Origin of the sequence: Spiribacter vilamensis (genome assembly GCF_004217415.1) — a bacterium.
In the GTDB taxonomy this organism is placed as follows: domain Bacteria; phylum Pseudomonadota; class Gammaproteobacteria; order Nitrococcales; family Nitrococcaceae; genus Spiribacter; species Spiribacter vilamensis.
This window is the reverse complement of the sequence record NZ_SHLI01000001.1, coordinates 110,894-167,070: the sequence shown is the minus strand read 5'-3', so window position 1 is coordinate 167,070 and position 56,177 is coordinate 110,894. Positions and strand designations below refer to the sequence as shown.

The 56,177-nt window shown below is 64.6% G+C and carries 58 protein-coding genes, 2 tRNA genes and 1 other RNA gene (1 of these 61 cut by a window edge); 23 read left to right on the top strand and 38 right to left on the bottom strand.

Translation table 11 applies throughout. The features are described from left to right. Positions 1-9 precede the first annotated feature (9 nt). From EV698_RS00940 to EV698_RS00895, 10 genes are read left to right on the top strand one after another with little or no spacing between them, the layout of a single operon-like run. Complete coding sequence (locus tag EV698_RS00940; RefSeq protein WP_130502306.1) at positions 10-540, top strand: Na+/H+ antiporter subunit E; 531 nt, start codon at positions 10-12, stop codon at positions 538-540. Further along, positions 540-827 carry an MrpF/PhaF family protein gene (locus EV698_RS00935; RefSeq protein WP_130502305.1) on the top strand — a complete coding sequence of 96 codons (288 nt, stop codon included), beginning with the start codon at positions 540-542 and terminating at the stop codon, positions 825-827. Before EV698_RS00940 ends, EV698_RS00935 begins: the two co-directional genes overlap by 1 nt. Then, complete coding sequence (gene mnhG, locus EV698_RS00930; RefSeq protein WP_130502304.1) at positions 820-1,164, top strand: monovalent cation/H(+) antiporter subunit G; 345 nt, start codon at positions 820-822, stop codon at positions 1,162-1,164. The genes EV698_RS00935 and mnhG overlap by 8 nt, the downstream gene beginning before the upstream one ends. A 14-nt stretch (positions 1,165-1,178) precedes the next feature. Beyond that, complete coding sequence (locus EV698_RS00925) at positions 1,179-1,709, top strand: DUF4040 domain-containing protein (RefSeq protein WP_239016162.1); 531 nt, start codon at positions 1,179-1,181, stop codon at positions 1,707-1,709. After that, positions 1,706-2,182, top strand: a complete 477-nt coding sequence (locus tag EV698_RS00920) for a Na(+)/H(+) antiporter subunit B (RefSeq protein WP_130502302.1) — start codon at positions 1,706-1,708, stop codon at positions 2,180-2,182. Before EV698_RS00925 ends, EV698_RS00920 begins: the two co-directional genes overlap by 4 nt. After that, entirely contained in the window at positions 2,179-2,541 is a 363-nt protein-coding gene (locus EV698_RS00915; protein ID WP_130502301.1) for a cation:proton antiporter subunit C, read from the top strand. Before EV698_RS00920 ends, EV698_RS00915 begins: the two co-directional genes overlap by 4 nt. After that, positions 2,538-4,022, top strand: coding sequence for a monovalent cation/H+ antiporter subunit D family protein (locus EV698_RS00910; RefSeq protein WP_130502300.1), 1,485 nt, complete (start codon positions 2,538-2,540; stop codon positions 4,020-4,022). The genes EV698_RS00915 and EV698_RS00910 overlap by 4 nt, the downstream gene beginning before the upstream one ends. Then, positions 4,019-5,473 carry a proton-conducting transporter transmembrane domain-containing protein gene (locus EV698_RS00905; RefSeq protein ID WP_130502299.1) on the top strand — a complete coding sequence of 485 codons (1,455 nt, stop codon included), beginning with the start codon at positions 4,019-4,021 and terminating at the stop codon, positions 5,471-5,473. Before EV698_RS00910 ends, EV698_RS00905 begins: the two co-directional genes overlap by 4 nt. A 19-nt stretch (positions 5,474-5,492) precedes the next feature. Beyond that, on the top strand, positions 5,493-5,780 hold the full coding sequence (locus EV698_RS00900) for a hypothetical protein (protein WP_130502298.1): 288 nt from the start codon (positions 5,493-5,495) through the stop codon (positions 5,778-5,780). Continuing rightward, entirely contained in the window at positions 5,773-7,461 is a 1,689-nt protein-coding gene (locus tag EV698_RS00895) for a Na(+)/H(+) antiporter subunit D (protein ID WP_130502297.1), read from the top strand. Before EV698_RS00900 ends, EV698_RS00895 begins: the two co-directional genes overlap by 8 nt. A 31-nt stretch (positions 7,462-7,492) precedes the next feature. Here the strand turns inward: EV698_RS00895 and EV698_RS00890 are convergent. Beyond that, a tRNA-Thr gene (locus tag EV698_RS00890) sits at positions 7,493-7,568 on the bottom strand. Between the two features lie 42 nt (positions 7,569-7,610). Then, complete coding sequence (locus EV698_RS00885) at positions 7,611-8,084, bottom strand: type IV pilin protein (protein ID WP_130502296.1); 474 nt, start codon at positions 8,082-8,084, stop codon at positions 7,611-7,613. A 95-nt stretch (positions 8,085-8,179) separates the two neighbouring features. Between EV698_RS00885 and EV698_RS00880 the strand changes: the two genes are divergently transcribed. Continuing rightward, the gene (locus EV698_RS00880) at positions 8,180-8,713 is read left to right on the top strand and encodes a GspH/FimT family pseudopilin (protein WP_130502295.1); all 534 of its coding nucleotides are present in this window, start codon (positions 8,180-8,182) and stop codon (positions 8,711-8,713) included. Here EV698_RS00880 and ispH read toward each other — a convergent pair whose 3' ends face one another. The 5 genes from ispH to murJ form a co-directional block, all read right to left on the bottom strand. Next, positions 8,714-9,697, bottom strand: a complete 984-nt coding sequence (gene ispH, locus EV698_RS00875; RefSeq protein ID WP_130502294.1) for a 4-hydroxy-3-methylbut-2-enyl diphosphate reductase — start codon at positions 9,695-9,697, stop codon at positions 8,714-8,716. It lies immediately after the preceding gene. A gap of 42 nt (positions 9,698-9,739) precedes the next feature. Continuing rightward, positions 9,740-10,228 carry a signal peptidase II gene (gene lspA / locus EV698_RS00870; protein ID WP_130502293.1) on the bottom strand — a complete coding sequence of 163 codons (489 nt, stop codon included), beginning with the start codon at positions 10,226-10,228 and terminating at the stop codon, positions 9,740-9,742. Positions 10,229-10,246: 18 nt separating this feature from the next. Continuing rightward, positions 10,247-13,066 carry an isoleucine--tRNA ligase gene (gene ileS / locus EV698_RS00865; protein WP_130502292.1) on the bottom strand — a complete coding sequence of 940 codons (2,820 nt, stop codon included), beginning with the start codon at positions 13,064-13,066 and terminating at the stop codon, positions 10,247-10,249. Between the two features lie 4 nt (positions 13,067-13,070). Continuing rightward, positions 13,071-14,024 (bottom strand): bifunctional riboflavin kinase/FAD synthetase, encoded by a 954-nt coding sequence (gene ribF, locus EV698_RS00860; RefSeq protein WP_130502291.1) that lies wholly within the window; start codon positions 14,022-14,024, stop codon positions 13,071-13,073. Positions 14,025-14,101: 77 nt separating this feature from the next. Then, complete coding sequence (gene murJ, locus EV698_RS00855) at positions 14,102-15,664, bottom strand: murein biosynthesis integral membrane protein MurJ (protein WP_130502290.1); 1,563 nt, start codon at positions 15,662-15,664, stop codon at positions 14,102-14,104. Between the two features lie 83 nt (positions 15,665-15,747). On the opposite strand from murJ, the gene rpsT reads away from it, so the two are divergent. After that, entirely contained in the window at positions 15,748-16,011 is a 264-nt protein-coding gene (gene rpsT / locus EV698_RS00850) for a 30S ribosomal protein S20 (RefSeq protein ID WP_130502289.1), read from the top strand. Here rpsT and proB read toward each other — a convergent pair. The 4 genes from proB to rplU form a co-directional block, all read right to left on the bottom strand. Further along, positions 16,008-17,153: a glutamate 5-kinase gene (proB, locus tag EV698_RS00845; protein WP_130502288.1), complete on the bottom strand. Its 1,146-nt coding sequence runs from the start codon at positions 17,151-17,153 to the stop codon at positions 16,008-16,010. The two genes, rpsT and proB, sit on opposite strands and share 4 nt — an antisense overlap. Then, positions 17,140-18,162: an Obg family GTPase CgtA gene (gene cgtA / locus EV698_RS00840; protein WP_130502287.1), complete on the bottom strand. Its 1,023-nt coding sequence runs from the start codon at positions 18,160-18,162 to the stop codon at positions 17,140-17,142. The genes proB and cgtA overlap by 14 nt, the downstream gene beginning before the upstream one ends. Positions 18,163-18,235: 73 nt before the next feature. Further along, on the bottom strand, positions 18,236-18,496 hold the full coding sequence (rpmA, locus tag EV698_RS00835; RefSeq protein ID WP_130502286.1) for a 50S ribosomal protein L27: 261 nt from the start codon (positions 18,494-18,496) through the stop codon (positions 18,236-18,238). A gap of 30 nt (positions 18,497-18,526) precedes the next feature. Then, complete coding sequence (gene rplU, locus EV698_RS00830; RefSeq protein ID WP_130502285.1) at positions 18,527-18,841, bottom strand: 50S ribosomal protein L21; 315 nt, start codon at positions 18,839-18,841, stop codon at positions 18,527-18,529. 147 nt (positions 18,842-18,988) lie between these two features. On the opposite strand from rplU, the gene EV698_RS00825 reads away from it, so the two are divergent. Beyond that, entirely contained in the window at positions 18,989-19,966 is a 978-nt protein-coding gene (locus tag EV698_RS00825) for a polyprenyl synthetase family protein (protein ID WP_130502284.1), read from the top strand. An 8-nt stretch (positions 19,967-19,974) separates the two neighbouring features. Further along, positions 19,975-20,051 (top strand) — tRNA-Pro (locus EV698_RS00820). A 29-nt stretch (positions 20,052-20,080) separates the two neighbouring features. Here EV698_RS00820 and EV698_RS00815 read toward each other — a convergent pair. Next, a complete protein-coding gene (locus EV698_RS00815) occupies positions 20,081-20,518 on the bottom strand; it encodes a DoxX family protein (RefSeq protein ID WP_165385676.1) in 438 nt (145 codons plus the stop codon). 192 nt (positions 20,519-20,710) lie between these two features. Between EV698_RS00815 and EV698_RS00810 the strand changes: the two genes are divergently transcribed. The 5 genes from EV698_RS00810 to yacG all read left to right on the top strand — a co-directional run bounded on the left by EV698_RS00810 (position 20,711) and on the right by yacG (position 25,273). Continuing rightward, the gene (locus EV698_RS00810) at positions 20,711-22,354 is read left to right on the top strand and encodes a GspE/PulE family protein (RefSeq protein ID WP_130502282.1); all 1,644 of its coding nucleotides are present in this window, start codon (positions 20,711-20,713) and stop codon (positions 22,352-22,354) included. A 5-nt stretch (positions 22,355-22,359) separates the two neighbouring features. Further along, complete coding sequence (locus EV698_RS00805; RefSeq protein WP_239016268.1) at positions 22,360-23,568, top strand: type II secretion system F family protein; 1,209 nt, start codon at positions 22,360-22,362, stop codon at positions 23,566-23,568. A 39-nt stretch (positions 23,569-23,607) separates the two neighbouring features. Then, positions 23,608-24,243: a dephospho-CoA kinase gene (gene coaE / locus EV698_RS00800; protein ID WP_130502280.1), complete on the top strand. Its 636-nt coding sequence runs from the start codon at positions 23,608-23,610 to the stop codon at positions 24,241-24,243. Between the two features lie 69 nt (positions 24,244-24,312). Further along, positions 24,313-25,101, top strand: a complete 789-nt coding sequence (zapD, locus tag EV698_RS00795; protein ID WP_239016160.1) for a cell division protein ZapD — start codon at positions 24,313-24,315, stop codon at positions 25,099-25,101. After that, positions 25,091-25,273, top strand: a complete 183-nt coding sequence (yacG, locus tag EV698_RS00790) for a DNA gyrase inhibitor YacG (protein WP_239016159.1) — start codon at positions 25,091-25,093, stop codon at positions 25,271-25,273. The genes zapD and yacG overlap by 11 nt, the downstream gene beginning before the upstream one ends. On the opposite strand, the gene EV698_RS00785 is transcribed toward yacG, so the two are convergent. From EV698_RS00785 to secA, 3 genes are read right to left on the bottom strand one after another with little or no spacing between them, the layout of a single operon-like run. Then, positions 25,270-26,223 carry a Nudix family hydrolase gene (locus EV698_RS00785; RefSeq protein ID WP_130502278.1) on the bottom strand — a complete coding sequence of 318 codons (954 nt, stop codon included), beginning with the start codon at positions 26,221-26,223 and terminating at the stop codon, positions 25,270-25,272. The two genes, yacG and EV698_RS00785, sit on opposite strands and share 4 nt — an antisense overlap. After that, a complete protein-coding gene (gene argJ / locus EV698_RS00780) occupies positions 26,204-27,415 on the bottom strand; it encodes a bifunctional glutamate N-acetyltransferase/amino-acid acetyltransferase ArgJ (RefSeq protein WP_130502277.1) in 1,212 nt (403 codons plus the stop codon). Before argJ ends, EV698_RS00785 begins: the two co-directional genes overlap by 20 nt. 15 nt (positions 27,416-27,430) lie before the next feature. Further along, positions 27,431-30,169, bottom strand: coding sequence for a preprotein translocase subunit SecA (gene secA / locus EV698_RS00775; RefSeq protein WP_130502276.1), 2,739 nt, complete (start codon positions 30,167-30,169; stop codon positions 27,431-27,433). 71 nt (positions 30,170-30,240) lie between these two features. Here secA and EV698_RS00770 point away from each other — a divergent pair, with 71 nt between their 5' ends. Beyond that, positions 30,241-30,708, top strand: coding sequence for a DciA family protein (locus EV698_RS00770; protein WP_130502275.1), 468 nt, complete (start codon positions 30,241-30,243; stop codon positions 30,706-30,708). On the opposite strand, the gene lpxC is transcribed toward EV698_RS00770, so the two are convergent. From lpxC to rsmI, 19 genes are all read right to left on the bottom strand, one after another. Continuing rightward, the gene (lpxC, locus tag EV698_RS00765) at positions 30,694-31,608 is read right to left on the bottom strand and encodes a UDP-3-O-acyl-N-acetylglucosamine deacetylase (protein ID WP_130502274.1); all 915 of its coding nucleotides are present in this window, start codon (positions 31,606-31,608) and stop codon (positions 30,694-30,696) included. The genes EV698_RS00770 and lpxC overlap by 15 nt on opposite strands. A gap of 78 nt (positions 31,609-31,686) precedes the next feature. Continuing rightward, positions 31,687-32,859, bottom strand: a complete 1,173-nt coding sequence (ftsZ, locus tag EV698_RS00760) for a cell division protein FtsZ (RefSeq protein WP_130502273.1) — start codon at positions 32,857-32,859, stop codon at positions 31,687-31,689. Positions 32,860-32,881: 22 nt separating this feature from the next. Further along, the gene (gene ftsA / locus EV698_RS00755) at positions 32,882-34,123 is read right to left on the bottom strand and encodes a cell division protein FtsA (protein ID WP_130502272.1); all 1,242 of its coding nucleotides are present in this window, start codon (positions 34,121-34,123) and stop codon (positions 32,882-32,884) included. A 4-nt stretch (positions 34,124-34,127) separates the two neighbouring features. Next, the gene (locus EV698_RS00750; protein WP_130502271.1) at positions 34,128-34,838 is read right to left on the bottom strand and encodes a cell division protein FtsQ/DivIB; all 711 of its coding nucleotides are present in this window, start codon (positions 34,836-34,838) and stop codon (positions 34,128-34,130) included. Beyond that, the gene (locus tag EV698_RS00745) at positions 34,835-35,776 is read right to left on the bottom strand and encodes a D-alanine--D-alanine ligase (RefSeq protein WP_130502270.1); all 942 of its coding nucleotides are present in this window, start codon (positions 35,774-35,776) and stop codon (positions 34,835-34,837) included. The genes EV698_RS00750 and EV698_RS00745 overlap by 4 nt, the downstream gene beginning before the upstream one ends. Beyond that, positions 35,766-36,662, bottom strand: coding sequence for a UDP-N-acetylmuramate dehydrogenase (gene murB, locus EV698_RS00740; RefSeq protein ID WP_130502269.1), 897 nt, complete (start codon positions 36,660-36,662; stop codon positions 35,766-35,768). The genes EV698_RS00745 and murB overlap by 11 nt, the downstream gene beginning before the upstream one ends. Continuing rightward, positions 36,659-38,089 (bottom strand): UDP-N-acetylmuramate--L-alanine ligase, encoded by a 1,431-nt coding sequence (gene murC / locus EV698_RS00735; RefSeq protein WP_239016158.1) that lies wholly within the window; start codon positions 38,087-38,089, stop codon positions 36,659-36,661. Before murC ends, murB begins: the two co-directional genes overlap by 4 nt. Next, complete coding sequence (gene murG, locus EV698_RS00730) at positions 38,086-39,159, bottom strand: undecaprenyldiphospho-muramoylpentapeptide beta-N-acetylglucosaminyltransferase (protein WP_130502268.1); 1,074 nt, start codon at positions 39,157-39,159, stop codon at positions 38,086-38,088. Before murG ends, murC begins: the two co-directional genes overlap by 4 nt. After that, entirely contained in the window at positions 39,156-40,355 is a 1,200-nt protein-coding gene (ftsW, locus tag EV698_RS00725) for a putative lipid II flippase FtsW (RefSeq protein WP_130502267.1), read from the bottom strand. The genes murG and ftsW overlap by 4 nt, the downstream gene beginning before the upstream one ends. Then, positions 40,348-41,691 carry a UDP-N-acetylmuramoyl-L-alanine--D-glutamate ligase gene (murD, locus tag EV698_RS00720; RefSeq protein ID WP_130502266.1) on the bottom strand — a complete coding sequence of 448 codons (1,344 nt, stop codon included), beginning with the start codon at positions 41,689-41,691 and terminating at the stop codon, positions 40,348-40,350. The genes ftsW and murD overlap by 8 nt, the downstream gene beginning before the upstream one ends. A 14-nt stretch (positions 41,692-41,705) precedes the next feature. Further along, positions 41,706-42,788, bottom strand: coding sequence for a phospho-N-acetylmuramoyl-pentapeptide-transferase (gene mraY, locus EV698_RS00715; RefSeq protein WP_130502265.1), 1,083 nt, complete (start codon positions 42,786-42,788; stop codon positions 41,706-41,708). After that, a complete protein-coding gene (locus EV698_RS00710) occupies positions 42,779-44,140 on the bottom strand; it encodes a UDP-N-acetylmuramoyl-tripeptide--D-alanyl-D-alanine ligase (RefSeq protein WP_130502264.1) in 1,362 nt (453 codons plus the stop codon). Before EV698_RS00710 ends, mraY begins: the two co-directional genes overlap by 10 nt. After that, on the bottom strand, positions 44,140-45,633 hold the full coding sequence (locus EV698_RS00705) for a UDP-N-acetylmuramoyl-L-alanyl-D-glutamate--2,6-diaminopimelate ligase (RefSeq protein ID WP_130502263.1): 1,494 nt from the start codon (positions 45,631-45,633) through the stop codon (positions 44,140-44,142). The genes EV698_RS00710 and EV698_RS00705 overlap by 1 nt, the downstream gene beginning before the upstream one ends. Then, the gene (locus EV698_RS00700; protein ID WP_130502262.1) at positions 45,630-47,354 is read right to left on the bottom strand and encodes a peptidoglycan D,D-transpeptidase FtsI family protein; all 1,725 of its coding nucleotides are present in this window, start codon (positions 47,352-47,354) and stop codon (positions 45,630-45,632) included. The genes EV698_RS00705 and EV698_RS00700 overlap by 4 nt, the downstream gene beginning before the upstream one ends. Further along, the gene (gene ftsL / locus EV698_RS00695; protein WP_130502261.1) at positions 47,351-47,641 is read right to left on the bottom strand and encodes a cell division protein FtsL; all 291 of its coding nucleotides are present in this window, start codon (positions 47,639-47,641) and stop codon (positions 47,351-47,353) included. Before ftsL ends, EV698_RS00700 begins: the two co-directional genes overlap by 4 nt. After that, on the bottom strand, positions 47,638-48,576 hold the full coding sequence (rsmH, locus tag EV698_RS00690; RefSeq protein WP_130502260.1) for a 16S rRNA (cytosine(1402)-N(4))-methyltransferase RsmH: 939 nt from the start codon (positions 48,574-48,576) through the stop codon (positions 47,638-47,640). Before rsmH ends, ftsL begins: the two co-directional genes overlap by 4 nt. Before the next feature lie 12 nt (positions 48,577-48,588). After that, positions 48,589-49,041 (bottom strand): division/cell wall cluster transcriptional repressor MraZ, encoded by a 453-nt coding sequence (gene mraZ, locus EV698_RS00685; protein ID WP_130502259.1) that lies wholly within the window; start codon positions 49,039-49,041, stop codon positions 48,589-48,591. A gap of 211 nt (positions 49,042-49,252) precedes the next feature. After that, positions 49,253-49,607: RNase P RNA component class A (rnpB, locus tag EV698_RS00680), an RNA gene on the bottom strand. A gap of 29 nt (positions 49,608-49,636) precedes the next feature. Then, the gene (gene rsmI / locus EV698_RS00675; protein ID WP_130502258.1) at positions 49,637-50,503 is read right to left on the bottom strand and encodes a 16S rRNA (cytidine(1402)-2'-O)-methyltransferase; all 867 of its coding nucleotides are present in this window, start codon (positions 50,501-50,503) and stop codon (positions 49,637-49,639) included. Positions 50,504-50,579: 76 nt separating this feature from the next. Between rsmI and EV698_RS00670 the strand changes: the two genes are divergently transcribed. From EV698_RS00670 to EV698_RS00660, 3 genes are read left to right on the top strand one after another with little or no spacing between them, the layout of a single operon-like run. Then, positions 50,580-52,466, top strand: a complete 1,887-nt coding sequence (locus EV698_RS00670) for a penicillin-binding protein activator (protein ID WP_130502257.1) — start codon at positions 50,580-50,582, stop codon at positions 52,464-52,466. Beyond that, a complete protein-coding gene (locus tag EV698_RS00665) occupies positions 52,463-52,822 on the top strand; it encodes a YraN family protein (RefSeq protein ID WP_130502256.1) in 360 nt (119 codons plus the stop codon). The genes EV698_RS00670 and EV698_RS00665 overlap by 4 nt, the downstream gene beginning before the upstream one ends. Positions 52,823-52,850: 28 nt before the next feature. Then, positions 52,851-53,438, top strand: a complete 588-nt coding sequence (locus EV698_RS00660; protein ID WP_130502255.1) for a phosphoheptose isomerase — start codon at positions 52,851-52,853, stop codon at positions 53,436-53,438. Positions 53,439-53,458: 20 nt separating this feature from the next. Here EV698_RS00660 and EV698_RS00655 read toward each other — a convergent pair whose 3' ends face one another. The 4 genes in view from EV698_RS00655 to EV698_RS00640 are tightly spaced (at most 47 nt apart) and all read right to left on the bottom strand, a layout consistent with a single transcriptional unit that may run on beyond the window. Then, a complete protein-coding gene (locus EV698_RS00655) occupies positions 53,459-53,875 on the bottom strand; it encodes a ClpXP protease specificity-enhancing factor (protein WP_130502254.1) in 417 nt (138 codons plus the stop codon). Further along, a complete protein-coding gene (locus EV698_RS00650; protein ID WP_130503956.1) occupies positions 53,872-54,480 on the bottom strand; it encodes a glutathione S-transferase N-terminal domain-containing protein in 609 nt (202 codons plus the stop codon). Before EV698_RS00650 ends, EV698_RS00655 begins: the two co-directional genes overlap by 4 nt. A 47-nt stretch (positions 54,481-54,527) precedes the next feature. Beyond that, positions 54,528-55,259: a cytochrome c1 gene (locus EV698_RS00645; protein WP_130502253.1), complete on the bottom strand. Its 732-nt coding sequence runs from the start codon at positions 55,257-55,259 to the stop codon at positions 54,528-54,530. Next, positions 55,259-56,177: the 3' portion of a cytochrome b gene (locus EV698_RS00640; protein ID WP_130502252.1), read on the bottom strand. Its footprint extends 335 nt past the window's final position; 919 of the gene's 1,254 nt are visible here — the last part of the coding sequence; its start codon lies beyond the right edge, outside the window; its stop codon occupies positions 55,259-55,261. Before EV698_RS00640 ends, EV698_RS00645 begins: the two co-directional genes overlap by 1 nt.

The following is a 56,177-nucleotide window of genomic DNA, read 5'->3' as shown; positions in this document are numbered from 1 at the left end:
ACAAGCCGAATGACCGACTGTCGCTGGCAGCCACTCCACGACATTGGTACATTCCCGCCTATGCGTTATTACTTCACGTTGACGGTCGTGCTTGCCGTCCTGTGGCTCGGTCTCTCGGGGATCTACAAGCCATTGCTGCTCGGGCTCGGTGTGGTATCGATCGGACTCGTCGTCTGGCTCGCCGAACGCATGGAGGTGCTGGGCGCGGAGCACGATCCCGCGCAGCTGTCCTGGCGCCTGGCTGTCTACTGGGGATGGCTGGTCTGGCAGGTCATTGTCTCCAATGTGGCGGTGGCACAGGCAGTCCTTGATCCGCGCCGCATCCGGCCGACACTCATCGAGGTGCCGGTCCGCCAGCGCACACGTGTCGGAAGGGTGACCTACGGCAACTCGATCACGCTGACCCCGGGCACGGTGACCACCTGGTTGCCCAGTAACGGGACCTTCGCAAAGGTGCACGCATTGCTGCCATCAGCCGTCGACGGGCTCAGGGCCGGCGACATGGAACGCAGGATCCTCTGGCTCGAGGGCAAAGGCTGATGGAGAGCGTGCTTCTTGCAACGATCCTCGCGATTTTCACGACAATGGCACTGGCGCTGTGGCGCGCCATTAAGGGACCGACCGTCTACGACACCATCGTGGGTGTGAACGTATTCGGCACGAAGACGGTCCTGCTTGTCGCCCTCATTGCCTATTTCTCCGGCAATCACGACCTGATTGATGTCGCGCTGGTGTACGCGCTGATTAATTTCATCGCCGTCGTCGCCGTCCTCAAGCTCATCGGCCAGCGCGACCTGGCCGCAAGCGGGGAAATATCGGATGATTGACGGGGCTCTTGATCTGATCTCCGCAGCGCTGCTGCTGGCGGGCGGCGCCTTTGCAATCATTGGCGGCATTGGTGTTGTTCGCTTTCCGGATATCTACACGCGCCTTCATGCCGGTGGCGTGACGGATACGATCGCGCCGCTGCTAATCGTCGGCGGGCTGATTCTCCAGTCCGGGGTCAATCTTCTAAGCTTCAAGATGCTGCTGATCCTGCTTTTCCTGCTCTTCACCACGCCGACGGCCTCGCATGCGACCGCTCGCGCCGCGCTCGCCGGCGGTGTGCGACCGATGCATGACGAGACTCACGATCAGACGGGAGAGTCGCCATCGAACACCTGATCGACATCATTCTGTTGCTGTTCCTGATCGTGATCGCGGCGACGGTGGTGGTGACACGGGATCTGCTCAAGGCGACGATGCTGTTTGCGATCTACTCGCTGGTCATCGCCGGCTTCTTTGCCAATCTCGACGCCGGTGACGTGGCGCTGACCGAGGCGGCGGTAGGTGCAGGCATCGGTACCGTGCTGCTGCTCGCCGTGCTCAGCCTCGTGCCGCGATACGAGCACCGTCATGCCGGTCATAGCCTGCCGGCCCTGGTCATTGTGACCATTACCGGTGCTGCCCTTGTCTATGCCTCCTTCGACCTCCCGGCATTCGGGCAACCCGGCAACCCGGTTCACCAGCACCTGGCGCCCTATTTCATCGAGCAGACCTACGCGGATACCGGCATACCCAATCTGGTGGCCGCCATCCTCGCGAGCTATCGCTCCATCGACACCATGGGTGAAGCGGTTGTGATTCTTACCGCCGGAATCGTAGTCTACGCCCTCCTTGCCGCGCCGCCGCGGCAGCGACGTCGACACGGGAAGCAGGATCGGTCATGAGAAACAACGCCATTCTGTTGGTGGTTGCGCGATTCGCCATACCGCTTGTCATGCTCTTCGGTCTGTATATCCAGTTCCACGGTGAGTACTCGCCGGGCGGGGGTTTCCAGGCGGGCGTGCTGTTCGCATCGGCATGGATCCTGTTTGTATTTATCTACGGTCTGGACACCGGGCTGCGGGTCATCCCGCAACGCGTGATCTACGCCCTTGCCGCCCTCGGTGTCCTCCTCTACGCGCTGATCGGTCTGCTGGGTGTTTTCCTCGGCGGGCGCTTTCTCGATTTCTACCCCCTCCTCGATGCGCCCAAGGCGGCACAACAGACCGGCGTCATCCTCGTCGAGCTCGGTGTCGGTATTACCGTGGCGGCGGTCGTGATGCTCATCTTCCTGCTGTTCGTCCAGCGCCGCGCCGCCACTCTGGCGGCGGGTCTCGACCCCGACGCGGCGGACGCCGTGCAGGATGACAGGGAATGACTTTTATCAGCCTGTTCAACTACTGGGCGGTGATCGCGCTGATGATGACCGGTTATTACTGCATGATCGTGCGCGGCAACATGCTCAAGAAGGTTATTGGCCTGGGAATCTTCCAGACCTCGGTATTTATCCTGTTCATCTCCGCGGGAAAGGTTATCGGCGGATCGACACCCGTGCTTCGGGAGGGCGTGTCGACGTATTCCAACCCCCTCCCCCACGTGATCATCCTCACCGCCATCGTAGTCGGCATTGCCACCACCGCGGTGGCGCTGGCGCTGACCGTTCGCATCCGCGAGGCGTACGGCAGCATCGACGACGATGATATCGACGATGCCGCCGAGGAGGACGATCGCGTATGAGCTCGATCACCGAGCTGATGCCCTTTGTCGTCCTGATACCGCTGATCGCCGGACCGGTCTGCGTCCTGCTCCCGGGACGCGGGTTGCCGTGGCTGCTGGCCACATTCGCCATGACCACGGCGTTCATCATTGCCGCCCTCGTGCTGGCAGCGGTCTTTGATGGCGGCACGCTGCGCTATGCTTTCGGTGACTGGCCACCGCCGGTGGGTATCGAGTACCGGGTGGATGCGGCCAACGCCTTCGTCGCCCTGCTCATTACCGGCGTGTCGGCGATCCTCCTGCCATGGGGCAAACCCCTGGTCGATGACGAGGTGCCTGAACGTCAGGGCAGTTTCTACGCCCTGGTGCTGATCGCGCTCGCCGGGCTCCTCGGCATCACGCTGACCGGCGATGTCTTCAACGTCTTCGTTTTCCTCGAGATTTCGTCACTGGCGACTTACGGCCTGATCGCCCACGGCCGCGACCGGCGGGCGCTGATCGCGGCGTTCCGATACCTGATCATGGGGACAGTGGGTGCGACCTTCCTGCTGATCGGCATTGCCGTGCTCTACATCCTGACCGGCTCGCTCAACATGCTGGATATCGCCGAGCGCCTGCCCGTGGGCGAGGGCTCGAGGGCACTCGATGTCGGTCTCGGGTTCATCGTGGTCGGACTTTCAATCAAGCTCGCGCTCTTCCCGCTCCATCACTGGCTACCGAATGCCTATACCTACGCTCCGTCGCTGATCAGCGCCCTGATCGCCGCCACTGCCACCAAGGTCGCACTCTATGTGCTGCTGCGCTTCATCTTCGATGTCTTTGGCCCGGCTTACAGCTTCACCGCGCTGCCCCTCGCCGCGGGCTTGATGGCGCTCGCCATTGGCAGCATGTTTGTCGGCTCGTGGCTGGCGATCCTGCAGAGCAACCTCAAGCGCATGCTTGCCTACTCATCGGTGGCGCAGGTCGGCTATATGGTACTGGGCGTCAGCCTGACGACGGTGTCCGGCCTGACCGCCTCGTTCCTGCACCTGTTCAATCACGGTCTGATGAAGGCCGCCCTGTTTGCCTCTGCCGGGCTCATGGTCTATCGCTGCGGCGGTATGGGCATGAACGATCTGCGGGGCATCGGCCGGCAAATGCCCTGGACACTGACCGCCTTCGCCCTCGCCGGCGTCAGCCTCGTCGGACTGCCGCCCACGGCCGGGTTTATCAGCAAGTGGTATCTCCTCACGGCGGCGGTGGATGCCGGTCAGCTCTGGCTGGTCGCGCTAGTTCTGATTACCTCGCTGATGGCGCTTTTCTACATCGCGCGGGTGGTCGAGATCGCCTGGATGCAGCCCCGGCCGGATGACGCGCCCGCGGTCGAAGAAGTGCACTGGACCCTGTTGCTGCCGGTCTGGGTACTGGTAGCCGCCAACTTCTGGTTTGGCATCGACACACGGCTCACCGTGGGCGGCGCGACGCGCGCAGCCGAGGCGCTGTCCAGCGGGGCGCTGCCATGACGCCTTTGCTTGCGGTCCTCATCCCGTTCATCGGTGCGGCGCTGATCGGCGCTGCCGCCCGGCGGCCCCGACTTCGCGACGGGCTGTGTTTCGCGCTACCGATTCCGCTGTTCCTGACCGTGGTTGGCGTCCTGGTGAACCGGGTCGGCGGCGGTGATGCCGGGGAGCAGACGCTGATCGAGTTGATGCCGGGGCTGACAATCACCCTCTCCGCACAACCGCTTGGCCTGGTCTTCGCGCTGCTAGCCTCGACGCTGTACATCGCGGCGACTCCCTATGCCATCGGCTACCTGCGGGCCGGGGGATACGGCCACGTTGCCCGGTTCATGGCCTGCTATGCGATCGCCCTTGGCGCGACCATGGGTATTGCCTTTGCCGAGAATCTGCTCACGCTCTACCTGTTCTACGAGATCCTGTCGATTTCGACCTATCCGCTGGTTGCCCACACCGGCACCGAGAAGGCCCGTAGCGGCGGTCGCACCTACCTTGCACTGCTACTGGTAACGAGCATTGGACTGATGCTGCCGGCGATTATCTGGATCTGGCATGCCACAGGCACTCTCAGCTTTACCAGCGGTGGAATCCTGACCGACGAGGTGCCGACCGGCGTCGGCGCGGTGGTGCTGGTGGTACTGATCTACGGCATCGGCAAAGCGGCAATCATGCCGTTCCACCGCTGGCTGCCAGCGGCGATGGTCGCTCCGACGCCGGTCTCGGCACTCCTCCATGCCGTGGCGGTGGTCAAGGCCGGGGTGTTCAGCGTGCTCACCGTTGTGTTGTACATCTTCGGACTCGAATACACACAATCGCTGGTCACGCAGCCAGCGATGCTCGCGATCGCCGTATTCACGATGCTAGCCGCTTCTCTTGTCGCCCTGCGCCAGGACAATCTCAAGGCTCGACTCGCCTATTCCACCGTCAGTCAGCTCGCCTACATCGTCACCGGTGCCCTCCTCGCCACCGAGTTATCGGCGATCGGCGGCGGTTTGCATATGCTCATGCACGGCTTTGGCAAGATCACGCTTTTCTTCTGTGCCGGCGCCATTTACGTCGCCAATGGCATCAATACCGTGAGTGGTATGGACGGTCTTGCGCGGCGAATGCCGCTGACCATGCTGGCGTTTTTCATCGGTGCGCTTTGCGTCATCGGACTCCCCCCCACGGGTGGCTTCTGGAGCAAGTGGTATCTGATCAGCGGTGCCTGGAGTACGGAGCAGTACCTGGTGGTCTCGGCCTTCGTTTTGAGCACGCTGCTCAATGTCGGCTACTTGATGCCGCCGGTCATGCGGGCATTCCTGCGCCCCCTGCCCGGTAACGACCCCGCCCGTCAGCGAGTCTCCGAAGCGCCCGCGCTGTGTCTGATCCCACTGCTGGTGACCGCCGCCGGTACCCTCGTACTGTTCATCCTCGCTGATCCCGCCTACCGGCTTCTGACCCTGGGCATTCCGTGATGATGGAAAGGGACATCGCATGAAACTGGTGAATGCAACCGCATCAATGCTCGAGGCGCTGGTCCGCTACGGCCGCGGGTTGCGGCTGGCGATGATCGCCCTGATGGCACTCGTCGTGCTGCTCGACATCCTCAAACCCTCCCATTACAGCCGCTTCCCGTGGGACGGGGTGCCCGGCTTTACCGCCGTGTTCGCTTTCCTGGGGGCGTTGTTGCTGATCGGCGTCTACAAGGCGATCGGCTTCGGGCTCGTCTACCGGCGCCCGGACTATTACCAGGACGACAACGAGGGGCCCGGGGATGGTTGAAGGGCTGCACCTCCACCCGGCGCTCCTGCTCATGCTCGGCGCGCTACCGCTGGCCGTGCTGCAGGGGCGTTCACGCCAGCTCTGGCAGCTGATCCTGCCATTACTGGTACTCGGTGCAGTGATGGCGCTGCCCGCAGACACAACGGTTCGCATTCAGCTGGTCGGGCTGGAGCTGGCCCCGCTGCGCGTGGACAAACTCAGCCTCGTGTTCGGCTATGTCTTTGCACTGATCATCTTCATTGGCAACTGCTTCGCGCTCCAGGTCGATGATGGCGCCCAGCACGTCGCGGCGGCCTTCTACGCGGCATCCGGCCTGGGGGCGGTATTCGCGGGAGATCTGATCACCCTGTACGTGTTCTGGGAGATCATGATGGTGGCGTCGGTCTGGTTGATCTGGCGTCGCCGGCGACAGGCCGCCTATGACGCGGGATTCCGCTACCTGATCATCCATGCGCTGGGCGGCATGCTTTTACTTGCGGGCATTATCGCCTACTGGCTCCACACCGGCAGTCTCGCATTCGAGGCGCTGGAAGGCGGGGGCGCGGCCTTCTATCTGATCCTGGTGGCGTTCCTGATCAACGCCGCCGCACCACCCCTGCATGCCTGGCTACCGGATGCGTATCCGGAAGCCACGGTCACCGGCACCGTGTTCCTCAGTGCATTCACCACCAAAACCGCCGTCTACGTGCTGGCGAGGGGGTTTCCGGGCACGGAGCTGCTGGTGTGGCTGGGGGTGTTCATGACGCTCTACGGCGTGATCTACGCCTTCCTGGTCAACGATATCCGCCGGCTTCTGTCCTATCACATAATCAGCCAGGTCGGTTACATGGTCGCTGGTGTGGGGCTCGGCAGCGCGCTGGCAATCAGCGGCGTCGCCGCCCATGCATTTACTCACATCCTCTATAAGGCGCTGTTGCTGATGGGCGCGGGCGCGGTGCTTCAGATGACGGGACGCAGCCGTCTGACGGAACTGGGCGGCCTCTACCGGAGCATGCCCGTGACTTTCCTGCTCTACATGATCGGGGGGCTTTCGATCTCCGCGTTCCCGCTATTCAGCGGCTTCGTGAGCAAGACCATGATCATCGAGGCGGCAGCCGTCGATGGACGAGGTGTCGTGTTCCTGCTGATGACCCTTGCCGGTGTCGGCACATTCATGAGCACGACCCTCAAGCTGCCGTGGTACACGTTCATGGGCCGTGACGCCGGACTAAGGCCCGCCGAGGCACCGCTCAACATGCGCATCGCCATGGGCATCGCGGCACTGCTGTGCTTTCTCATCGGCATCTTCCCCGGGTGGCTGTACGCCATTCTGCCCTACCCCGTGGACTACCAGGCGTATACCGCCGGGCACCTGATCAAGGAAATGCAGCTCCTGCTGTTCACGGGGCTGGGCTTTTTCCTCTTCCTTCGCGTTCTGGGTGGCAAGGAAAAGATCAGCCTGGATCTCGACTGGTTCTACCGTGTGCCGGGCAAGCAGACACTGGCGCGCGTCGGCAGTGGAATCCGGCGTATCGACACCGGGTTCCGGGACGCTTTCATGCTCGGTTTCCGTCGCGCCGAGGAGAAGGCAACCCATCTGCGCGTGAGTGGCTGGCCGCTGCGCAGCTGGCCGACCGGCTCAATGGCGTTCTGGACGGCGATCGTCCTCGCCTTGCTGCTGGCCTTCGGGATGGGGGAATAGCGTTCAGGCGCCAGTCCCGGGAAGGAGGAGATGGTGCCGGCGCACGGATTTGAACCGCGGACCTACGCATTACGAATGCGTTGCTCTACCAACTGAGCTACGCCGGCGACGAAGCGAATATTAGACGAGCTGGCCGCTTCAGACAAGCGCTAGCGCCAGCAGCGCCGCACCTGATCCGGATCGGTCACCACACCGCCGCCGGTGCCAGTCATCACCGCGCGGCGGCCATCATCGCGCACCACCAGCGCCCGGCAATCACCGTATCCCCCCATCCCTGCGTCGGCATCGAGGGGGATGACCCGGAGCTGCCAGGCCACTGGATCCGTCGTGATGGCTCCCCAGCCCGTCTCCCCCGGGATCCCCGCCTCGAAGCGGTAACGATCGGCCAGACGGCCCTCGCAGGCCACACCCGCAGTATCAATCGCGAACCCCTCGTAGTCGGCCTCGATCAATCGGTATCGCTCCAGGCGACTCGCGAGTTCGAGCAGACAAGCGCCGGCCTGCGTCGCCTCGACGCGTTTCGTGGGCTGCAGGTAACCGGGCATGGCAAGCATCGCGAGGGTGGCAATGATCGCCAGAACAACCAGCATCTCGAGCAGCGTGAATCCGTTTCGCCTGACCATGACCCAAGCCTGCCGGTAACCGACCGGCGGTGCCCGATCCACCCGACTGCTGCGCTAGATTGGTCGACCACCGGTTACAGAGATCAGTAACACCCATGCACGAGCAGCGCGGCTTCACCCTTCTCGAGCTCCTTGTCACGCTATCGCTGATGGCGCTACTGGCGACCCTGAGCGCACCGGTATTCTCGGATCTGGCCATGAAGACCCGGCTGGATACCGCGACCGACCAGCTCCACCTTGCCATTCGCCACACCCGCAATGCCGCCGTGGCACGCGGTACGCCGGTCGTCATACGGGCGAAGAGCAATGGCTGGGAGCGCGGCTGGACGATCTTCGTGGATCGCAACGCCGATGGTCGCTATCAATCTGGCGAATACCGGCTGCGGACGGCCGAACCGTTACCGACCTCGATCACTGTCACCGCCAACGCCGGCATCGGGGAGGCGCTGCACTATCAGGCCGATGGCGGCACCCGGCGCCCCAGTGGCAGCCTGCAGATGGGCACGTTGCATGTCTGCCGGCGCGCGGCGGACGGTGCGATCCGGGCCAGCCGGTCGATTATCATCAACGCCAGCGGACGGCCGCGGATCGAGCGCGCCGATATGTCCGCCGACGGCACCGGGTGCTGATCAGTCCGCGACGGTCTTGATCTCGCCTCGCTTCGGGATGGCACGCATCAGATCACGGGGCATGGAAAAGACGACATCCTCGGTATAGTTACCGCTGGTGTCCGGCCGCTGCACGCCCCACTCGACCAGCCGGTCGATCACCGCCTGCACCAGTGATTCCGGTGCGGAGGCGCCGGCGGTAACGCCAATGCGGCTGGCATCGGCGATCCAGTCGGCCTCGAGCTCCTCCGCCCGGTCGATCTGGTGAGCCGGCACGCCAAGCCGCTCGGAGAGCTCCGTGAGCCGGCGTGTATTGGAGCTGTTGGTCGATCCCACGATGATCATGACATCCACCTCGCCGGCCAGCTCACGCACGGCGTCCTGGCGGTTCTGGGTGGCGTAGCAGATGTCGTCCTTGCGGGGCGCCTCGATGCTCGGGAAACGCGCCTGAAGGGCCTCGATCACCGAGGCCGTGTCGTCCATCGACAGCGTGGTCTGGGTGACGAACGCCAGGTCATCGGGGTTCCTGACACTCAGGGCCTGTGCATCCGCCGGCGTCTCGACCAGATAGATGCCGCCCTGATCGGCACGCTCGCCAACGTACTGACCGATGGTGCCCTCTACCTCGGGATGACCGTCGTGACCGATGAGGATGACCTCGCGGCCCTGCCGGGCGTGCTTGCGCACCTCCATGTGGACCTTGGTGACCAGCGGACAGGTCGCATCAAAGACATGCAGCCCACGCTCGACCGCCTCGTCACGGACCGACTGCGAGACACCGTGTGCCGAGAAGATGAGGGTGGCGCCGGCCGGCACACCGTCGAGTTCCTCGACGAAGACCGCGCCCTTGTCGCGCAGATCATCGACGACGAGCCGGTTGTGGACCACCTCGTGGCGGACGTAGATGGGCCGGCCGAATGCCTCAAGTGCCTGTTCGACGATGCTGATGGCGCGATCGACACCGGCGCAGAATCCGCGAGGATTGGCGACTCTTATTTCCTGCATGATTCGGTTCTCCCGTAGCGCATCGAGACCGGCCGGGTCGGGTCAGCGGTTGTGACGCCAGTCCGACCAGGCCGTCAGTAGGATCATTCCGACCCCAACCGTAATGGCGGCGTCGGCAATATTGAAAGCGGGCCAGTGCCAGCCGGCGTAGTGGACATCGATGAAATCGACCACCCCACCCAGCCGGACCCGGTCAGCGAGGTTGCCCAGCGCACCGCCGAGGATCAGCCCGATCCCGGCGGCCTCGAATCGCCTGTCGGCGGCGAGTCCCCGAAGCCAGTGCAGCAGATACAGGCTCACCGCGAGGGCCACGCCACTCAGCAACCAGCGCTGCCAGCCCGGTGCATCCGCGAGGAAGCTGAACGCCGCGCCCGTGTTGAACGCAAGCATCAGATTGAGCACCGGCAAGAGCGGCTCCGGCCGATGCAGCGCCAGCTCGTTCATCGCCAGCCACTTGGTCACCTGATCGGCCACCAGCACCAGGCCAGCGATCAACAGACCGAAGCGTAGACTGCGGCCTATCACCGGCATCCGTGACCGACCCGGACCTCACGCAAAGCGCCTGATCTCGCCATCGCCCGCGATGTTGTCGACACAGCGCCCGCAGATCGATGGATGCTGCGGATCCGTGCCGACGTCGGGGCGACGGTGCCAGCAGCGCTCGCATTTGTCGTGCTCGCTGGGCCGGACGCTGAACAGGAATCGCGTTCCGTCGGCGAGATGCGCCGCCCGGGCGTCATCGTCGGCCTCTGCCAGGGGGTGCACCCGCGCCGCCGACGTGATCAGCAGAAAACGGAGCTCGTCCCCCAGCGACGCCCAGCGGGCGGCCAGCGGCTCGGGACAGAACAGATCAACCTCGGCCTCGAGCGTGGCACCCAGCCGCTGCTCGTTCCGCATCGCCTCGATGCGCTTGGCGACCGCGTCCCGCAGGGCGAGAACGTCTTCCCAGAAGGCCCGGTCCATCGATCCTTCATCGAGCGCGAACAGCCCGTCGTACCATTCCGCTTCCAGCGCCGTCCCGGGGTGGTCACCCGGCAGGTGCTCCCAGATCTCGTCGGCGGTGAATGACAGTACCGGCATCAGCCAGCGCACCAGCGCCTCGGCGATGTGCCACATCGCCGTCTGTGCCGAGCGCCGGGCAACGCTGTCGGCACGGGTCGTGTACTGCCGGTCCTTGATAACGTCGAGGTAGAACCCGCCCATATCGAGCACGCAGAAGTGGTGCACGCGCTGATAGAGCTGGTGGAAATCGAATCGTTCCGCATCCTCGATGATCGATGCCTGCAATTGCAGGGCGCGATCCACGGCCCAGCGATCGAGGGGCAGCATCTGCTCCGCCGGCAGGGCGTTGTCGGCGGGCTCGAAGCCGGCGAGGTTGGCGAGCAGAAAGCGTGCCGTATTGCGGAGGCGACGGTAGGCATCCGCCGTGCGCTTGAGGATATCGTCGGAAACGGCAATCTCGCCGCTGTAGTCCGACGAGGCCACCCAGAGACGGAGGATATCGGCGCCAAGGGCATTCATCACCGACTGCGGCGCGATGACATTACCCCGGGATTTCGACATCTTTCGGCCCTGCTCGTCGACCGCGAAGCCGTGGGTCAGCACGTTGCGGTACGGCGGCTTGCCGTCGATCATCATTGCGGTCAGCAGCGACGACTGGAACCAGCCGCGGTACTGATCGCTGCCTTCGAGATAGAGATCCGCCGGCCATTGCAGGTCTTCCCGGCCGCGCAGCACGGTGGCATGGGTCGTCCCCGAGTCGAACCAGACGTCGAGGATGTCCGTGACCTTCTCGTAGCGACCGGCCTCCTCGCCCAGCAGCTCGGCCGGATCGAGTTCGAACCAGGCATCGATGCCGTCCGTTTCCATGCGCTTCGCCACGGCCTCGATCAGATCATTCGTGTCCGGATGAGGCTCGCCGGTCTCGCGATCAATGAACAGCGCAATCGGCACACCCCAGTTGCGCTGCCGGGAGATGCACCACTCGGGCCGATTACCGACCATCGCGGCCATCCGGTCCTCGCCCCAGGTCGGGAACCAGTTCACCTCGGACAGTGCGTCGAGGGTACGCTCGCGTACTTGCGAGGCCTCGAGATTGAGGAACCACTGTGGCGTTGCCCGGAACAGGATCGGCGTCTTGTGCCGCCAGCAGTGCGGATAGCTGTGATGATAGGGCTCGTGATGGGCGAGCGTACCCGTGGCCTCGAGCCGCTCGACGATGGCGCGATTGGCGTCGAACACGAACTGCCCCTCGAACTCGCCGCGCCGGAAGCGGCCATCGTCCGCCAGCGGATTCTCGAGCGGCAGGTTGTAGTACTGGCCGACCTCGAAGTCGTCCGCGCCGTGGTCCGGGGCGGTATGGACGGCACCAGTACCCGCCTCGGTAGTGACATGCTCGCCGAGGATCACCGGCACACGCCGATCGAGAAACGGATGCCGGAGAGTCAGATCCTCGAGGTGATGCCCCTGACAACGCCCCACGATCCCGAAGTGCTCGACGCCGTAGCGTTCCATCGCCGTTTCGTGGAGATCCTCGGCCAGCAGCATGAACTCGCGACCGTGTTCGATGGACAGGAGCACGTAATCGAGCCGCGGATGGAGGGCGACGGCCTGGTTCGCCGGGATGGTCCAGGGCGTAGTCGTCCAGATCATTACCGATACGGGGGCGTCGCCGACATCCACTGTGCTCCCGCAGCGCCGCGCCAGACCTTCGCCGTCAACGGCCCGGAATGCCACGTCGATCGCCGGTGAGGTATGCGCCTCGTACTCCACCTCGGCTTCCGCCAGCGCCGAACCACAGTCGGTGCACCAGTGAACGGGCTTGAAGCCGCGCTTGAGATGGCCGTTACGGACGATTTCGCCGAGTGCCCGGAGGATGTTCGCCTCGGTCCGCGGCGCCATGGTTAGGTAGGGATCGTGCCAGTCGCCAAGCACACCCAGGCGCTGGAAATCCTCGCTCTGGCCGGCGACCTGGTCGGTCGCGAAAGCCCGGCAGGCATCGCGGAAAGCCCGGTTGGAGACCGCCTCGCCGGCCTTGCCGATCTCCTGCTCGACCTTGTGTTCAATGGGCAGGCCATGGCAATCCCACCCCGGGACATAAACGGCGTCCAGTCCATTGAGGCTGCGGCTTTTGACAATGACGTCCTTGAGGATCTTGTTGACCGCATGACCGATGTGAATGCTGCCGTTGGCATACGGCGGGCCGTCATGGAGGACGTAGCGACTGCGGCCGCGGCGGGCCTCGCGAAGGCGCTCGTACACCCCCTCCTCGCGCCAGCGCGCCAGCCTGACCGGCTCGCTCTTGGCGAGACCGGCGCGCATCGGGAATGCGGTCCTCGGTAAGTTGAGGGTGTCCTTGTAATCGCTCACGGAGTCATCCTGCACTGCTTGCTTTCAGGTAACCGTGGTCCACGAACCACGCTCGGGCCGCGGCGACATCCGCGGCAATCTGCTTTTTCAGGGCCTCGAGCCCATCGAATCGCTCCTCGCCTCGCTGTCGAGTCAGAAACTCGACATCGATGGGGCGACCATAGATATCACCGGAGAAGTCCAGTAGATAGGTCTCCAGCAGGGTCTCTACGCCATTCACGGTCGGCCGGGTCCCGAGACTGGCAACGCCGGGCTGCACCTCGCCCAGGCCGTGCACGGCGACGTTGAAGATCCCCCGCATCGGCGGCGGATGGTGACCAAAGCCGATATTGGCGGTTGGCCAGCCGAGTTCCCGGCCCAGTTTTTCGCCGTGCACGACCCGCCCCGAGATGCAGAGACGACGCCCTAGCAGCCGCTCCGCCGACGCCATATCGCCGGTCTCGAGCACCCGGCGGATCCGCGTGCTGCTCACCCGTTCGCCGCCCTCGTGAACCGTCGGCATGCGCTCGAGCTCGAAACCGAAGGTCTGCGCAGCGGACTGCAACATACTGAAGTCGCCCCGCCGCTTGTGGCCGAAACGGAAGTCGTCTCCCACCATGAGAAAGCGCACATCAAGGGCGTCGACGAGCAGGCGACGAATAAAGTCTTCGGCCGGCTCCGACGCCAGAACCTGATCGAACCTCAGGCAGAGCGTCCGCTCCACACCCAGCGACTCGAGGATCCGCAGTTTCTCGCGTAGACGGGTGATGCGGCCCGGCGCCCGGTCGGGTACGAAAAATTCGCGCGGTTGCGGCTCGAACAGGATCACTGTCGTCGGCAACTGCAGCCGCCGTCCGGCCGCGTGCAGCGATTCAATCACGGCCTGATGGCCGCGATGGATGCCGTCGAAGTTCCCGATCGTGGCCACGCTTGGCCGATGCCGTTGCCTGAGGTTATGCGCGCCTCGGATGAGTTCCATTGTCGCCATCCACACCCGTCGGATTCAAAGCGTTACGAATACGCAGTATACGGGAGGGACCCGGTATCCAGCCATGTTCATGCAGCGGGCTCCCGGAACTGGCCGGGTCGGACTCCGAGCATCCACAGCATGGCGGCGTAGACGCCTGCGCCGAGGAGGATCACAGCCGTCAGCAGACTGATTCGCAACGCGGCCCCGGATTCCAGCCACAGGTCCTCAAGCCCCGCCGGCCAGACCACCACCGCGGCCATTGCAATAACCGCGATGAGCACGCGCCCGCCCAGTTGGGGCCAGCCAGCCAGCGGTTGATAAACGCCCTGACGCCGGAGCCCGCGCAGCAGCAGCGCGGCATTGATCCATGCCGCCACCCCGGTAGCCAGGGCGAGCCCGGCATGGGCAAACCCGGTGTCGATCAGCAGCAGCACCAGCGAGACGCTCGCCACCATATTCGCCGCCATTGCCATCACTGCACAACGCACGGGCCCCCGCGTGTCCTGGCGAGAGAAGTACCCCGGCACCAGGACCTTGACCAGCACGAAGCCGAACAGGCCCAGACCATAGGCCATCAGGCTCCAGCTCGCCGCCCGGACATCGGTCGCGCCAAACTCGCCATAACCGAACAGCGTCGCCAGCAGGGGGGCCGCCAGCACCACCAGCCCAACGGTTGCCGGGGCGATGACCACCAGGGCGAGCCGCAGCGCCCAGTCCAGCGTCGCGTTGAAACGTTCGGGGCTGGCGTCGGCATGCTCGGCGGAGAGCTTGGGCAGAATTACGGTCCCCAGCGCAATACCGAACACCCCGAGCGGAAACTCCATGAGCCGATCCGACCAGTACAGCCAGCTGATCGATCCGACGACCAGGAAAGACGCAAGAATGGTATCGACGAGCAGATTGATCTGCTGGACCGAGGTACTGAACAGCGTCGGCCCCATCAGTCGGAGGATGCGGCGGACGTCCGGATCAGACCACTGCGGCCAGGGCCAGGCCAGCACACCCCGCCGCCAGAGGAAGGGCAGTTGCAGCAGGAGCTGCAGGACACCCGCCACCGGCACCGCCAGTGCCAGCGCCATAACGCCAGTCTCAAGCCTCGGTGACAGCCAGATAGCGGCGGCGATCAAGCTGAGGTTGAGCAGCACCGGCGCGAAGGCCGGCGGTCCGAACTCGTCATAGGTGTTGAGTACAGCGGCCGCGGCGGCGGTGAGTGCGATCAGGAGAAGGTACGGGAAGGTGAGACGCAACAATTCCGCCGCCAGCATCAGCTGGTCGGGCTGATCGGCAAATCCCGGGGCAAACACACGGATAAGCGCGGGCGAGCCAAGCATGGCAAGGACCGTGATGGCCGCCAGGATCATCGCCAGACAGCCGCTGACGCGCCCGAAGAGGCGCCGCACGGCCTCGTCGCCGCCCCGCTGACGGGCCGATGAGAGCACCGGGACGAAGGCCTGCTGGAAGGCCCCTTCCGCGAACAGGCGGCGGAGGAAGTTCGGGATCTTGAAGGCAACGAAAAACGCATCCGTCGCCGCCGAGGGCCCGAAAATCACGCCCAGAACAATGTCCCTTGCCAGTCCCATGACCCGTGACAACAGCGTCCAGCTGCCAAACGTCATGACCGATCGCCACAGGCGTGAGTGCGAATTCATCCGTTTACCAGTTGACATTCAGGCGCTGCCTTCGCATATTACCGCTCTTTTCCTCCCGACAAAGACTCAACAGGAGTAGCACGTTGGCCAATATCGCCTCCGCCCGCAAACGGGCCCGCCAGGCCGAGCAGCAGCGCCGTCACAATCAGGCCCGCCGTTCGATGATGCGCGGCAAGCTCAAACAGGTAACGGCCGCCGTTGCAAAGGGTGACAAAGCCGCCGCCGAAGCCGCCTATGCCGCCGCCGTTCCGGTCCTCGACCGCATGGCAACGCGGGGCGTCATCCACAAGAACAAGGCCGCACGCCACAAAAGCCGGCTCGCTCAGCAGATCCGGCAGCTCGGCTAGTCGTCGCCGGGCGGGACCGGGTCGGTCAGCACCAGATTGTCCCGGTGGATGAGCTCCGGTTCGGCGAGATAGCCGAGCAGTGATTCGATGCGACCGGTGGGCTGGCCTGCGATGTGATTGACTGCCGCCGCGTCGTAGTTGACGAGCCCGCGAGCGATTTCCCGGTTCGTCGGATCCAGGCAGGTCACCATCTCGCCGCGGCGAAAGCGCCCCTCGGCCCGCGTCACGCCTACCGGCAACAGACTGCGGCCATACCCACGAATCACCTCGACCGCACCTTCATCGAGCCAGAGGCGACCCCGCAGCTGTAGCTGACCGGCAATCCATTGCTTACGCGCCACGAGGGGCTCGCGTGAGGGCTCGAGACAGGTGCCGACGGCCTCGCCGGCGGCGATCCGTTGCAACACATCCGGCTCGCGCCCCGAAGCGATCCGCGTCATTGCTCCGGATCGGGCAGCCCGTCTGGCCGCCACCACCTTGGTTCGCATGCCACCGCTACCCAGGACTCCCGGCGCATCCGAGCAGAGTCGCTCCAGCGCTTCATCCTCAGCCGCTGCATGGCGGATCAGCCGCGCCGACGCATCCTGGCGGGGATCGGCATTAAAAAGTCCGGCCTGGTCGGTGAGAATCACCAGCTGATCGGCCTCGACGAGGTTGGTGACAAGCGCTGCCAGTGTGTCGTTGTCGCCGAAGCGGATCTCATCCGTGGCAATGGTGTCGTTTTCGTTGACCACCGGCACGACGCCCAGCTCCAGTAGCGCGCGCAGCGTGACCCGCGCGTTGAGATAGCGCTGGCGATCCGCCAGATCCTCATGGGTCAGCAGGATCTGCCCGGTGCGCACATCAAATCGCTGGAAACGGGTCTCGTAGGCCTGCACCACGCCCATCTGCCCGACCGAGGCGGCGGCCTGCAGCTGGTGGAGCGCCTTCGGCCGTCGTGACCACCCCAGTCTTCGCACCCCCTCTGCGACCGACCCGGAGGATACGAGCACCACGTCGATGCCCTGCGCACGCGCCGCAACGATCTGGCGCACCCAGTCTCCGATACGCTCATGGTCGAGTCCGCGCCCGTTATCGGTGACCAGCGCGCTACCCACCTTGATAACCCAGCGGCTTCGACGGTTCGGGTCAGTGCGGCTCATCGTTTCCCTGGAGATGTTGCATGACCGCCTGGCAGAGAGCATCAGTCCCTCGGCCCGTCTCGGCGGAAATCAGATAGAGCGGTCCCTGCCAGGCAAGTGATTCGCGGAGCGACGCTACCACCGCCGTGTGTTCGTCTTCCGGGAAGAGGTCGGCCTTATTGATGACGAGCCAGCGCTCGCGGGCGGTCAGCTCATGGCCATAGGCCGCAAGCTCTTCGGTGACTGTGCGAACATCCGCCGCGAGATCACGGTTTTCGTAAAGGCCGGCGATATCTACCAGATGGAGCAACAGGCGCGTCCGGGCCAGATGCCGCAGGAAACGGGTACCCAGGCCCGCGCCCTGGGCCGCCCCCTCGATCAGCCCCGGTATATCGGCCACGGTGAAGCTGCTTCCGGATCCGATCCTTACAACTCCGAGGCCGGGATGGAGTGTCGTGAACGGATAATCAGCGACCCGCGGCCGTGCCGCCGAGACGGCCCGGAGAAAAGTCGATTTGCCGGCGTTGGGGAGACCCAGCAGCCCGACATCCGCAAGGAGCTGGAGTTCGAGGGAAATGTCGCGCCGCTCTCCGTCGGTACCCGGAACCGATCGCCGCGGCGTGCGGTTGGTCGCGCTCTTGAAGTGGACGTTGCCGAGACCGCCACGCCCCGCCTCGGCGACACAGAGGCGCTTACCGTGAGCGGTCAGATCACCGATGACCTCTCCGGTCTCGCGATCCTTGACCAGCGTACCCACCGGGACGGGCACGGTAATATCCTCACCCGAACGCCCGGTCATCTGGCGTCCCTGACCATCGTGTCCCCGCTCTGCCGCAAATCGACGGGTATGGCGGAAATCGGCCAGTGTATTGAGTCCGGAGTCGGCTTCGAGCCAGACGCTGCCACCATGCCCCCCGTCACCACCGTCCGGTCCGCCGCGCGGGACGTATTTCTCGCGACGGAAGCTGACGCAGCCATTGCCACCGTCGCCGGCCGTCACACGAATGCTGGCTTCGTCCACGAATTTCATGTGCTGTCCAACCGCCGCAATCAAAAAGCCCCGCGCGTGGCGGGGCCGAGTCCAGGTCTGCTGCCGGGTGCTGTCAGCCCGCCGGCTGGATGCTCACGACCCGCCGTTTGAGCGGACCCTTGCGCGCGAACACCACTTCGCCATCCACCTTGGCGAACAGGGTGTAGTCGTTCCCGGTGCCAACGTTCTGCCCGGCATGGAAACGGGTGCCGCGCTGGCGCACGATGATGCTGCCCGCGGTGACGGCCTGGCCGCCGAAGCGCTTCACACCCAGCCGTTTCGAATGCGAGTCGCGGCCGTTACGTGTACTGCCGCCTGCCTTTTTATGTGCCATTGATACTGTCTCCGTTATCAGGGGCCGGGGCTAGCCGGCCTGGATGCCGGTAATACGGACTTCCGTATAATGCTGGCGATGGCCGTAGTGGCGCTGGTAGTCCTGACGGCGCTTGAATTTGACCACCTCGATCTTGCGGGCCCGGCTCTGCGAGATTACCTCCGCCGAGACCGCACCTCCCTCGAGGCGTGGCGTTCCGACCTTTACGTCATCACCATCGGCGACGAGCAGGACGTCGTCGAAACTCACGGTTTCGCCGGCCTCGGCATTGAGTTTTTCGACCTGCAGCAGATCGCCCTCGGCGACCCGATACTGCTTGCCACCCGACTTGATTACCGCGTACATCTGAACGACTCCAGAAGGTTGTTCCAAAACCGTGAGAGAATAGTCGGATTCGCGCCCGGGGTCAACGCGATACGGGGGTCACGCTTGACACCCCCAGCGGCGATTCCTAGCATCCAGTTTCCTAATTTACCTCGAGATGCCATCCGCATGGAGATCGCCGCCATTCGCAGGCCGGTCGCGGACGATATGTCCGTGGTCGACCGGATTATCCAGGATCGACTCCAGTCGGACGTCGCCCTCATCAATCAGCTTGGTCATTACATTATCGGTGGCGGCGGCAAGCGCCTGCGCCCCATGGTTGCGCTCCTGATGGCCCGGGCTGCGGGACATGCAGACGGAGACGACCGCCATGCCCTCCTCGGCGCCACCGTCGAGCTCATCCACACCGCTACGCTGCTCCATGATGATGTCGTCGACGAGTCCGCGGTCAGGCGCGGTCGCGATACGGCAAATCAGATCTGGGGTAATGAAGCGAGTGTTCTGGTCGGCGATTTCCTCTACACCCGCGCCTTCCAGATGATGGTGGAACTCGACGATATGGCGGTCATGGCGCTGTTCTCGCGAACCACCAACCGCATCGCCGAGGGCGAGGTCATGCAGTTGATGCACGTCCACGACCCGGATGTGACCGAAGATCGCTACCAGCAGGTTATCTATCGGAAAACCGCCGTCCTTTTCGAAGCCGGCTGCCAGCTGGCGGTAGGACTGAACAACCCGGCGGACCGAGCGCGACTGGATGCCGCCGCCAAATATGGCCGCCGCCTGGGTATTGCCTTCCAGCTCGCCGATGACGCCCTCGATTACGATGGCGATGCCGGCGCGATCGGCAAGAACATCGGAGACGATCTGGCCGAGGGCAAACCCACACTGCCGTTAATCCACTGCATGGCCAACGCCGATCCCGCCGGCCGCGCCATTGTTCGCGACGCCATAGAGAGCGGCGGCCGAAACGACATCGCCGAAGTCGCGGCAGTGATTGCGCGCACCGGCTCGATTGCCTATACTCGCGACCTCGCGGAACAAGAGGCCGAGCGAGCCATCAGGGCGCTCGCAGCCTTCGGTGACAGTCCCTTCCGCGAGGCGCTTCGTGGCCTCGCGGAATTTGCTGTCGGTCGCGAGTATTAACCGATCTTCGGAGTATAGCTCAGCTTGGTAGAGCGCTGCCTTCGGGAGGCAGAGGTCGTAGGTTCGAATCCTGCTACTCCGACCAGTTTCCCCGCAAATCCCCGGTCCTGCCTTTCAGGTGTCGTTGCCCCGCACGATGAAGTAAAGGGCGATCAATAGCAGCACTGCCTGGAATTCCATTCCGCCCATCGGGTGGGCTTCTGTCGGCGTGAAATTCCATCGTCCCCAGTGAACCATGATGATCGCACCGGCCATGACCGGTACGACCGCCGCGCCCGCCAGACGAGTTATGGCATCTCCGAGCTGGCTGCGCATGGCGCCACCCGCCAGAATGCCTGCGCCACCAAGCACTTCAGCAACAGCAACGAGGAAGGCAATCAATACCGGCAGGCCCATCATGCTGGAGAAGCCCTCGATGCCGGGGCCAAGGAATTTCTGTAGACCATGGAAAAGGAATACGCCGGCGATGGCCGCCCGCAGTAGCCAGTGCGCATGGCCAGCCATGGATGCGATGGAGCTGGTATTACCAACCGCTTCGGTCTTTGCACTCATTCTGTTTCTCCCGTGATGTGCCGTTACCGAATAAGGTAGCTCCGGCTGTTGGCTCATTCATCCGCAAAACCACTTACATGCACTCCATGCGTCTTGCCCCTTACCGATCACGTGGATCTGTGATCCCGGCGACATCCCGCCCGTTTCCGTTCGCTTAAAGTCGGCCCTCCAGCATCTGTGGAGGAAGACGCAATGAACACGGTGGACGTTCGCCCGGCCCTGGCGAAACGGCTGATTCAGCAGCAGGCGGTTGACGCGACAACCGTCGACGCCATCGTCGCCGAGGCGCGGCGTTCCGGCTGTACGCTGGTCAGGCAGCTACTCGACAGTGGCGCTCTGCCGTCGGCCGTCATCGCCGATACGGCATCCAGCGTGTTCGGTATCGAGCGCGCTGCGGCCGCGTCACTCGACCCCGATCCAGAGGTTATGGAGCAGATCGACACCGATCTGATACTGCGCCTCAATGCACTGCCATTACGGATAAGCGAGGGCCTCCTGCGCATCGCCGTTTCCGATCCCGCCAATACCACCGCACTGGACGAGTTGCGTTTCCATACCGGTCTGCCGGTCGTACCGGTCATCGCCGACGAGGCCGATCTGCACGCCCGTATCGCAGTACTGACGGAAGGGGGTGTTGGTGCCGCTGCCGACGAGCTGGCATCGGCGTCACGCGCCGAGGAAGTGCGGGATACCTCATCGGCCGATCCACCCGACGACACGCCCGTCATCCGCTACATCAACGAGCTTCTCCGACGGGCCATTCGCGAAGAGGTGTCCGACATCCACCTCGAGCCCTTCGAGACCCACTGCCGGGTGAGATTCCGCCACGACGGCATCCTGCACGAGGCGGCCCGGCCGCCCCGGGACATGGCCGACCGGCTCGCCGCACGTCTCAAAATCATGGCGCGCATGGATATCGCCGAGCGCCGACTGCCGCAGGATGGCCGGCTGCGACTCGGCAGCGGAGCGGGCGACGGCGTCGATTTCCGCGTAAGCAGCCTGCCCACGTTATTCGGCGAGAAGCTGGTGTTGCGTCTGCTCGATCCCGCTGCCACCACGCTGGATCTGGATAGCCTGGGGATGGAAGCCGATCAGCTTGCCGCCTACCGGGCCGCCATCGAACGGCCCCACGGCATGATTCTGGTGACCGGCCCCACCGGTTCCGGGAAGACCGTCACGCTCTACAGCGCCCTGCAACAGCTCAACCAGAGCAGCCGCAACATCCTCACCGTCGAAGATCCTGTCGAGATCAAGCTCCCCGGCATCAATCAGATCGCCGTCAATCACCGCATCGGCCTGGATTTTCCCAGCCTCCTGCGAGCGTTCCTGCGCCAGGATCCGGACGTAATGATGGTCGGCGAAATCCGCGATCGGGAAACCGCCGAGATCGCTATCAAGGCCGCTCAGACCGGTCACCTCGTCCTCTCGACCCTGCACACCAACACCGCTGCGGGAGCGATCACGCGGCTGATCAACATGGGCATCCCGCGCTGGAGCATCGCTGCGTCGGTGATCTTGATCAGTGCGCAGCGGCTGATCCGGCGGTTGTGCCCTCATTGCCGCCGGCCGGCCGGATCGGCGTCGGACGAGGGCGGTTGGTTCGAGGCCGATGGCTGTCAGCGCTGCCACCACGGCTATCGCGGCCGTGTGGGCATCCACGAGGTCTTGCCAATGACCGACAGCCTCGGCCGGCGAATCCTCCGTGCCGACGATGACGCCGCCATTGCGACCGAAACGGCTTTCTCGGGACTGCGAACGCTCCGCGATACGGGCATGGCCAAGGCCGCCCGGGGACTGACCAGCCGGAGCGAGATAGACCGGGTGACCCGGTCGTGACGGGCATGGCGACCTACGGCTGGTGCGGCAGCGACCTGGATGGCCGCCATCGGCACGGCCTGACGCCGGCGACCGATCCGGGTCACCTCCGTCGTCAACTGGGCGGCCACGGCATTGCCGTCGAGTACTCGATCCGGATGCCGGGTTGGCTGGAGCGTGTGTTGACGCCCTCGAATCCGAGGCTTCGGTCGCGGCACATCAACGCGCTCCTTCGCCAACTCGCAACGTTGAGCAGCGCTGGCGTGCCATTGATCGACGCCATGGCGATGGTCGCCCGCGAGGACAGACAGCCCGGTCTGCGACGCCTTGCCAGCGAGCTCAGAGACGAAATCGCCACCGGTACACCACTCTCTGTTGCTTTTGCTACCCAACCCGCGCATTTCGATCCGTTGGTCTGCGGCCTGATCCGGGCCGGGGAGCAGTCCGGCGAACTGGATACGCTGCTCGAGCGAATCGCGAATGACCGCGAGTGCACTGCGGCGATACGGCATCGCCTGCGCCGGGCAATGCTCTACCCGCTGATCGTGCTCGGCGTGGCTCTTGTCGTCAGCACGGCGCTTTTAATGTTTGTAGTGCCCCGGTTCGAGGCGCTTTTCCATGGCTTCGGTGCCGAGCTGCCGACCTTCACCCGTCATGTCATCGGACTGTCCACGTGGCTTCGCAGTGATGGCTGGCTGGGTCTGATCGGCGCTGTGGGCGGGACCGCTGCATGGCTTGTCCTCACCCGGCACTACACGCCACTCAGACAGATCCGTCACCGGATCGTACTCCGGATTCCGATCACCGGCGGCCTGGTCGAGCGTGCCGAAACCGCGCGCTTCGCCCGCACGCTGGCGATCCTCATGCAGGCCGGTGCTCCCCTTGCCGAGGCCCTCCCCACCGTTGCCGGTACACTCGGTACGCTGCCCTATCAACGGGCGGTGATGCGGATTACGGATGACCTGCGGGACGGTCGGTCACTTGCCTTCGCGGTCGAGCGCACGCAGCGTTTCGAGGCAAGCACGGCAAGAATGATCGCTACCGGAGAAGCGGCCGGCCGGCTACCAGGCGTGCTAGAGCGGATTGCGGATCGTCAGGAAGCGGAGTTGAGCCAGGGAATCGAGACGCTCGGTACCGCGATCGAGCCGCTCATCATGAGCATCCTCGGTTTGTTGATTGGCGGCCTTGTCCTCGCCATGTATCTGCCGGTCTTCCAGCTCGGCTCGGTGATATGAACTCACACACCAGCTGGCCACTTCGATTAGACTGCCGGGATGGACAGTGGAGGATCCGACAGTCGACGTCGCCCCGGGCTGGTCGTTGGCCTGACCGGCGGTATCGCGAGCGGCAAGACCGCGGTCAGTCGACGATTCGAGGCGCTGGGGGCAGCGGTCATCGATACCGACAGGCTGGCCCGGGCCGTGGTCGCACCCGGCACCGCCGGCCTCGACGCCATTCGTGAGCGCTTCGGCACCGATGTTATCGGCACTAATGGTCATCTCGATCGCCCGGCGTTGCGACAGCGGATTTTTGCCGACCCCTTCGCCCGGCGCGATCTCGAGGCGATCACGCACCCGCGTATTCGCACCGCGGTGGCCGAGACACTGGCCAAGGTCCGCGAGCCCTATGCCCTGATCGTGGTTCCCCTTCTACTCGAGGCGGGCTGGATCGAGCTGATGGATCGAGTACTGGTGGTCGACGCGCCACCGGATCGACAACGCGAGCGGCTCATGCAGCGAGACGGCACGGATCCGGGCGAGGCCGATCGGATACTTTCCAGTCAGGCGGATCGCCAGGCCCGGCTGGCAATCGCGGATGACGTCATCACCAACGATGGTGAGAGCGGGGCGCTCGACGGCCAGGTGGCCGACCTGCACGATCGATATCTCCGGACCGCTACCGGCCACTGATTCCACACCCCGATTTGGCGAGTCGATGATCTCTGAGCGACAATCTCCGCAAGGCAACGAGGGGCCAGCGTGGACACAACCATTCCCGGAACCGACGAGATGATATACGAGTATCCGCTCAATGAGCGGATGCGCACATTTCTGCGACTGGAATTCCTGTTCAACAACCTTCGCTTCGGAATCGAGGGCGATTCGAAATGGCATACCCGCATGGCCGTGGATGCGCTGCTCGACATTACCGCGCTGCTCAGCCGCAGCGATGTGCGCTCGGAACTGCAAAAAGAGCTGGAGCGCATTCTGGCGAGCCTCGAGAAACTGCAGGCCCGGCCCGAGGTCGATGAGCGGCGCCTGGAGCCGGTCCTCGCAGAGTGCCGCGACATCGCCCGGCAACTCCGCGAGGCTCCCACCGGCATTCCTTCCGTTGTCCGCAACAATGAATTCCTGACCACCATCGAGCAGCGCGCCGGCGTACCCGGTGGCACCTGCGCCTTCGACCTGCCCGGCTATCATCTGTGGCTGGAGAGCGAGGTCTCACAACGACGTGCCCTGCTCGAGCAATGGCATGGTGCCTTTCGGCTGATGGACCAGGGCACCGCACTGGTGATCAGACTGCTGCGCGATAGTGCCGACCCGGTTAACGAGGTAGCCAGTGGCGGCAGCTTCCAGGCCACCCTCGATCGCGCTACGCCCTACCAGATGCTGCGCGTGAAAATCCCGCGCTCAATGCATTGCTATCCCGAGGTGAGCGGCAGCCGGCATTTCTGTAATATCCGTTTCCTCCAGCAGCCCACACAGGGGGAACGCCCCAACCAGGCGGACGACGATGTTGCATTCATCCTTGAGCGCTGTGTCATCTGACACGCCCCCCACCGTGGCCTGTCCGCAATGCGGCGAGCGAGTCCCGTGGACGACGGATTCACCCTACCGTCCGTTCTGTTCGCGGCGCTGCCGAATGATCGATCTCGGCGACTGGCTGGATGAACGCCACCAGATCCCCGGTGACCCGGCCTCGCCGGAAGAGGACGACTAGCGCCACAACCCCGAAATACCGGCAATGCCCTGGCCGCCGCTGGCGCGGGCAACATCAACATCGCCCGATTGCATTCCGCCGAGTGCGTAGACGGGAACGGTCATCGCTGCCGCTGCCTCGGCGAACGCCGGCCACCCCAGGGGACAGGTATCGGGGTGACTGGCGGTCGGCTTGACCGGACTGAGCACCACGAAATCGACGCCGCAGGCGACCGCTCGTTCAAGCTCGACGGCATTGTGGCAGGACGCCGCCACCCAGTAGGCCGATGACAGCGGCCGGGACACGCATTCCGCAAGCTGCGCCGCCGTCAGGTGGATGCCGTCGGCGCCGATCCCGCGCACCTCCTCGGGCGTTCCATTAATCAGCAGGGACGCGCCCATCGCACGGCAACGCGCCAGGGCATCAAGCGCCAGCGAGCGCCGCGCCGCTCCTCTCGATTGCACCCGAAACTGGACCAGGCGCTCACCGCGAGCCAGCACACGTTCGAGCGTGTCCAGCCACGACGACGATTCGTCGCAGTCGGCACTGATGACGTAATGCGGCGGCAGGCGTGTCGCCGTGATGATCGGCTGGTTGGCGGCCGGGAATTCGTCCGGATCCAGTGCTTCCGGCGACACCCAGCGCAGCGGCTGACCCTCTCGGCCGACAGGCGGTCCCGACCAGTGGGTCACGTCGCGGACCTGCAACTCGACCTCACGGTCGCCGTAATCATGGGTAACGTCGATCAGAGGGCGGCTGCGCTCGACCGTCAGGCCCAGCTCCTCGGCGAGCTCGCGGGCCAGCGCCGCCTCGACGGACTCACCGGGCTCGACCTTGCCGCCGGGGAATTCCCAGCGATTTCCCTGATGACGGTGGGCCGCCCGGCGAGCGGTCAGAACCCGGCCCTGTCCATCCCGAACAACGCCGACCGCTACCCGCAGCCGGTGCGGGTCAGCTTCGGTACTCGGCATTGATGCGCACGTAGTCGTAGGAGAAATCACAGGTCCAGACCGTCGCCGTCTCGCCACCGCGGTCGAGATCGATGGTCATGCTCACGTGATCGGCGGCCATACACGCCGCCGCCGCCGACTCATCGTAGTGCGGGCTCAGCCCGCCGCCTTCGACAATCCGGCAGTCACCAATGCCGATGCGCACGCGGTCGACGTCGAGATCGCGTATCCCGGCGCGCCCAACCGCGGCCAGAATGCGGCCCCAGTTGGGATCGGCGGCGAACAGGGCCGTCTTGACCAGCGGCGACTCGGCCACGGTAAAGGCCACTTGCTCGGCCTCGGCGGTGGTCCGCGCACCGGTAACGCGAATCGCAAGGTCACGGGTTGCACCCTCGCCATCGGCAACGATTTCCCGCGCCAGCGCCGTGCACATCGTGGTGAGTGCGTCCAGAAAACGCTCGCGATCGGATGCATCCGCCAGCGTCACGCCGCTCGCCGAGGTAGCGATGAGCGTGCAGGCATCGTTCGTGGAGGTATCGCCATCCACGGTAATACGGTTAAAGCTGACCGCGACGGCATCGCGCAGCATACGCCGCAGGCTTGCCGCATCAATGACGGCATCGGTCGCGATGTAGGCAAGCATGGTAGCCATATCCGGGCGAATCATACCCGAGCCCTTGGCGATGCCTGTCAGGGTGATCGTGCCTCCGGAGAGCTCGAGCCGCAGGCTTCTGCCCTTGGGGCGTGTGTCCGTGGTGCGGATGGCATCCGCCGCCTCGGCCCAGTGATCGGCCTGTAGTCCGTCGATGGCCGCGGGCAATGCCGCATCGATACGATCCGCCGGCAGGGGTTCGCCGATTACACCGGTGGAATAGGGGATGACCTGGGTTGACCGACAGCCCGTCTGGTCAGCGAGCGCGGCACAATTCTGCTGCACGGCCCGATCACCGGCCTGACCGGTGCCGGCATTGGCATTGCCGGTATTGATCAGCAGGTAGCGGGGATCGTCATCGCGCAGATGCGACTCGGCGAAGCGCACCGGCGCGGCGCGAAACAGATTGCGGGTGAACACGCCGGCGACCTGGCTCCCCTCGTCGAGGGCCATCACCACCAGATCATTACTACCGGCCTTGCGGACCGCGGCCTCCACCACCCCGATGCGAACACCGGGCACGGGGTGCAGAACCGGCAGGGGCGACTCGGATACGGCCATTACCCATACCCCCGGTTACAGCCGGCCATGGCAATGCTTGTATTTCTTCCCGGAGCCGCAGGGACAGAGCTCATTACGGCCGACCTTGCGTTCGCCACGCACGAATGGCTGCCGGTCGTCCTCTGCCTGCGCCTCCCCGGTCGATGCCGCGGCGGAGGCCCCCTCGTCATCATGCAGCGCGTTGGCCTGCGCATGCTCGAACTGCATGGCCCGGGCCCGTTCGTCGTCGCGCTGCGCCTCCGCTGCCCGGGCATCCTCGGGGCTGCGAACATTGACGTTGAACAGGATGCGAATCGTCTCCCGCTTGATGCCGTCGAGCATCTCCTGGAACATCGCGAAGGCTTCTTTCTTGAACTCCTGCTTGGGGTTGCGCTGCGCCATCCCGCGCAGTCCGATCCCCTGGCGCATGAAGTCCATCGCCGCCAGATGCTCCTTCCACTGATTGTCCAGGACCTGCAGCAGGAAGCTCTTCTCGACCTCGCGCATGTTCACGCCTATGGCGGTGACCTGCTCTTCCTTTTCGGTGTAACGATCGACCACTGTCTGCCGAAGCCGCTCGAGAACGCCGTCGCGGTCGAGCTCGTCTTCCTCCTCGAGCCATTGCCCCACGGGAGCATTGATGCCGAACTGCGACTGCAGCGCCTCCTCGAGCGCGGGGATATCCCACTGATCGTCGATGGTCCCCGGCGGCATATGCGTATCGAGCAGCTCCGAGAGGACATCGTTCTGCATGTCCACAATCGTCCCGGAGATGTCATCGGAGTTGAGCAGTTCGTTGCGCTGGGCATAGACCACGCTGCGCTGGTCGTTGGCGACGTCGTCGAACTCGAGCAAGTGCTTGCGCATGTCGAAGTTATGCGCCTCGACCTTGCGCTGCGCATTCTCGATCACCCGCGAGACCATGCCACTCTCGATCGCCTCGCCCTCCTGCATGCCCAGCCGCTGCATCATCCCCGAGACACGCTCGGAGGCGAAGATCCGCAGAAGACTGTCATCGAGCGAGAGGAAAAAGCGGGTCGACCCCGGGTCGCCCTGTCGGCCGGAACGCCCGCGGAGCTGATTGTCGATACGCCGTGATTCATGCCGCTCGGTGCCGATCACGTGCAGGCCGCCCGCCTCGATCACCCGGTCATGCCGGTCCTGCCAGTCGGCTCGCAATGCCTCGCGGCGATCCGCCGGGGCATCTTCTCCGAGCTCGGCTGCTTCGACATCGAAATTGCCGCCGAGGACGATATCGGTGCCGCGGCCGGCCATGTTGGTGGCTATCGTGACGGCTCCGGGCTGGCCGGCCTCCGCGATGATCCCCGCCTCGCGCTCATTCTCCTTGGCGTTGAGTACCTCGTGGTGAATAGCGGACTTGCGCAGGGCGTCGGAGATGAGCTCCGAGCTCTCGATCGATGTCGTGCCGACCAGCACCGGCTGGCCTCGGCTGTTGCAGTCCTTGATGTCTTCAACGATCGCCTGGTACTTATCATCCTGGTTGAGGAAGATGAGATCGTTGTGATCGGTACGAATCATCGGCCGGTGTGTCGGGACAACGGCCACTTCCAGACCATAGATATGCTGGAATTCGTAGGCCTCGGTATCCGCGGTACCGGTCATGCCGGCGAGCTTGTCGTAGAGGCGGAAGAAGTTCTGGAATGTAATCGAGGCGAGCGTCTGGTTTTCGGCCTGGATTTCCACGCCCTCCTTGGCCTCGATCGCCTGGTGGAGACCTTCGGACCAGCGCCTTCCCGGCATGGCACGGCCGGTGAACTCGTCGACGATCACGATCTGGCCGTCGCGCACGAGGTAGTGAACGTCGCGCTGGAACAGAGCATGGGCCCGCAAGGCGGCGTTCAGGTGATGCACCATGACGATGTTGCGGGCGTCATAGAGACTCTCGTTCTCGCTGAGGAGGTCCGCCTCGCGCAACAGGTCCTCGGCCCGCTCCTGGCCGGACTCGGTAAGGAACGCCTGACGGGCTTTCTCGTCGAGATAGTAGTCGCCCGGGCCATCTTCCTCTTCCTGCGCCTCAAGGTCCGGCACCACCCGGTTCATGCTGACGTAGAGGTCGCTGGACTGTTCGGCCTTGCCGGAGATGATCAGCGGGGTGCGCGCCTCGTCGATGAGGATCGAGTCGACCTCGTCGACAATGGCGAAATGCCGACCGCGCTGCATCTGGTCTTCGGCACGCAGCGCCATGTTGTCACGCAGGTAATCGAAGCCGAACTCGTTATTCGTACCGTAGGTGATATCCGCCTGGTAGGCGGCCCGCTTGGTCTCGCCATCCATTCCCGGAACGACGACACCCACCTCGAGACCGAGAAAACCGTAGAGCCGACCCATCCACTCGGCGTCACGCCGCGCGAGATAGTCATTCACAGTGATGATGTGAACCCCCTCGCCGGAAAGGGCGTTGAGGTAAGCCGCAAGCGTCGCGACCAGCGTCTTGCCCTCGCCCGTTTTCATCTCGGCGATGCGTCCGTGGTGAAGCACCATTCCGCCGATCAGCTGCACGTCGAAATGGCGCAGACCGAGCGTGCGCCGCGACGCCTCGCGAACGACGGCAAAGGCCTCCGGCAGCAGGCTGTCCAGCCGTTCGCCGCGGTCGAGACGCTCTCGAAGGCTCGTGGTCATACCCTGCAGCGCCTCATCCGACAGCGCCTGCATGGTCGATTCGAACGCGTTGATCCGTGTCACCTGGCGTCGCAAACGCTTGACGAGCCGGTCGTTGCGCGTCCCGAGTACCTTCTTTGCGATTCCGCTAAGCATGCCAATCCAATGCGCTTTACAATGAATGCATCACTATAGCGCATCAAACGAGGGAAAATCAGGAGTCGCCGATGAGCGAACGCAAGGGGGGCGGACCCGGTCGTCTACAGGGCATCCTGCGCCGGTCCACCAATGATATCGCCGCGATACGGCGACAGACGGCATTGCTCGAAAAGGCAACGCGCACACTCAACGAATCCCTGCCGCCGCGTCTGCACGGCCACTGGCAGGTTGCGTCGCTGTCTGCGGAGGCGCTGGTTATCACCGCCGAGAGTTCGGTGTGGGCAACCCCCTTGCGGGCCAATCAGTCAACGCTGCTCGAAGCGGCCGCGCGGCTGATTGCCGTCCAGCCTGCCAGGGTTCAGATCCGGCTGGCGGCACCGCCGCCGGCCAAACCCCCCAGAGACAGCGTCGTCCTCAGCGCCGAAGCGGCCGAACACCTGGAATCGGCCGCACGGGGGATGGATGATGCCCGCCTCGCGACCTCTCTTCGGCGACTGGCCTCACGCCGCCACGAACGCTCGTCAGGCCACGGGTAGCGGCTGGTCATAGGTGATGGGCGCCACTTCCTCGCCCTCGAAAGTCACCTCTTCCCAGGCATCGCGCTCGACGAGCAGCTTGCGCAACAGGCGGTTGTTGAGTTCGTGACCGGACTTGTACCCGTGGAACGCACCGATCACGCTGCGGTTGAGCTGGTAGAGATCGCCAATCGCATCAAGGATTTTGTGTTTGGCGAACTCGTTCTGATAACGGAGCCCATCCTCGTTCAACACCCGGTAATCGTCGACCACGATGGCATTGTCGAGACTCCCGCCGAGGGCGAGGTTATTCTGCCGTAGGTACTCGATATCGCGCATGAAACCAAACGTGCGTGCCCGACTGACCTCCTTGACGAAAGACGTCGAGGAGAAATCCACCTCCGCCGTACGCTCACCGGACTTGAAGACCGGATGATCGAACTCGAGGGTATAGCTGACCTTGAAACCGTTATACGGCGTAAAGCTCACCCGTTTGCCGTCCGCGTCCTCGATACTCAGCGGCCGGGTGATACGGATGAATCGCTTCGGCGCCGCCTGTTCCAGCGTGCCGGCCGAGCGAATGAGGAACACGAAAGGCCCGGCACTCCCGTCCATGATGGGCACCTCGGGCGCGGACAGGTCGATGTAGGCATTATCGATGCCGAGCCCGGCCATCGCCGAGAGAAGGTGCTCCACCGTGGCAACACGCACACCATCGCGGCCGAGACAGGTCGACAGAACCGTATCGACCACGTTCTCCGGATCCGCGGCGATCTCGACAACCGGATCAAGATCGACCCGACAGAACCGAATGCCGCTGTTCACCGGCGCCGGCCGCAGCGTGAGATAAACCTTCTCGCCCGTGTGCAGTCCGACGCCGGTTGCCCGGATGCTGTTTTTAAGGGTGCGTTGTCGAATCATTTGCCGTATCCAGAGCTTATGTGCGCTATTAAGCCACGTAGGGTAGCAGAAACCGGGGCTCTCCGGGCGCGGAAGACATCAGTCTGCCTGCCGCCTCAGGAATGCCGGAATATCGAGATACTCCATGTCGCTGCCGGCTGCTGCCCCGCTACCGGCCGCTGCCCCGCTGCCGGTCGTGCCAGTCCGCTGACGGGCGGCGGGGCGCTCCGGCGTCTCGCTGGCGGGATCACCACTCGCCGCCTTGCGGGGCACCAACCGCGCCGCTGGTGCCGCTACCGGCTCATCCGCCGGTCGTGCAGGTGCCAGGCCGGTGGCAACCACCGTCACCCGAATCTCCCCCTCGAGTTCGGGGTCGATTACCGTTCCGACCACCACCGTTGCCTCATCCGAGGCAAACTCCTTGATCGCACTGCCCACCTCGTCGAACTCGCCGATGGACAGATCCAGGCCTGCGGTCACATTAACGAGCACCCCGTTGGCGCCAGCGATGTTGGCATCCTCGAGCAGCGGGCAGGCGATGGCCCGTTCGGCCGCCTCGCGGGCACGCCCCTCACCGCTCGATTCGCCGGATCCCATTACCGCCATGCCCATCTCCGACATCACGGTACGCACGTCGGCAAAGTCGACGTTGATCAGGCCGGGTCGGGTGATCAGCTCGGCGATGCCCTTCACCGCGCCCAGCAATACGTCGTTGGCCGACTTGAAGGCATTGAGCAGCGTCAGGTCCTGGCCCAGCACCGAGAGCAGCTTTTCGTTGGGGATGGTGATCAGTGAATCCACCTCGCGCTCGAGCTCGCGGATCCCCTCATCGGCAACGGTCATCCGTTTCTTGCCCTCGAACGGAAACGGCTTGGTTACGACGGCCACGGTAAGCACACCCATCTCGCGGGCGATCTGTGCGACGACCGGCGCGGCGCCAGTGCCCGTACCACCGCCCATACCGGCGGTGATAAACACCATGTCGGCCCCCTCGAGCACCTCGGCAATACGCTCGCGATCGTTATCCGCCGCCTCACGTCCGACCTGCGGGTGAGCGCCGGCACCCAGCCCCTTGGTAATGCCCTGACCGAGCTGCAGCGTCGTGCGCGCCGAGCTGTTGCGCAGCGCCTGGGCATCGGTGTTGGCACAGATGAAATCCACGCCCTCGACGTCGGCGGAGACCATATGCTGCACGGCATTACCGCCGCCTCCACCGACGCCGATGACCTTGATCACCGCGTTTTGATTGTAGCTATCCATTAATTCAAACATCCCTTCACCCTCCATCAGTGAATCAGAAATTTCCCTTGAACCAGTCTTTCATCCGGCCCCAGACCGCCGTGAACCCCTGGGTTCCGCCGGCCGAGAGTTCCGGACGCGATTCATCACGGTGCTGCCAGCCGCCATGCAGCAGGCCCACGCCCGTGGAGTAGATCGGATTGCGGACGACGTCTGTCAGTCCGGTCATGTGCTGGGGCAGACCCAGCCGCACGGGGGTGTGGAACACCTCCTCGGCCAGATCCACCGCGCCTTCCATCTTCGAGCTGCCACCGGTCATTACCACGCCGGCGGCGATCAGGTCCTCGAACCCGCTCCGCCGCAGCTCCGCCTGGATCAGTGTCATGAGCTCCTCGTAGCGCGGTTCGACCACCTCCGCCAGGGTCTGGCGTGACAGCCGACGCGGCGGCCGATCGCCCACCGATGGCACCTCGATGGTCTCGTCGCTGGTCGCCAGCTGCGAAAGCGCACAGGCGTAACGCATCTTGATGTCCTCGGCGTGCTGCGTGGGGGTACGCAGCGCCACCGCAATGTCGTTGGTCACCTGGTCGCCGGCGATCGGAATCACCGCGGTATGGCGGATCGCGCCATCGGTGAACACCGCGATGTCGGTCGTCCCGCCGCCGATATCCACCAGGCAGACGCCGAGTTCCTTTTCGTCCTCGGTGAGCACCGCATGACTCGAGGCGAGCTGCTCGAGGATCACGTCGTCGACCTCGAGCCCGCAGCGGCGGATGCATTTGACGATGTTCTGTGCCGCGCTCACCGCGCCGGTGACCATGTGGACCTTGGCCTCGAGGCGCACGCCGGACATGCCGATCGGCTCGCGCACCCCCTCCTGGCTATCGATGATGTATTCCTGCGGCAGGGTATGGAGGATTTCCTGGTCCGCCGGGATGGCGACCGCCCGGGCAGCATCGAGAACGCGCTCGACATCGCTGCGGGTCACTTCACGATCCTTGATCGCGACAATGCCGTGGGAGTTGAGCGAACGGACGTGGCTACCGGCGATACCGACGTAGACGGAGTGGATCTGGCAGCCCGCCATGAGCTCGGCCTCCTCCACCGCACGCTGGATCGATTGCACCGTGGATTCGATATTCACCACGACGCCCTTCTTGAGCCCGCGCGAGCTGTGCGAGCCAATGCCGATTACCTCGACGTCACCACTGGTCTGCATCTCGCCAACGATCGCGACGACCTTGGATGTGCCGATATCGAGGCCCACCAGGAGGTTGCGTTCCTGTTTCCTTGTCATTCCTTCAATCCTCGTCCTGCCAGCGCAGGGCAAATCCGTCCGGGTAGCGCAGATCGGCTACCCCCAGTTCTCGGGTGTCGGCCTCGGGTATCTCCGCCCAGGCGGCAATGAAGCGCGCCAGTCGGGCGTTGACCGAGGTGCGACCCAGATGCAGGCGGCCACCCCCCGCAAGTGTCAGTGTCCAGGCGCGGCGCTCGTTGAGTGAAAGCGACTCCAGCTCTAGTGGGGCCGCCTCGAGCAGCGTCATAACCCCCTGGTAGCGCTCGAGGACACGGGCCGCGCTGCCAGGCGGTCCGGCCAGGTCGGGCAGCGCCAGATCGGGCAGCGGGCTGGGCCGGAACACCTCCGCGTCGGCGGTAATCAGGGCCCCCCTCCCCCAGATCGCCACCGGCTCGTGTGCGGCGACAGTAATCCGTAGCGCGTCGGGCCAGACCCGCCGCACGGTCGCCGTTGCCACCCAGGGCAATGACTCGACCGCGCCACGGATCGCCCCGACATCCACGCTCAGTAGCCCACCGGTCAGATGTCCCGTAAGCACCTTGCGCAGATCCGTCTCCTGCAGCTGGGCAAGCTCGCCGTCGAAGCCGACCCGCTCGAGCGGCAGCAACGGCCGCACCAGCCCCCGGTCGAGGGCGTACCACGCAGCCCCGGCCACGGCTATCAGCATCGCCACACCGACCAGCAGCATGGCGGTTTTCCCGGAAACCCTTTTCACTGCGCCTCACCACGCCTCCAGCTTGTCAGCAGAATCCGGGCCACGAGCTCGTCCATCGCCATCCCGCGCGCCGCGGCGGCCGCAGGGACGAGCGAGTGGTCGGTCATCCCCGGGATGGTGTTGACCTCGAGCAGCCATAACGCACCCGCCTCATCCGCCATGAGGTCCACGCGGCCCCAGCCGCTGGCATCAATCGCGGCGAAGGCCTGCTGTGCGAGCTGACCCATCTGCGCCTCGGCGGCCGCTGACAGCCCGCAGGGAAGAACCATGCGGGTGGCGTCGGACTGGTATTTGGCGCGGTAGTCGTAGAAAGCCGCGTCGACTTCGATACGAATCGCCGGCAACACCTGGCCGTCGAGTAGCGCGACCGTATACTCGGGGCCCTCGATGCAGCGCTCGACGAGCACGGCGTCACCAAAGGCCCGCGCCTGCTCGGCGGCGGTTGCCAGATCCGCGGCATGATCCACTCGCGCCGTGCCCATGCTCGAGCCTTCACGCAGCGGTTTCACGAACAGCGGCAGCCCCAGCGCCGCGATCACGGTGCTCGGGTCGTCATCGCCGCGCAGCACGCGGAAGGCGGGTGTGGGCAGTCCCATCGCCTGCCAGACGCCCTTGGTACGCAATTTGTCCATCCCCAATGCCGACGCCAGCACGCCGCTGCCGGTATAGGGCACCCCCATGGCCTCGAGCGCTCCCTGGATCACGCCATCTTCGCCACCCGGCCCGTGCAGAGCGATAAAGGCGCGATCGTAATCAACGAGCTCCGTCACCAACCGCTCCGCCGGATCGAAAGCCTCGGCATCAACCCCCAGCGCATGCAATGCCGCCAGGCACTCGGCGCCGCTCGCCAGAGAAATCTCCCGCTCGGCGGATCGACCGCCCATGAGCACGGCGACGCGGCCCGGATCGCGGTGATCGAGGGGATGATCATGCGTCATGCGAACCCGCCTCCCCGATGATGCGCACCTCGGTCTGCAGAGCGATGCCGTGAACGGCCTGCACCCGTGACTGAATCCGGCCGATGAGCGACTCGATATCGGCAGCGCAGGCATCACCGTCGTGGACGATAAAGTTGGCGTGCTTGTCCGCCACCCGAGCTCCGCCCTCGCAGGCCCCCTTCAGTCCAGCCGCGTCAATCAGCCGCGCTGCATGGTCACCCGGTGGATTACGAAATACCGACCCGCCGCTCGCGATACCCGTCGGCTGCTTCTCGGCGCGCTCGCGCAGTAGCCCCCTGACGCGCGCCTTGAGCTGGGCGGGGTCAGCACCGGGCTGGAACCGGAACGTTGCCGCCGTGAACCACTCATCGGCCACGCCCCGAACCTCGCGGTAGTTCACCTCGTAATCGGCGGGATCGCGCTCGCGGACATGGCCACTGCGACTAACGGTTTCCACGGACTCCACCTGCGACCAGGTATCGCCCCCCCAGGCACCGGCATTCATTGCCAGCGCGCCACCGATGGTGCCCGGGATACCGGCGAAAAACGCCGCCCCCTCATACCCGCGACGGCCACACCAGCGCGCCAGCTTGGCGCAGGGCACGCCGGCGTCGGCACGGACCCGCCCCGCCCCCAGATCGGTGACGGATGACAACCCCCGATGCAGGCGGATAACCGTACCCCGCAGGCCGCCATCGCGAATCAGCAGATTGCTGCCAAGTCCCAGCCAGAAAAGCGGCTCGATGGCCTGGTCACTCGCCAGGAAAGCGGCCAGATCGCCGCTGTCCGCGGGTTCGTAGACACGCTCCGCCGGTCCGCCGACTCGCCAGGTGGTGTGGCGCGCCATCGGCACCGACGTCGTCAGCTGGCCACGCAACGCCGTCATGACGCAGTCTCCCCGGCCAGGAGACGCGGCAGCGCCGTACCAATGCTGCCGGCACCCAGCGTGATGACGACATCTTCCGGCCGCAGCATGTCGGGCAGGATCGAGACGAGCTCGTCGAGGCTGCCGACAAACACGGGGTCCACCTGGCCGCGCAACCGGATCGCGCGGCAGAGGCTGCGGGCATCGGCACCGGTAACCGCCGGCTCACCCGCGCCGTAGACCTCGGTCACGAGCAGTAGATCGACCTCGCCAAGCACCCGTGCGAAGTCATCGAACAGGTCCCGGGTCCGACTGAAGCGATGGGGCTGGAAAACCACTACCAGGCGCCGATCGGGCCAGTTGCTGCGCAGTGCCTCGGTGACCGCCTCGATCTCGCGGGGGTGATGGGCGTAATCGTCCATGAGGAGGGCACTGCCCTTACCCACGGGAAGACGACCCAGCTGCTGGAAGCGGCGACCAATCCCCGAAAAACCGCTCAGCGCACGCTGGATCGCGGCATCCGGCACATCCAGTGCACGCGCCACGGCGATGGCGCCAAGCGCGTTGAGGACGTTGTGACGACCGGGCAGATTCAGGGAGACAGGCAGCGGATCCATGCCGGCGGCGCAGACGGTAAAGTGACTGCGACCAGCGTCGGCGACGACCTCCGTCGCCTGAAGGTCGGCGCCCGGGGAGAAGCCATACGTGCGTGCCGGGCGTCCCAGCTCGGCGGCCAGGGCACGCAGTTCGGCATCCTCGTCGCAAAGCACCGCCAGCCCGTAGAACGGCAGATGGTGGAGAAACTCGACGAACGTCGCACGTAGCCGATCGAAATCGCCCCCGTAGGTATCGAGGTGATCGGCATCGATATTGGTGACCACCGCGAGCATCGGATTGAGGTAGAGAAACGAAGCGTCACTCTCGTCCGCCTCGGCTACCAGATAGCGACCGGCACCCAGGCGCGCATGGCTTGCGGCGCTGTTCAGCCTGCCGCCGATGACGAAGGTGGGATCGAGATCGGCCTCCGCCAGAATGCTCGCAACCAGGCTGGTGGTGGTGGTCTTGCCATGAGTGCCTGCCACCGCGATACCGAACCGAAAGCGCATCAGCTCTGCCAGCATCTCGGCACGCGGTACCACCGGCACGCGCGCGGCCCGTGCCGCCACCACCTCGGGATTGTCCTCGGTAACCGCACTGGAAATGACCACTGCGTCCGCATCCCGGACATGCTCACCGTGATGACCGATGTGGATATCCGCCCCCAGTCCGCGTAGATGATCGACAACCGCGTTCTCGCGCAGATCGGATCCGCTCACCGGGTAGCCAAGATTGAGCAGAACCTCGGCGATGCCGCCCATGCCGGCCCCACCGATTCCCACGAAATGCAGACGATGGATCGGGCCCATGGCGCCCGGACCACCGGCCTGGGAAGGCATAATCGTGCTCATGACCCCGCCTCCAGACAGATGTCGGCTACCTGCTCGGCAGCCCGTGGCCGACCCAGCTGCCGGGCATTCCTCGCCATGGCCTCGCGCTCGTCACGGTCGGCGAGCAATTCCCGAAGAACCGCCGCCAGTCTCTCCGTGGTCAGCTCCGACTCGGGAATCATTCGGGCCGCACCGGCATTGACGAGGAAACGGGCGTTGGCGGTCTGGTGATCGTCAACGGCATAGGGGAAGGGGACAAAGACAGCCGCTCGTCCCACGGCAGCCAGCTCCGAGACCGTCAGCGCCCCCGCCCGGCAGACCACCAGGTCCGCCTCTCGGTAAGCGGTCGCCATATCGTCGATAAAGGGTTGTACATCGGCCTCGACCGCCGCTTCGCCATAGGCCGCACGAGCGATATCGAGGCTGCGCTCTCCCGCCTGATGCACCACCTCGGGGCGCTCGGCGGCCGGCAACGTGGCCAGGGCTGCCGGCACGACACGGTTGAGCGTGCGCGCCCCGAGACTGCCACCGATCACCAGAAGGCGTGGGTGTTGCGACGGCCGACCCGGTGTTTCCTCCGCCAGGGCGGTCACCGCGGCGCGAACCGGATTGCCGGTAAACGTCGGCCGGCCGCCCGCCGGGAAGGTTGCATCGAGCCCGGTCAGAACCTGCGTGGCCAACCGCGACAACATACGGTTGGTCAGACCGGCGATCGCATTCTGTTCATGGATAATCAAAGGCAGGCGCTTCAGACGGGCGGCGATCCCCCCCGGACCGGTTACGTAGCCGCCCATGCCCAGAACCACTCGCGGACGATGTCGACGCAGCACGGCAAGCGTCTGGATCAGTGCCCGGGCGACCATCCACGGCGCCTTGAGCCAGCCGGTCAGCCCATTGCCCCGCAGCCCCCGCACGGTGACGGTCTCCAGTTCGATGCCGGCCGCCGGCACCACCCGCGCCTCGAGCCCCGCGGGAGTACCAACCCAGATCACGGGAATTGACTGCCGGACGAGCACCTCGGCAACCGCCAGCGCCGGGAAGACATGCCCTCCGGTACCACCGGCAATAATCAGTACCGGCCGCGACGTCATGATGACCTCCGTCGCGCGCGCCGGCTCGCGGCCCGTCCGGCGCGCCGGCACTCCAGATCGGCACGCATCAGCAGCCCGAGGCCCAGGGCGGATGCAACGAGGCTGCTGCCGCCATAGCTCATCAGCGGCAGTGTCAGCCCCTTGGTGGGCAGCAGCCCGAGGTTGACGCCCATATTGACGAAGGCCTGCAGGCCGAAGGCGATCCCCACGCCGTAGGCGAGCAGGCCGCCAAAATGACGCCCGCCGCGAAGACTGGCGGCACCGATCCGACAGGCCCGCCAGACGATAAAGGCGTACAGACCAATGGTCACCGCCATTCCGATAACGCCCAGCTCCTCGGCCAGTACGGCGAACAGGAAATCGGTGTGCGCCTCGGGCAGGTAGAAAAGCTTCTGGACACTGTCGCCGAGGCCAACGCCCAGCCACTCCCCGCGGCCCACCGCGATCAGGGACTGGGTGAGCTGGAAACCGCTGGCGAATGGATCGGCCCAGGGATCAGTGAAAGAGGTAATTCGCTCCAGCCGGTAGGGTTCCGCCAGGACCAGCAAGGTCCCCGCAAGCCCGGTTATTCCGACCAGTGCGAGGAAAATCAGCATCGGCACACCAGCGATGAACAGGATGCCGCCGAGCGTCGCCGAGAAGACACCGAGCGCGCCGAAGTCGGGCTGCGCCAGCAAAAGGGCCCCGACAACAGCCATGATCAGGGCGACCGGGAGCATCGGCCGAACCGACTCACGCAGGACCGTCCCGTGTCGCTCGAGAAACGCGGCGAAGTAGATCAGCAGGAAAAGCCGGGCAAACTCGGACACCTGCATGTTCACCGGACCCAGCGGGATCCAGCGGGTCGCGCCATTGACCTCCTGCCCGACGCCCGGCACCAGCACGAGGATCAGCAGGAAAAACGAGATAACCAGCAGCGGCGCCGCAGACGCCGCGAGCCACTCCAGCGGCAATCGCAGACAGATTGCGAAGGCGAGCGTCGCCACCGCCAGAAAGACCAGCTGGCGCAGCAGGTAATAGGTTGGTGTGCCACTGGATTCCTCGGCGATGCCCACCGAGGCCGACGCCATCATCACCAGCCCCAACGCGGCAAGCGCGAGGATCGCGGCGAGTAGCGGGCGATCGATATCGACACCGGTCATTTCACGATCGCGTCCGAACATGGCCAGCACGGGGAGTAACAGACGCTCAGCCATTGCCCATTGCCTCCACCCGACGGCGGAAATGCTCGCCACGTGCACGGTAGTCGCGGAACTGATCAAGGCTCGCGCAGGCTGGCGACAGCAACACCGCATCACCCCGCCGGGACAGGCGCTGGGCGGCGATTACTGCGGCATCGAGATCGTCGACGACCTCCACCGTCAGGGTATCGCCGAGTGCGTCGGCAATCGCCGCGGCATCACGTCCGTACACCACGGCGGCGCGGCCCACGCTGTCGAGTGCTGCGGCCAGCGCCTCGAAGCGCTGTCCCTTGGCCTCGCCACCGGCCAGCAACACGACCGGGACATCCATCCCGCTTACCGCCGCGACGGCGGAGGCGACGTTGGTTGCCTTCGAATCGTTTATCCACAGGCGCCCGCCGTGCCAGCCCAGTGATTCCGTGCGGTGCGGCAGGGGACGAAACGCCCTGAGCGCTTCACGCATGGCCGCGCGATCGAGACCGAAAGCGTCACCAATCGCCAGCGACGCGAGCGCGTTGAGCGTGTTGTGCCGCCCCGGCAGCTGCATTTCATCGCGGCTCAGGACCGCTTCGCCGTCGCCGGTCAGCCATTCCACACCGCTCCGGTACTCGGGCCGCCAGTCCGCCTCGGTATCGCTCTCGCCCGCGAACCGGCTCACCCCGGCACCGCTTGTTGCCATCGTCCGAACCCAGGGGTCGTCCGCATTGATCACTGCATGGCCGCTGCCAGTGAACACTCTGGCCTTGGCGGCCGCGTAATCGGCCATATTCTCGTAGCGGTCGAGATGGTCGGGGCTGATATTGAGAACGGCGGCGACCCGGGGCCGTAGCGACCGGGTTGTCTCGAGCTGGAAGCTGGAGAGCTCGAGAACGAAACATTCCGCGTCGGGATGCTGTTCAAGCAGGGTCAGTGCCGCCGGACCCAGATTACCCCCCGCGACGACATCGACACCGGCCTGGGCCGCCATTGCCGCAACCATCCGGGTGACGGTGGTCTTGCCGTTGGAGCCGGTAATCCCTATCACCGGCGCGCTCACGGCGCGGGCAAACAGCTCGATCTCGCCGATAATCGGCTGGCCACGTTGACGGGCGGCCGCCAGCGCCGGATGACGGGGATCGACGCCGGGGCTGAGGACAATCTCGGCGGCGTTCGCCAGCAAACGATCATCGAAATCGCCGGTGATGACCGGCACCTCCGGGAACCGTGCCCGCAGATCATCGGCCCGCGGTGGACGCAGCCGGGTATCGAGAACGGCGACCCGCTCGCCGGCCGCGGCCAGGTGACAGGCCGCCGCATGCCCCGATTCGCCGAGTCCGACGATCACCCGATCCCATTGCGTAGCGTTTGCCATGAGCGCCTCCGCCGTCATCGCAGCTTCAACGTCGCGAGGCCGATCAGTACGAGCACGACCGAGATAATCCAGAATCGAACGATGACGCGCGGCTCGGGCCAGCCCTTGAGCTCGTAGTGATGATGGAGTGGCGCCATGCGGAAAATCCGCCGCCCGGTGCGCTTGAACCAGAGCACCTGGAGCATTACCGACAGGGTCTCGGCCACGAAAACGCCACCCATGATGAACAGCACGACCTCCTGGCGGACGACCATGGCGATCATGCCCAGCGCCGCTCCCATCGCCAGCGACCCGACATCGCCCATGAAGACCTGCGCGGGATAGGTATTGAACCAGAGAAACGCCAGCCCGGAACCGACCAGAGCGCCGACAAATACGGTGAGCTCACCCGCACCGGCCACATACGGTATCGCCAGGTAATCGGCGAAATTAACGTTGCCGCTGACATAGGCGAATACCCCCAGCGCCCCACCGACCAGCACGGTCGGCATGATCGCCAGACCGTCCAGTCCGTCGGTGAGATTGACCGCGTTGGAGGCGCCCACGACCACCAGCCAGGTCAGCGGGATGAGAAGGCCTCCCAGGGGGATGGCAATCTCTTTGACGAACGGCAGGATAAGCGTTGTCTGCGCGGGTGCCGTCGCGGTGGCGAACAGCGCGACACCGGCAATGATCGCGGCAATGCTCTGCAGCAGCAGCTTGGATCGTGCCCGCAATCCCTCGCTGCTCCCGCGGGTGAGTTTCAGCCAGTCGTCGGTACCGCCGATTGCCCCGAACGCGAGCGTCGTGAGCAGCACCATCCAGACAAACCGATTGGTCAGATCACCCCAGAGCAGTGTCGCCACCGCAATGCCCACCAGCATCAGCGCGCCCCCCATGGTGGGCGTCCCCGCCTTGGAATAATGGCTGACCGGACCCTCGCTACGCACGTTCTGGCCCACCTGGTGGCGCTCGAGTCGGCGAATCAGCCAGGGCCCGACCAGAAGCCCGATACCCAGCGCGGTCAGAGTGCCGAGAATCGCCCGGAGAGTCAGGTACTGGAACACGTTGAAGGCGCTGTAGAAGGACTGCAGCTGCTCGGCCAGCATCAGGAGCATGAGCGGCCCTCCCCCGGTTCGTCACCGGCCAGCGCCGCGGCAACCTCGTCCATCGCCGCCGAGCGCGATCCCTTGACCAGCACGCGGACGCCCGGCACCGCCGCTGCCGTAACGGCCTCGATCAACGCGCTGCGGCTCGCAAACCAGTCTCCGCCCGCACCGAATCCTTCAACCGCGTGGGCGCTCAGCTCGCCGGTAGCAAACAACCGCTCAACCCCGATCTCACGCGCATACTCGCCCGCCCGGCGGTGGAGCGATGCCGCCTCCTCGCCAAGCTCGGCCATGTCACCCATCACCAGCCAGACCGGCGCGGTCGTCGCGGTCAGCGTCTCCAGCGCCGCCGCTAGGGATGCCGGATTAGCGTTATAGCTGTCATCCACCATCTCCATCGCATGAATCCCGGCCCGAAGCTGCAGGCGGCCATCCATCGTGGATACGGCCGCCAGGCCCGCCACGATCGTCTCGGGGTCGGCGCCCGCCGCTCGGGCCGCCGCCGCGGCGGCAAGCGCATTCGACCGATTGTGTCGTCCCGGCAGCGGCAACCGGGCCGTGACCGTCATATCCTCGAACCGGATATCGAGTCCGCCATCGTCGCGCTCGATGCCGGTAACCTCGGCGGCATTACCGTCAAGGCTGAAGCGCTGGATATGGCAGTGGGCCGCTTTCTGTTCCCAGACCGGCGCATGGGGATCGTCGGCATTGATAATGGCCCAACCCCGGGCCGGGAGCTCCTCGAACAGCTCCCCCTTGCAGTCCGCAACGGCCGCAACGCTCCCAAACCCGGTCAGGTGGGCCGGGCCGGCATTGGTGACGACGCCGATGTGCGGCCGCGCCCAGCTCGCGAGCAAGCCAATGTCGCCGGGCTTTCCACAGCCCATCTCGACAACGGCGAAGTCATCGCGGGGCTCGATCCCGCAAAGCGTGAGCGGGACGCCAAGCTCATTGTTGAGGTTGCCGCGGGTGGATCGCGTTGTGCCACAACGCGCAAGGATTGTCGTGATCATCTCCTTGACCGTGGTCTTGCCGTTGCTGCCGGTGACACCCAGCACCCGGGCACCACTGGCTGAACGCGCCCGGCAAGCGAGTTCGATGAGAATTCGATGCGGGTTGTCGACCCGCCACTGCGGGAGTTCCGAATCGGTATAGCGCGTCACCAGCGCGGCAACGGCGCCGGCACTGGCCGCTGCGTCGATATAGTCGTGGCCGTCGACCCGGTCGCCCGCGAGGGCGATGAAAAGATCCCCGGGAGCCACTTGACGCGAATCGATCGCCACCCCGGTCACGGAAACCTCGGCGCCGCGGCACTCGCCCCCGAATTCGGTGGTCAACGAACGCAGTCTGATCGGCTCCATCAGCCGGCCCTCCGCGACAGGAGGCCCGCGGCGATCTCGCGATCACTGAAGGCGTGCGAGGTGGTCCCGATCCATTGCCGCGTCTCGTGACCCTTGCCGGCAATCAGCACACCATCCGTTGGGCCCGCTTCACTGACGGCTGCGGTGATGGCTGCGGCGCGATCCTCGATTACCCGACAGCTATCCGGTTCGGCACAGCCGATGCGCACCGCCTCGATAATAGCCCCGGGCGATTCGGTACGCGGGTTGTCGCTGGTGAGGATGACCACATCGGCGAGCCGGCCCGCCGCCGCTCCCATCAGCGGACGTTTACCCGGATCACGATCGCCTCCGCAGCCAAAAACCACCCAGAGCCGTCCCGTGACATGGGGCCTGATGGCCTCCAGGGCAGCGGAGAGGGCACCGGCGGTGTGCGCGTAGTCGACAACGACCAGCGGCGCCCCCGCCGCGGCGAAGCGCTCCATCCGCCCGGGCACCGGCTGCAGGCCGGCGATGGCTTCAATCGCGGCCTGGGCGTTACCGCCGTCCATTACCGCGCCCAGCGCCGCAAGGGCATTGATGGCATTGAAGCGGCCGATCAGTGGCAGCGCCTCTGCATAGCGCTGACCGGCATAGTCGATCGCGACGTCGATTCCCTCGGGACGGCTTTCACAGGAATGCAGCCGCAATGTCGCCGGTTGCGTCTGCGCGTAGGTCACCACGGCGGCATCGGAGAGCGGCCGAGCGGCCAGATCGTGGCCTACCGCATCATCGATATTGAGAATCTGATGGCGCAGTGTCGGCCAGGCGAAAAGCCGACGCTTGGCGGCACCATACGCTTCGGCACTGCCGTGATAGTCAAGATGATCCCGGCCCACATGGGTAAGCACGGCCGTGTCAAAGGCCACCGCATCCACCCGGTGCTGCGCCAGGGCGTGCGAGGAAACCTCCATGACCACAGTCTTCATACCCGCATCGCGCAGCTCGGCGAGGCGTGCCTGTACGGCCACCGCGTCCGCCGTGGTGTGGGTCGACTCGGCCAGATCGCCCGGACGCCCCCAGCCCACTGTCCCCATGACGGCCGCCGCACCGTGGAGCGCCTCCACGAGCTGTGCAATGTAATGAGCCACCGAGGTCTTGCCATCGGTACCCGTCACCGCGACAACGCGCAGGGTCCGCGACGGCTCGTCGTAGAAACGTCCGGCAATGCCACTCACCATTGCCCCCAGCCCCGCTCGCGGAATCGCGATCGCTCCGGCTTGCTGGCATTGATCGAAGATTGCCTGATCATGCCGGGTCGGATCGGGCTCGTAGAGCACGACGACAGCGCCGGCGTCGAGCGCCTGATCGAGAAAATCGAGCCCGTGCGCACGATGACCGGCAACGGCGAGAAACAGCCCCTCTGCCGAGACATCCCGCGAGTCAAGCGCGATGCTGCGGACAGGCACACCGCTCAGGCGGGAGTCCACCAGCCACGGGGCGAGCAGCGATTCTGCATACCAGGGGCGGGTCATGACGGGTCTCCGCCGGCAACCGTCATGCCGGCTTCATCAACCGGGGTATCGGGCATGACGTTATAGAGGCGCAGCGCGTCGCTCATTACCGCTCGGAATACCGGTCCGGCGACCGGTCCGGCATAGTAATCCTCGCCGCGCGGCTCGTTGATGGTGACCACGGCGACGAAGCGTGGATCCGTCGCCGGCGCCATCCCCGCAAAGGTGGAGATATAGCGGTCATCGGCATAGCCGCCCGCCACCGCCTTGCGGCTGGTACCGGTCTTACCAGCAACCCGGTAACCGGGTATGGCCGCCTGGGTCGCGGTTCCGCCCGGTTCTGTCACGGTGGTGAGCATCTCGCGAAGCTGCCGCGCGCGCTCCGCGGTCATGACCCGCTCGGGCGGCGACCGACGACCCTCGGCGATCAATGCCGGTGTCGGCAACTCACCCCCGGACGCGATCGCCGCATAGGCGCGGGCAAGATGCAGGCTGGTCACCGACACTCCATAGCCAAATGCCAGCGTCGCGCGCTCGACCGGCCGCCGTGACGGCATGGCGGAGAGCGAACCGGCGGAGTCTCCGGGAAATCCGAGGCCCGTTGGTGAACCGATACCCAGCTCGTTGAGCGTCTTCCAGACGCGCCCCTCGTCAAGCGACAGGGCGATCTGCGCCGCACCGACATTGCTTGATTTGCGCAACACCCCGGTTACGGTCAACTCACCGAAGTCACGCACGTCGCGAACGCTGTGTCGGCCGACCTGCATGACGCCCGGCGCGGTGTCGATCGGGGTTTGCGGCTCGTAACGACCGCTACGCAATGCCGCCAGTATCGTGAACGGCTTCATGACCGATCCCGGTTCGTAGCTGTCGGTCACGGCGCGATTGCGGTACCGATCACCGGTCAGCTCCGAGCGACGATTGGGATTGAATGACGGCCGGTTGGCCATCGCCAGGATATCGCCACTGTCCGCGTCAAGGAGCACGACGGAACCACTGACCGCGTCATGGCGCTCCACCGCCGAGGTCAACTCGCGGTAGGCCACGTACTGCAGACGCTTATCCAGCGTGAGCGCCAGGTCGCGGCCGGGGTCCGGCTCGGTAAGCCGCTCCACATCCTCGATGGTGCGGCCATGGCGATCCCGCAGAACCCGCTTTTTACCGGGCTCGCCGGAAAGCCAGTTATCGTAGGCGCGCTCAATCCCTTCCTGCCCCCGGTCATCGATATTGGTGAAACCAAGAACGTGACCGGTTACCTCACCAGTAGGGTAGAAGCGTCGGTATTCGCGCTGTAGCGCAATACCGGGAACATCGAGCGCCATCACTGCGTCGGCGACGTCCGGAGCCACATGGCGCTGGAGATAGAAGAACTCGCGCGACTGACGATTCGCCAGATCAGCCCGGAGTTGCTCCGAGTCGAGATCCAGCGCCCGGGCCAGTGACCGGAGTTCAGACGCCGAGGCCCTGTCCACGGTGACCCCCGGATCAGACCAGACCGAATCAACCGGGGCGCTGATCGCCAGCGGCTCACCCTGCCGATCGTGAATGGTACCGCGATGCGCCGGCAGCGACTCCACTCGCAGGTGGCGCTGATCGCCCTGCCCTTGCAGGAACTGTCCCTCGAACAACTGCAGCGATACGGCGCGGGCCAGGAGCAGCGCCGGTAACCCGAGCAGCAACACGAGCACGACGACACGACGCCAGGCCGGTGGAGTCCGGAGTCGGGTCTTGCGCCGGCTCATTGCCGCACCCTCCGGCGGTCGAGACGAATCAGTGTCGTGTTCTCTGAATCGATCGTGCGCATGTCGATGTCATTGCGCGCAATTCGCTCCACACGCGACTGCATGGCGAGCGCCCCCTGCTCGAGCTGCAGCTGACGCCAGGCGGTATTGAGCTCGTCACGCTCGTCATACAGCGTTTCGAGGCTGCCAAACAGACTTCGCGCCTGGTGCCTGACCTCCACCACCGCAATGGCGGAGACAACGGCGGTAATGAAAAGCATGAACAGTGTCAGCACCGGCTTTTTCATGGCAGTCGCTCCGCAACGCGCATCGTGGCGCTCCGCGCACGAGGATTGATGCGGACTTCGTCGTCGTCGGGCCGATGGGCACGGCCCACGCGCCTTAGACTGGGGCGCTTTTCCGGGGGCACGATTCCAGCCCCGGGCGGTAGCTCGCCAACCTGGCTGTTACGGGTCATGAACCGTTTCACGCGCCGGTCTTCCAGCGAATGGAAACTGATCACGACCAGCCGCCCCTGGGGTGCCAGCAGGTCGATGACATCCTCCAGCAGCGCGCTCAACGAACCGAGTTCGTCGTTGAGATGAATGCGAATCGCCTGAAAGCTGCGCGTCGCCGGATGGCGTCCCGGCTCCGGCCGCGGCACGGCGGCAGCGATCAGGCTTGCCAGTCCGGTGGTTGTCCGTGGCAACGCCGAGCCATCGCGCGCCCGAACAATCGCCGCCGCGATCCGTCGCGCATAACGCTCTTCGCCGTACTCCTTGAGCACATGAACAAGCGTGGCGGTGTCGACGCGCTCGAGCCACTGCGCGGCGGTCTCGCCCTCGCCATTGTCCATACGCATGTCCAGCGGCCCGTCACGGAGAAAGCTGAATCCCCGCTCGGCCTCGTCGAGTTGCGGTGACGAGACCCCCAGGTCAAGAAGAATGCCGGTTACCTGGCCGGCCAGGCCGGCCGCACGCAGATGGGCGCCGAGGTCGGCGAAATTGGCCTGGACAATCCGGCAACGACAGTCATCGCCGTGACGCTCACGGGCCCAGGCGACCGCCTGTGGATCGCGATCGACCAACCATAGACGGGCGTTATCGCCTAGCAGAGACAGCAGTGCGGCGGCGTGACCACCGCGACCATATGTCGCATCGACAAACACACCATCGGCGCGGGGAGCGAGCGCAGCAACCGCCTCATCTCTCATCACCGCACGATGCTCCCGGAGCTCGTTCACGGCGCAGCCTCGCTAAAGCGACAGGGATTGCAGATCATCGGGCAGCTCCTCGGCATCGGTTCCTTCAGCGAGCCACTCATCGCGGCGACGATTCCATGTGTCCTCATCCCAGAGCTCGAACTTGTTGCCTTGACCAATCAGCACGACCCGCTTGTCGAGCCCGGCGAAGGCGCGCAACGGCCCGGGCAAGAGGATCCGTCCGTTGCCATCCAGCTGGCACTCGGTCGCGTGCCCAATCAGGAGCCGCTGCAGGCGTCGAGCGGTCGGATTCAGGCTGGGTAGACGAACCAGCTTTCGTTCAATGTCTTCCCATTCCGGGAGCGGATAGATGAGGAGGCAATGATCGCGGTCGACGGTGACAATCAGATTCCCGTCGCAAAGGGTTGCCAGCCGATCCCGATAGCGGCTCGGAAAGGCAATGCGGCCCTTTGCATCGAGATTGATCTGGGTGACACCACGAAACAAAATTTTCCCCTTAAGCGACCCGTGGCTTCCATTTCCTACCACTTTTTCCCACTTATGGACACACTGTAGACAGACCACTATGCCCCGTCAAGCTGACAGATAATTGGTTTTCTCAGCAAAAACAAGTAGTTAGAAAAACCCATCAGAAGATGAATGGTTTTTATCTGCTCGGAAGGTGTAGAGGACGCCTGCGAAGACGCCAGAAAGGAAAGGTGGAAGCCGGCCTGTAAGCCGGGTTCTGTCGAGGGCAATCATTCATCTGGGATGCGCGTCACCGCACAACTCGAGCGACCTACCCGGGAGTTCGCACGGGCCGTGCTTGCACTCCCCTATTCGGTCTTGCTCCGGGTGGGGTTTACCTTGCCGCGACATGTTGCCATGCGCGCGGTGCGCTCTTACCGCGCCTTTTCACCCTTGCCTGTGCCGTGCGTGCACGGCCATCGGCGGTCTACTCTCTGCGGCACTTTCCGTCGGCTCACGCCGCCCAGGCGTTACCTGGCACCCTGCCCTTTGGAGCCCGGACTTTCCTCGACGTCATTCGACGCCGCGATTGCCCGGCCGACTTCCGATGTGGATTGTACCACTCTGTAAGCCATTACTCTTTTGTGTCGCGGTCTTCTTCGGTCGCCTGCCGATACAGATTGTTGGTGGACTCCCCGGTCAGCCGGGCAACGACCCGCGCCGTGGACCTGGCGCCCAGCCCCTCCCGACGAAGCATGCGCACCAGTTCTTCAGCCGCCGGGATCGATACGGCTTCCGGTGACGGGGCTTGTGGCGGAGGACCGACCACCAGCACGAATTCGCCGCGCACCTGGTCGCTATCCGCCTGCACCCACTCCAGCAGGTTCGACAGGGAGTCGGTACGAGTGGTCTCGAACCGCTTGGTCAGCTCACGACAGACGGCCGACTCACGCTCGCCGCCAAAGACATCGACCATCACCTCGAGCGTGGCCAGCACACGTCGCCCCGCCTCCAGAAACACCAGTGTATGCCCGGCACTGGCGAGGGCCTCCAGCCGCCGACGCCGCGGACCGGCCCGCGGGGGCAGGAACCCCTCGTAGAAGAATCGATCGGTGGGCAGCCCGGCGATCGAGAGAGCCGCGATGACACTGGATGGACCGGGAACCGCCAGGACCGGGTAACCAGCCGCATGCAGCGCCCGGACCAGCCGGTAGCCGGGATCACTGATCAAAGGCGTCCCGGCATCACTGATCAGCGCCACCGACTCCCCGGCGTCAAGCCAGCCGAGGACCCGCTCGATGCGCTCCGTCTCGTTATGTTCATGCAGGCTGACCAGCGCCCCCTTGATCCCCAGTCGCTGCAAAAGCTGGCGGCTATGGCGGGTATCCTCGGCGGCGATATGATCCACACTGGCAAGGATTTCACAGGCGCGGGCACTGATATCCCCCAGATTGCCGATCGGTGTCGCTACAACATGGAGTTGTCCAGTGCGGTTTGACACGGTTAATCCCCGGAATCGATACTTTAATGCGTTGCGCTATCCTAACCGGCCCGAAAGACCACCGCGAGGCCTCTCCGTGTCCATCCCGCGTCTTCCGACCCTGCTGCTGATCATCGGGCTCCTGGTCAGTGGTTGTTCATCCCTGCCGAGTCGCGACGCGCAGCCGCTCGAGACAGTCGATGGCCCCCATATCGACGATGCCGAGGCAGCGCTTGCGCTGGGAGATCCCGCCAGTGCCGTCACCCTGCTGCGAATGGCTGCCAGAAACTTCCGCGAGCCGACATCCACCGGTCTCCGCCTCGAGGCGGCGCGACTGGCGCTGACACTGGACGACCCCACGCTGGCGAGGGCGATTCTCGACGTGGACGACGTCACGGCGACGGCCGACAACCAGGCCGTCGCGACACTCATTCGCACGCGACTCGACGACACCCTCACCGACGAAGCCATCATCGAGCGGCTGGAAACCCTGACAGCCCCCCTGTCGCGGCGCATGGAGCCCTACCGGCTACAAGCCCTCGTTGCCGCCCGGGCGGGCCGCGGGGATCCGATCGGTGCCATCAATGCCTGGCAATCACTCGATCGCGAGGCACTGGCCCCCGAACAGCGCCGTATCACCGAGGCCCGACTATGGCAGGCACTTTACACAATGCCGATGGCCGAGCTCGAAGCCGCCATTGATTCAGCGACCAGCGTCATTGCGGATCGCTGGCTGAAGCTTGCGGTCGGCGTACGCGAACACGCACTCGATCCCGCGGCGACCCGATCCTTTATCGATGACTGGAAGCGCAGCCCGTCGACCTCCGACGTGAGCGCAGCGACACTCGAACGTATCTTCGCCATGCAACGTGCGGATCTCTCACCGCCCCGTCGCGTCGCCGTCCTGCTGCCGCTAAGCGGCGACCTGGCAGACGCCGGACAGGCCGTTCGCGACGGTCTGCTCGCGGCGTATTACGCCGATGATGCCGATCGACCGGCACTCGCCTTTTTCGATGTCGGTGCCAACGGTATGGACGTGATCAGCGCCTACCGCGAGGCAATCGCCGCCGGGGCGGGCCGAATCATCGGGCCATTGCGGAAGTCGGCCGTTCGCGACCTGATTGCCTCTACCGATCTCCGCATTCCGGTGATCGCACTCAATCGAATCGAGAGCGATGGCACCGGATCCGGTTTCCAGCAATTCGGACTTGCCCCCGAGAACGATGCCGTCGCAACCGCGTCACTCGCCCGGCAGCTAGGCCATGAACGCCTGCTGATCATCCATCGCGACGACGATTGGGGGCAGCGCGTCGCCAGCGCGTTCGAGACGGCACTGACAGCGGCGGGTGGGGAGATCGTCGGGCGACAGACCTACCCACCGGATCAGGACGATCTCAGCTACCCTATTAAAGCACTGCTGCTGATTGACGACAGCGAAGACAGACGTGATCGCCTCGAATCCCTCACCGGCAGGCGTTATGGTTTCGAGGCGCGGCGTCGCCGTGACACCGATGGTATTTTCGTTGCAGCGTTCGAGCGCGATGCCCGCCTGGTAGTGCCTCAACTGCGCTTCCATCGAGGCATCGACCTGCCGGTTTTCGGCATCAGCGACAGCTTCCCCGAACAGCCCGAGATCGGCGCCAACCGCGACCTTAGTGGCCTGATCTTCGCCCGCATGCCCTGGCTGCTGGATGATCCGACATCGGCGATTGCCGCCGACGCCCGCCGACAGCTGGAGGCCGTCCGTTCCGGCGAGCCACCCGTTCGCCTGGAAGGGCTGGGGGTCGACAGCTATCGACTGCTTTCAGGGATCGACGCGTTAACCCGGGATCCCCGGCTGACAATGCCCGGTGTCACCGGTCGACTATCCATCAACACCGAGGGACAGGTCGAGCGGGCTCTGCAGCCGGTGCGCGTGCGCTCCGGCGGCCTGGAACGCCTGGCCCCCACCGACGGCGAAGCAGTCGACGCATTCGTGCCATGAGCCAGACATCGCAGGACAAGGGTGCTGCCGCCGAAGAGGATGCACTGCGCTATTTACAGCGTGAGGGCCTGCGGCTCAGGGCGCGTAATTTCCGTATTCGCCGCGGCGAGATCGATCTGATCATGGAAGACAGCGGCGAAATCGTCTTCGTCGAGGTCCGGGCCCGCACACCGAGCCGGTTCGGAGACGGCATCGATAGCATCACCAGTGCGAAAAAACGCCGCCTGATTGCGGCTGCGAAGGCCTGGCTTCAGCGTCAGCGAAACGAGCCGATGACCCGCTTCGATGTCATCGCCGTTACACCCGGTAGCCATCAAGTGGAATGGATCCGCGATGCATTCCATGCCGACGAGTAAACAAACACTACAGGAACAGGGGAAGGCGATGACGGCCAGCGAGCGCATTGCACAACAATTCCACGCAAGCATTCAGACCAAGCAGAGCGCCCTTGATCAGATCCCGTCCTTTATCGAGCAGGCGGGCCGGGCAATGGTGGACTGCCTGCAGCGGGAGGGACGTATTCTCAGCTGCGGCAACGGTGGGTCAGCCGGCGATGCACAGCACTTTTCATCGGAGTTGCTCAATCGCTTCGAGATGGAACGCCCGGGCTTGCCAGCGATCGCACTGACCACCGACAGCTCGACGTTGACATCAATCGCCAACGACTACGATTTCAATGAGATTTTCGCGCGCCAGATCCGTGCCCTGGCTTTACCGGGTGACGTCGTGCTGGCCATCAGCACAAGTGGCGGGAGCGACAACATCATTCGCGCGATCGAAGCGGCCCACGACCGGGGCGCACGGGTCGTGGCCCTCAGCGGGCGTAACGGCGGCCCGATGGCCCTGAAGCTCGGACCCGACGATGTCGAGATCCGGGTTCCCGCCGAGGTAACCGCGCGGATTCAGGAAGTGCATCTGCTGATCATCCACTGCCTCTGCGACCTGATTGACCACCAGCTATTCGGCGGCTGACGCCGCGATACGCGGGCCGACTACTTGATGACCCGCAGTCCCGGGCCGCCCTTACCACCATCGGCCGGACCACCGGACGGCGTATCACCGCCACCGCCATCACCATCCGGCGGTGGATCGTCTTCGCCCTCCTCGGGCGTGAAAAGCATACCCCGGCCGTTTTCACGGGCGTAGATCGCCAACACCTCGGCAACCGGGACACTGACCTGTCGCGGCCGCCCGCCAAAGCGGGCACTGAAGCCGACCCAGTCGTTACCCAGATCCAGCCCGCGAACGGCCGCCGGGGCGACATTGAGGACCAGCTGGCCGGCGTCGGCATACTCTACCGGCGCCTCGACCCCCGCGCCCTCGGCATTGACGAGCAGATGCGGCGTGAGACCGTTGTCAACGATCCATTCGTAGAGTCCGCGAATGAGGTAAGGCCGGCTTGGCGTCATGGTGCGCTGCGCATTCCCTGTTCCGTGTGGGTGAGGCTGGCGATAAACGAATCGCGCGCAAACAGTCGCCGGGCGTAGGCGGTGACCGCTCCGGCCTCCGGGGGGAGCTCGACCCCGTAGTACTCGATCCGCCACAGAATCGGCGCCAGCACACAATCCATCATCGTGATGTCGTCGCTCAAGAAGTACCGCATACCGGTATCGAAAACATCGGCACTGGCCGCAAGGCTTTGCGCCAGCTGCCGGCGAATTGCCGGCCGGCCGCGACGGCCGAGCTGCTCAAGCTGATGCAAAAGCGTGTACCAGTCACGCTCAATCCGCGAAATCACGAGCTTGGACTTGGCCCGCGAGACCGGATCAATCGGCATGAGCGGCGGATGCGGAAATCTTTCGTCGAGATATTCGCAGATCACCCGCGGGTCGTACAGCGCAAGGTCACGGTCGATAAGCGTGGGCGTTTCCGCGTAGGGATTGAGCTGCGGCAGGTCTTCCGGCTGATGCCCCTCCGGATCGACCTCGACGACCTCGACGTCAATGCCTTTCTCCGCAAGGACTACCCGAACCCGGTGACTGTCCACAGAGATCGGATCACTGTAGAGCCCGATGGACGGCCGCTGGCTAAGCGGGGCCGTCGATGGGGTGCGCTGGCTCCTCAGTGGACATCCCTCCAGTACTCGCGCTTGAGAAGGTACGCGAGCCCGGTGAAGATAATCAGAAAGCCGATTACCCACACACCCATTTCCTGGCGCTTCGCACGAACGGGCTCCGCCATGAAGGCCATGAAATTGGTGATGTCACGTGTCACGCGCTGGTACTCGGCCTCGTTAAGCGTTCCCTGCTGATCCGTTGGAACAACCAGTTCCGCAACCTGCGGCTCACCATTGTGCGTTTCATACCGAGCTTCCGGTACACCCTGCATCCGCCACAGCACATGCGGCATGGACGAGTTGGGAAGGACCGTATTGTTCCAGCCGATGCTCGCGTCCGAATCCTGGTAGAAACTGTTGAGATAGGTGTAGACCCAGTCTTCGCCCCGGGCCCGCGCGGTCAGCGACAGATCCGGTGGCGCGGCGCCAAACCAGTCGGCGGCATCTTCGCTGCGCATGGCCGCATTGATGGTATCGCCCGGCGTGTAACTGCCGTAGACAAGATTGGACTCGATCATCTCCATCGAGACACCCAGCGCGTCCGGCAAAGCGTTCCAGCGGACATATTTGGCCGAATGGCAACCCATGCAATTATTTGCGAACAGCTTCGCACCGCGTTGCAGCGAGGACTGATCCGACACGTCCACACGTGCATCCATCATGTCACCGCCAGCTCCCGCCGCCCAGACGGGAGGGGCCACGAACACCATTAACATAATCGCCAGCAGTCTTCTCATTACTCGGTCACCCGTTCCGGTACCGACCTGGTTCGCTCAAACCCGAACGCCGTATAGCAAAACAGGAAAACGAAGAAACCGAAGTAGACGGTGCTCCAGATCTGAGCCCACATCGTAACGTTGAGTCCAAAGTAGAGATCGGAAGGCGCCTGCAACCCGAGATAACTCAGGCAAACGAAGGCAACGGCGAACAGTGTGAGCGCGATCTTGTGGCCCAGGCCACGATATCGCACCGACCGGACACGACCGCGGTCAATCCACGGCAGCAGGAACAGCAGAAAGACCGCCGAACCCATGGCCACGACGCCACCGAGCTTGTCCGGAATCGCGCGCAGAATCGAATAGAACGCCGTGAAGTACCACACGGGGGCAATATGCTCCGGCGTCTGCATTGGATCGGCCGGCTGGAAGTTCGGCGGCTCGAGGAACAGCCCGCCCATCTCCGGCGCAAAGAACACGACCGCGGAGAAGAAGATCAGGAAGACCCCGAGGCCGAATGTGTCCTTGACCGTGTAATAGGGATGGAACGGGATGCCGTCCTTCGGCTTGCCGTTTTCATCCTTGTTTTTCTTGATATCAACACCATCCGGATTGTTGGATCCGACCTCGTGGAGCGCAAGAATATGGAAGACGACGAGCCCGACCAGCGCAAGCGGTAGCGCCACCACATGCAGCGCGAAAAAGCGGTTCAGGGTCACGCCGGAGATATTGAAGTCACCACGAATCCAAAGCGCCAGCTCCTCGCCGATCCCGGGGATCGCGCCGAACAGGGAAATGATGACCTGCGCACCCCAGTAGGACATCTGGCCCCAGGGCAGCAGATAGCCCATGAACGCCTCGGCCATCAACGCCACGTAGATGACCATGCCGAACACCCAGATCAACTCCCGGGGCTTTTGATAAGAGCCATAGAGGAGC

Excerpts from the sequence above, each read along its gene's own strand:
- EV698_RS00905 (WP_130502299.1), top strand. The coding sequence starts at position 4,019 with ATGACGCCTTTGCTTGCGGTCCTCATCCCGTTCATCGGTGCGGCGCTG.
- rpmA (WP_130502286.1), bottom strand. The coding sequence starts at position 18,496 with ATGGCACATAAAAAGGCAGGCGGCAGTACACGTAACGGCCGCGACTCG.
- EV698_RS00915 (WP_130502301.1), top strand. The coding sequence starts at position 2,179 with ATGACTTTTATCAGCCTGTTCAACTACTGGGCGGTGATCGCGCTGATG.
- argJ (WP_130502277.1), bottom strand. The coding sequence starts at position 27,415 with ATGGCCGTATCCGAGTCGCCCCTGCCGGTTCTGCACCCCGTGCCCGGT.
- mnhG (WP_130502304.1), top strand. The coding sequence starts at position 820 with ATGATTGACGGGGCTCTTGATCTGATCTCCGCAGCGCTGCTGCTGGCG.
- murB (WP_130502269.1), bottom strand. The coding sequence starts at position 36,662 with ATGACGGCGTTGCGTGGCCAGCTGACGACGTCGGTGCCGATGGCGCGC.
- EV698_RS00895 (WP_130502297.1), top strand. The coding sequence starts at position 5,773 with ATGGTTGAAGGGCTGCACCTCCACCCGGCGCTCCTGCTCATGCTCGGC.
- ribF (WP_130502291.1), bottom strand. The coding sequence starts at position 14,024 with ATGGAACTCATCCGAGGCGCGCATAACCTCAGGCAACGGCATCGGCCA.
- cgtA (WP_130502287.1), bottom strand. The coding sequence starts at position 18,162 with ATGAAATTCGTGGACGAAGCCAGCATTCGTGTGACGGCCGGCGACGGT.
- EV698_RS00710 (WP_130502264.1), bottom strand. The coding sequence starts at position 44,140 with ATGGAGCCGATCAGACTGCGTTCGTTGACCACCGAATTCGGGGGCGAG.
- EV698_RS00900 (WP_130502298.1), top strand. The coding sequence starts at position 5,493 with ATGAAACTGGTGAATGCAACCGCATCAATGCTCGAGGCGCTGGTCCGC.
- murJ (WP_130502290.1), bottom strand. The coding sequence starts at position 15,664 with ATGAATTCGCACTCACGCCTGTGGCGATCGGTCATGACGTTTGGCAGC.
- ftsZ (WP_130502273.1), bottom strand. The coding sequence starts at position 32,859 with ATGTTTGAATTAATGGATAGCTACAATCAAAACGCGGTGATCAAGGTC.
- proB (WP_130502288.1), bottom strand. The coding sequence starts at position 17,153 with ATGAGCCGCACTGACCCGAACCGTCGAAGCCGCTGGGTTATCAAGGTG.
- EV698_RS00770 (WP_130502275.1), top strand. The coding sequence starts at position 30,241 with ATGAGCGAACGCAAGGGGGGCGGACCCGGTCGTCTACAGGGCATCCTG.
- murD (WP_130502266.1), bottom strand. The coding sequence starts at position 41,691 with ATGGCAAACGCTACGCAATGGGATCGGGTGATCGTCGGACTCGGCGAA.
- secA (WP_130502276.1), bottom strand. The coding sequence starts at position 30,169 with ATGCTTAGCGGAATCGCAAAGAAGGTACTCGGGACGCGCAACGACCGG.
- coaE (WP_130502280.1), top strand. The coding sequence starts at position 23,608 with ATGGACAGTGGAGGATCCGACAGTCGACGTCGCCCCGGGCTGGTCGTT.
- EV698_RS00705 (WP_130502263.1), bottom strand. The coding sequence starts at position 45,633 with ATGACCCGCCCCTGGTATGCAGAATCGCTGCTCGCCCCGTGGCTGGTG.
- lspA (WP_130502293.1), bottom strand. The coding sequence starts at position 10,228 with ATGCCGGTGATAGGCCGCAGTCTACGCTTCGGTCTGTTGATCGCTGGC.
- lpxC (WP_130502274.1), bottom strand. The coding sequence starts at position 31,608 with ATGATTCGACAACGCACCCTTAAAAACAGCATCCGGGCAACCGGCGTC.
- murG (WP_130502268.1), bottom strand. The coding sequence starts at position 39,159 with ATGACGTCGCGGCCGGTACTGATTATTGCCGGTGGTACCGGAGGGCAT.
- EV698_RS00920 (WP_130502302.1), top strand. The coding sequence starts at position 1,706 with ATGAGAAACAACGCCATTCTGTTGGTGGTTGCGCGATTCGCCATACCG.
- EV698_RS00885 (WP_130502296.1), bottom strand. The coding sequence starts at position 8,084 with ATGGTCAGGCGAAACGGATTCACGCTGCTCGAGATGCTGGTTGTTCTG.
- EV698_RS00935 (WP_130502305.1), top strand. The coding sequence starts at position 540 with ATGGAGAGCGTGCTTCTTGCAACGATCCTCGCGATTTTCACGACAATG.
- EV698_RS00825 (WP_130502284.1), top strand. The coding sequence starts at position 18,989 with ATGGAGATCGCCGCCATTCGCAGGCCGGTCGCGGACGATATGTCCGTG.
- EV698_RS00745 (WP_130502270.1), bottom strand. The coding sequence starts at position 35,776 with ATGACGCATGATCATCCCCTCGATCACCGCGATCCGGGCCGCGTCGCC.
- EV698_RS00810 (WP_130502282.1), top strand. The coding sequence starts at position 20,711 with ATGAACACGGTGGACGTTCGCCCGGCCCTGGCGAAACGGCTGATTCAG.
- EV698_RS00645 (WP_130502253.1), bottom strand. The coding sequence starts at position 55,259 with ATGAGAAGACTGCTGGCGATTATGTTAATGGTGTTCGTGGCCCCTCCC.
- mraY (WP_130502265.1), bottom strand. The coding sequence starts at position 42,788 with ATGCTCCTGATGCTGGCCGAGCAGCTGCAGTCCTTCTACAGCGCCTTC.
- EV698_RS00660 (WP_130502255.1), top strand. The coding sequence starts at position 52,851 with ATGACGGCCAGCGAGCGCATTGCACAACAATTCCACGCAAGCATTCAG.
- EV698_RS00880 (WP_130502295.1), top strand. The coding sequence starts at position 8,180 with ATGCACGAGCAGCGCGGCTTCACCCTTCTCGAGCTCCTTGTCACGCTA.
- ftsL (WP_130502261.1), bottom strand. The coding sequence starts at position 47,641 with ATGAAAAAGCCGGTGCTGACACTGTTCATGCTTTTCATTACCGCCGTT.
- EV698_RS00940 (WP_130502306.1), top strand. The coding sequence starts at position 10 with ATGACCGACTGTCGCTGGCAGCCACTCCACGACATTGGTACATTCCCG.
- rplU (WP_130502285.1), bottom strand. The coding sequence starts at position 18,841 with ATGTACGCGGTAATCAAGTCGGGTGGCAAGCAGTATCGGGTCGCCGAG.
- ispH (WP_130502294.1), bottom strand. The coding sequence starts at position 9,697 with ATGCAGGAAATAAGAGTCGCCAATCCTCGCGGATTCTGCGCCGGTGTC.
- murC (WP_239016158.1), bottom strand. The coding sequence starts at position 38,089 with ATGAGCACGATTATGCCTTCCCAGGCCGGTGGTCCGGGCGCCATGGGC.
- EV698_RS00655 (WP_130502254.1), bottom strand. The coding sequence starts at position 53,875 with ATGACGCCAAGCCGGCCTTACCTCATTCGCGGACTCTACGAATGGATC.
- ftsA (WP_130502272.1), bottom strand. The coding sequence starts at position 34,123 with ATGACAAGGAAACAGGAACGCAACCTCCTGGTGGGCCTCGATATCGGC.
- EV698_RS00665 (WP_130502256.1), top strand. The coding sequence starts at position 52,463 with ATGAGCCAGACATCGCAGGACAAGGGTGCTGCCGCCGAAGAGGATGCA.
- EV698_RS00910 (WP_130502300.1), top strand. The coding sequence starts at position 2,538 with ATGAGCTCGATCACCGAGCTGATGCCCTTTGTCGTCCTGATACCGCTG.
- EV698_RS00805 (WP_239016268.1), top strand. The coding sequence starts at position 22,360 with ATGGCGACCTACGGCTGGTGCGGCAGCGACCTGGATGGCCGCCATCGG.
- EV698_RS00785 (WP_130502278.1), bottom strand. The coding sequence starts at position 26,223 with ATGCCGAGTACCGAAGCTGACCCGCACCGGCTGCGGGTAGCGGTCGGC.
- EV698_RS00700 (WP_130502262.1), bottom strand. The coding sequence starts at position 47,354 with ATGAGCCGGCGCAAGACCCGACTCCGGACTCCACCGGCCTGGCGTCGT.
- ftsW (WP_130502267.1), bottom strand. The coding sequence starts at position 40,355 with ATGGCTGAGCGTCTGTTACTCCCCGTGCTGGCCATGTTCGGACGCGAT.
- EV698_RS00815 (WP_165385676.1), bottom strand. The coding sequence starts at position 20,518 with ATGAGTGCAAAGACCGAAGCGGTTGGTAATACCAGCTCCATCGCATCC.